The organism is Pantoea sp. S61 (assembly GCF_016625145.1).
Classification (GTDB): Bacteria; Pseudomonadota; Gammaproteobacteria; order Enterobacterales; family Enterobacteriaceae; genus Pantoea; species Pantoea rwandensis_B.
Genome location: NZ_JACVUO010000008.1, coordinates 57672 through 115342 on the forward strand (window position 1 = coordinate 57672; position 57671 = coordinate 115342).

The 57671-nt window shown below is 53.4% G+C and carries 57 protein-coding genes (2 of these 57 cut by a window edge); 15 read left to right on the plus strand and 42 right to left on the minus strand.

Going from position 1 to position 57671, the window contains the following annotated elements:
* From IAE30_RS16145 to IAE30_RS16175, 7 genes are all read right to left on the minus strand, one after another.
* A protein-coding gene (locus IAE30_RS16145; RefSeq protein WP_200680384.1) for a YchO/YchP family invasin crosses the window boundary here: on the minus strand, window positions 1-470 show its beginning. It extends 967 nt beyond the left edge of the window; only the first 470 of its 1437 coding nucleotides appear in the window; it begins with the start codon at window positions 468-470; its stop codon lies off the left edge, out of view.
* 628 nt (window positions 471-1098) lie between these two features.
* Window positions 1099-1896 carry a glucose 1-dehydrogenase gene (locus IAE30_RS16150; RefSeq protein ID WP_038647391.1) on the minus strand — a complete coding sequence of 266 codons (798 nt, stop codon included), beginning with the start codon at window positions 1894-1896 and terminating at the stop codon, window positions 1099-1101.
* Between the two features lie 11 nt (window positions 1897-1907).
* Window positions 1908-2975, minus strand: coding sequence for an ABC transporter permease (locus IAE30_RS16155; RefSeq protein WP_200680385.1), 1068 nt, complete (start codon window positions 2973-2975; stop codon window positions 1908-1910).
* A 19-nt stretch (window positions 2976-2994) separates the two neighbouring features.
* Window positions 2995-4515 carry a sugar ABC transporter ATP-binding protein gene (locus IAE30_RS16160; protein WP_200680386.1) on the minus strand — a complete coding sequence of 507 codons (1521 nt, stop codon included), beginning with the start codon at window positions 4513-4515 and terminating at the stop codon, window positions 2995-2997.
* Between the two features lie 9 nt (window positions 4516-4524).
* The gene (locus IAE30_RS16165) at window positions 4525-5136 is read right to left on the minus strand and encodes a DUF2291 family protein (RefSeq protein WP_200680387.1); all 612 of its coding nucleotides are present in this window, start codon (window positions 5134-5136) and stop codon (window positions 4525-4527) included.
* A 44-nt stretch (window positions 5137-5180) separates the two neighbouring features.
* On the minus strand, window positions 5181-6116 hold the full coding sequence (locus IAE30_RS16170; protein WP_038647397.1) for a D-ribose ABC transporter substrate-binding protein: 936 nt from the start codon (window positions 6114-6116) through the stop codon (window positions 5181-5183).
* A gap of 65 nt (window positions 6117-6181) precedes the next feature.
* Window positions 6182-6979 (minus strand): GolD/DthD family dehydrogenase, encoded by a 798-nt coding sequence (locus IAE30_RS16175; protein ID WP_038647399.1) that lies wholly within the window; start codon window positions 6977-6979, stop codon window positions 6182-6184.
* 376 nt (window positions 6980-7355) lie between these two features.
* Here IAE30_RS16175 and IAE30_RS16180 point away from each other — a divergent pair, with 376 nt between their 5' ends.
* Entirely contained in the window at window positions 7356-8177 is an 822-nt protein-coding gene (locus tag IAE30_RS16180; protein WP_038647401.1) for a DeoR/GlpR family DNA-binding transcription regulator, read from the plus strand.
* A 44-nt stretch (window positions 8178-8221) separates the two neighbouring features.
* On the opposite strand, the gene cheZ is transcribed toward IAE30_RS16180, so the two are convergent.
* The 15 genes from cheZ to otsB form a co-directional block, all read right to left on the minus strand.
* Window positions 8222-8863: a protein phosphatase CheZ gene (gene cheZ / locus IAE30_RS16185; RefSeq protein ID WP_045813945.1), complete on the minus strand. Its 642-nt coding sequence runs from the start codon at window positions 8861-8863 to the stop codon at window positions 8222-8224.
* A gap of 9 nt (window positions 8864-8872) precedes the next feature.
* Window positions 8873-9262: a chemotaxis response regulator CheY gene (gene cheY, locus IAE30_RS16190; protein WP_007892562.1), complete on the minus strand. Its 390-nt coding sequence runs from the start codon at window positions 9260-9262 to the stop codon at window positions 8873-8875.
* Window positions 9263-9301: 39 nt separating this feature from the next.
* Window positions 9302-10351, minus strand: a complete 1050-nt coding sequence (locus tag IAE30_RS16195) for a chemotaxis response regulator protein-glutamate methylesterase (RefSeq protein WP_038647406.1) — start codon at window positions 10349-10351, stop codon at window positions 9302-9304.
* A complete protein-coding gene (cheR, locus tag IAE30_RS16200) occupies window positions 10348-11223 on the minus strand; it encodes a protein-glutamate O-methyltransferase CheR (protein WP_034821825.1) in 876 nt (291 codons plus the stop codon). The genes IAE30_RS16195 and cheR overlap by 4 nt, the downstream gene beginning before the upstream one ends.
* Window positions 11224-11313: 90 nt before the next feature.
* Complete coding sequence (locus IAE30_RS16205) at window positions 11314-12993, minus strand: methyl-accepting chemotaxis protein (protein ID WP_200680388.1); 1680 nt, start codon at window positions 12991-12993, stop codon at window positions 11314-11316.
* A 165-nt stretch (window positions 12994-13158) separates the two neighbouring features.
* Window positions 13159-14829: a methyl-accepting chemotaxis protein gene (locus tag IAE30_RS16210; protein WP_200680389.1), complete on the minus strand. Its 1671-nt coding sequence runs from the start codon at window positions 14827-14829 to the stop codon at window positions 13159-13161.
* Between the two features lie 249 nt (window positions 14830-15078).
* Window positions 15079-16755, minus strand: a complete 1677-nt coding sequence (locus IAE30_RS16215; protein ID WP_200680390.1) for a methyl-accepting chemotaxis protein — start codon at window positions 16753-16755, stop codon at window positions 15079-15081.
* 170 nt (window positions 16756-16925) lie between these two features.
* The gene (gene cheW, locus IAE30_RS16220) at window positions 16926-17423 is read right to left on the minus strand and encodes a chemotaxis protein CheW (protein ID WP_034821837.1); all 498 of its coding nucleotides are present in this window, start codon (window positions 17421-17423) and stop codon (window positions 16926-16928) included.
* A gap of 22 nt (window positions 17424-17445) precedes the next feature.
* Window positions 17446-19428 carry a chemotaxis protein CheA gene (cheA, locus tag IAE30_RS16225; protein WP_197079558.1) on the minus strand — a complete coding sequence of 661 codons (1983 nt, stop codon included), beginning with the start codon at window positions 19426-19428 and terminating at the stop codon, window positions 17446-17448.
* 10 nt (window positions 19429-19438) lie between these two features.
* Window positions 19439-20470 carry a flagellar motor protein MotB gene (motB, locus tag IAE30_RS16230; RefSeq protein WP_038647414.1) on the minus strand — a complete coding sequence of 344 codons (1032 nt, stop codon included), beginning with the start codon at window positions 20468-20470 and terminating at the stop codon, window positions 19439-19441.
* Window positions 20467-21354, minus strand: a complete 888-nt coding sequence (motA, locus tag IAE30_RS16235; RefSeq protein WP_034821846.1) for a flagellar motor stator protein MotA — start codon at window positions 21352-21354, stop codon at window positions 20467-20469. Before motA ends, motB begins: the two co-directional genes overlap by 4 nt.
* A 132-nt stretch (window positions 21355-21486) precedes the next feature.
* Window positions 21487-22065, minus strand: coding sequence for a flagellar transcriptional regulator FlhC (gene flhC, locus IAE30_RS16240; RefSeq protein ID WP_034821849.1), 579 nt, complete (start codon window positions 22063-22065; stop codon window positions 21487-21489).
* Window positions 22065-22415: a flagellar transcriptional regulator FlhD gene (gene flhD / locus IAE30_RS16245; protein WP_038647417.1), complete on the minus strand. Its 351-nt coding sequence runs from the start codon at window positions 22413-22415 to the stop codon at window positions 22065-22067. The genes flhC and flhD overlap by 1 nt, the downstream gene beginning before the upstream one ends.
* A 962-nt stretch (window positions 22416-23377) precedes the next feature.
* Window positions 23378-24814, minus strand: coding sequence for an alpha,alpha-trehalose-phosphate synthase (gene otsA / locus IAE30_RS16250; protein ID WP_200537293.1), 1437 nt, complete (start codon window positions 24812-24814; stop codon window positions 23378-23380).
* Window positions 24811-25599, minus strand: coding sequence for a trehalose-phosphatase (otsB, locus tag IAE30_RS16255; protein ID WP_200680391.1), 789 nt, complete (start codon window positions 25597-25599; stop codon window positions 24811-24813). The genes otsA and otsB overlap by 4 nt, the downstream gene beginning before the upstream one ends.
* 224 nt (window positions 25600-25823) lie before the next feature.
* Here otsB and IAE30_RS16260 point away from each other — a divergent pair, with 224 nt between their 5' ends.
* The 4 genes from IAE30_RS16260 to IAE30_RS16275 all read left to right on the plus strand — a co-directional run bounded on the left by IAE30_RS16260 (window position 25824) and on the right by IAE30_RS16275 (window position 28259).
* Window positions 25824-26114: a hypothetical protein gene (locus tag IAE30_RS16260; RefSeq protein ID WP_200680392.1), complete on the plus strand. Its 291-nt coding sequence runs from the start codon at window positions 25824-25826 to the stop codon at window positions 26112-26114.
* A gap of 24 nt (window positions 26115-26138) precedes the next feature.
* Entirely contained in the window at window positions 26139-26432 is a 294-nt protein-coding gene (locus tag IAE30_RS16265) for a hypothetical protein (protein ID WP_234465340.1), read from the plus strand.
* A gap of 97 nt (window positions 26433-26529) precedes the next feature.
* The gene (locus IAE30_RS16270) at window positions 26530-27042 is read left to right on the plus strand and encodes a GNAT family N-acetyltransferase (RefSeq protein ID WP_038647425.1); all 513 of its coding nucleotides are present in this window, start codon (window positions 26530-26532) and stop codon (window positions 27040-27042) included.
* 158 nt (window positions 27043-27200) lie between these two features.
* Window positions 27201-28259 carry a YeiH family putative sulfate export transporter gene (locus tag IAE30_RS16275; protein ID WP_034821867.1) on the plus strand — a complete coding sequence of 353 codons (1059 nt, stop codon included), beginning with the start codon at window positions 27201-27203 and terminating at the stop codon, window positions 28257-28259.
* Window positions 28260-28291: 32 nt separating this feature from the next.
* On the opposite strand, the gene IAE30_RS16280 is transcribed toward IAE30_RS16275, so the two are convergent.
* The 3 genes from IAE30_RS16280 to rtcR all read right to left on the minus strand — a co-directional run bounded on the left by IAE30_RS16280 (window position 28292) and on the right by rtcR (window position 31007).
* Window positions 28292-28603, minus strand: a complete 312-nt coding sequence (locus IAE30_RS16280; protein WP_038647427.1) for a hypothetical protein — start codon at window positions 28601-28603, stop codon at window positions 28292-28294.
* A 312-nt stretch (window positions 28604-28915) separates the two neighbouring features.
* On the minus strand, window positions 28916-29176 hold the full coding sequence (locus IAE30_RS16285; protein WP_034821873.1) for a hypothetical protein: 261 nt from the start codon (window positions 29174-29176) through the stop codon (window positions 28916-28918).
* A 256-nt stretch (window positions 29177-29432) separates the two neighbouring features.
* Entirely contained in the window at window positions 29433-31007 is a 1575-nt protein-coding gene (rtcR, locus tag IAE30_RS16290) for an RNA repair transcriptional activator RtcR (protein ID WP_038647431.1), read from the minus strand.
* Window positions 31008-31198: 191 nt separating this feature from the next.
* Between rtcR and IAE30_RS16295 the strand changes: the two genes are divergently transcribed.
* Both IAE30_RS16295 and IAE30_RS16300 read left to right on the plus strand, forming a co-directional pair.
* Window positions 31199-32017 carry a nucleotidyltransferase domain-containing protein gene (locus IAE30_RS16295; protein ID WP_052059422.1) on the plus strand — a complete coding sequence of 273 codons (819 nt, stop codon included), beginning with the start codon at window positions 31199-31201 and terminating at the stop codon, window positions 32015-32017.
* Window positions 32014-33084 carry a hypothetical protein gene (locus tag IAE30_RS16300; protein WP_200537291.1) on the plus strand — a complete coding sequence of 357 codons (1071 nt, stop codon included), beginning with the start codon at window positions 32014-32016 and terminating at the stop codon, window positions 33082-33084. The genes IAE30_RS16295 and IAE30_RS16300 overlap by 4 nt, the downstream gene beginning before the upstream one ends.
* Window positions 33085-33128: 44 nt before the next feature.
* Here IAE30_RS16300 and IAE30_RS16305 read toward each other — a convergent pair whose 3' ends face one another.
* The 3 genes from IAE30_RS16305 to umuD all read right to left on the minus strand — a co-directional run bounded on the left by IAE30_RS16305 (window position 33129) and on the right by umuD (window position 35563).
* Window positions 33129-33725 carry a DsrE family protein gene (locus IAE30_RS16305; RefSeq protein WP_038647436.1) on the minus strand — a complete coding sequence of 199 codons (597 nt, stop codon included), beginning with the start codon at window positions 33723-33725 and terminating at the stop codon, window positions 33129-33131.
* A 153-nt stretch (window positions 33726-33878) separates the two neighbouring features.
* Entirely contained in the window at window positions 33879-35141 is a 1263-nt protein-coding gene (umuC, locus tag IAE30_RS16310) for a translesion error-prone DNA polymerase V subunit UmuC (protein WP_038647437.1), read from the minus strand.
* Window positions 35141-35563: a translesion error-prone DNA polymerase V autoproteolytic subunit gene (umuD, locus tag IAE30_RS16315; protein WP_038647438.1), complete on the minus strand. Its 423-nt coding sequence runs from the start codon at window positions 35561-35563 to the stop codon at window positions 35141-35143. The genes umuC and umuD overlap by 1 nt, the downstream gene beginning before the upstream one ends.
* 257 nt (window positions 35564-35820) lie before the next feature.
* Here umuD and alaE point away from each other — a divergent pair, with 257 nt between their 5' ends.
* The 3 genes from alaE to IAE30_RS16330 all read left to right on the plus strand — a co-directional run bounded on the left by alaE (window position 35821) and on the right by IAE30_RS16330 (window position 37607).
* Window positions 35821-36258: an L-alanine exporter AlaE gene (alaE, locus tag IAE30_RS16320; protein WP_234465339.1), complete on the plus strand. Its 438-nt coding sequence runs from the start codon at window positions 35821-35823 to the stop codon at window positions 36256-36258.
* A 323-nt stretch (window positions 36259-36581) separates the two neighbouring features.
* A complete protein-coding gene (locus IAE30_RS16325; RefSeq protein WP_200537289.1) occupies window positions 36582-36842 on the plus strand; it encodes a hypothetical protein in 261 nt (86 codons plus the stop codon).
* Between the two features lie 480 nt (window positions 36843-37322).
* Window positions 37323-37607 (plus strand): biofilm development regulator YmgB/AriR family protein, encoded by a 285-nt coding sequence (locus IAE30_RS16330; RefSeq protein ID WP_038647442.1) that lies wholly within the window; start codon window positions 37323-37325, stop codon window positions 37605-37607.
* An 803-nt stretch (window positions 37608-38410) separates the two neighbouring features.
* Here the strand turns inward: IAE30_RS16330 and IAE30_RS16335 are convergent.
* Entirely contained in the window at window positions 38411-39868 is a 1458-nt protein-coding gene (locus tag IAE30_RS16335) for an MFS transporter (protein WP_200680393.1), read from the minus strand.
* A gap of 103 nt (window positions 39869-39971) precedes the next feature.
* A complete protein-coding gene (locus IAE30_RS16340; protein ID WP_200680394.1) occupies window positions 39972-40718 on the minus strand; it encodes a glucose 1-dehydrogenase in 747 nt (248 codons plus the stop codon).
* A gap of 128 nt (window positions 40719-40846) precedes the next feature.
* Here IAE30_RS16340 and IAE30_RS16345 point away from each other — a divergent pair, with 128 nt between their 5' ends.
* Complete coding sequence (locus tag IAE30_RS16345; RefSeq protein WP_200680395.1) at window positions 40847-41695, plus strand: LysR family transcriptional regulator; 849 nt, start codon at window positions 40847-40849, stop codon at window positions 41693-41695.
* Between the two features lie 27 nt (window positions 41696-41722).
* Here IAE30_RS16345 and IAE30_RS16350 read toward each other — a convergent pair whose 3' ends face one another.
* From IAE30_RS16350 to IAE30_RS16395, 10 genes are all read right to left on the minus strand, one after another.
* Window positions 41723-42034 (minus strand): chorismate mutase, encoded by a 312-nt coding sequence (locus tag IAE30_RS16350; RefSeq protein WP_200680396.1) that lies wholly within the window; start codon window positions 42032-42034, stop codon window positions 41723-41725.
* A gap of 105 nt (window positions 42035-42139) precedes the next feature.
* Window positions 42140-42718: a DUF308 domain-containing protein gene (locus IAE30_RS16355; RefSeq protein WP_200680397.1), complete on the minus strand. Its 579-nt coding sequence runs from the start codon at window positions 42716-42718 to the stop codon at window positions 42140-42142.
* Between the two features lie 232 nt (window positions 42719-42950).
* On the minus strand, window positions 42951-43586 hold the full coding sequence (locus IAE30_RS16360) for a hypothetical protein (protein ID WP_200680398.1): 636 nt from the start codon (window positions 43584-43586) through the stop codon (window positions 42951-42953).
* Window positions 43587-43924: 338 nt separating this feature from the next.
* Window positions 43925-44515 (minus strand): TetR/AcrR family transcriptional regulator, encoded by a 591-nt coding sequence (locus IAE30_RS16365; RefSeq protein WP_200680399.1) that lies wholly within the window; start codon window positions 44513-44515, stop codon window positions 43925-43927.
* 54 nt (window positions 44516-44569) lie between these two features.
* On the minus strand, window positions 44570-45145 hold the full coding sequence (locus IAE30_RS16370; RefSeq protein WP_200680400.1) for a cytochrome b: 576 nt from the start codon (window positions 45143-45145) through the stop codon (window positions 44570-44572).
* Entirely contained in the window at window positions 45145-46188 is a 1044-nt protein-coding gene (locus IAE30_RS16375; protein WP_200680401.1) for a catalase family peroxidase, read from the minus strand. Before IAE30_RS16375 ends, IAE30_RS16370 begins: the two co-directional genes overlap by 1 nt.
* 291 nt (window positions 46189-46479) lie before the next feature.
* Window positions 46480-47370, minus strand: a complete 891-nt coding sequence (locus IAE30_RS16380; RefSeq protein ID WP_200680403.1) for an alpha/beta fold hydrolase — start codon at window positions 47368-47370, stop codon at window positions 46480-46482.
* A complete protein-coding gene (locus IAE30_RS16385) occupies window positions 47363-48064 on the minus strand; it encodes a TetR/AcrR family transcriptional regulator (protein ID WP_200680405.1) in 702 nt (233 codons plus the stop codon). The genes IAE30_RS16380 and IAE30_RS16385 overlap by 8 nt, the downstream gene beginning before the upstream one ends.
* A gap of 211 nt (window positions 48065-48275) precedes the next feature.
* Window positions 48276-50585: an FdhF/YdeP family oxidoreductase gene (locus IAE30_RS16390; protein ID WP_200680407.1), complete on the minus strand. Its 2310-nt coding sequence runs from the start codon at window positions 50583-50585 to the stop codon at window positions 48276-48278.
* Between the two features lie 910 nt (window positions 50586-51495).
* Window positions 51496-51999, minus strand: coding sequence for an ATP-binding protein (locus IAE30_RS16395; protein WP_038647467.1), 504 nt, complete (start codon window positions 51997-51999; stop codon window positions 51496-51498).
* 106 nt (window positions 52000-52105) lie between these two features.
* Here IAE30_RS16395 and IAE30_RS16400 point away from each other — a divergent pair, with 106 nt between their 5' ends.
* From IAE30_RS16400 to dcuR, 4 genes are all read left to right on the plus strand, one after another.
* Window positions 52106-52672: a flavin reductase family protein gene (locus IAE30_RS16400; protein WP_045834252.1), complete on the plus strand. Its 567-nt coding sequence runs from the start codon at window positions 52106-52108 to the stop codon at window positions 52670-52672.
* A 64-nt stretch (window positions 52673-52736) separates the two neighbouring features.
* Window positions 52737-53273: a peptide-methionine (S)-S-oxide reductase MsrA gene (gene msrA, locus IAE30_RS16405; RefSeq protein ID WP_038647471.1), complete on the plus strand. Its 537-nt coding sequence runs from the start codon at window positions 52737-52739 to the stop codon at window positions 53271-53273.
* Window positions 53274-53393: 120 nt separating this feature from the next.
* Complete coding sequence (locus IAE30_RS16410; RefSeq protein WP_200680452.1) at window positions 53394-55025, plus strand: sensor histidine kinase; 1632 nt, start codon at window positions 53394-53396, stop codon at window positions 55023-55025.
* Window positions 55022-55741, plus strand: a complete 720-nt coding sequence (gene dcuR / locus IAE30_RS16415; protein ID WP_045813914.1) for a two-component system response regulator DcuR — start codon at window positions 55022-55024, stop codon at window positions 55739-55741. Before IAE30_RS16410 ends, dcuR begins: the two co-directional genes overlap by 4 nt.
* Here the strand turns inward: dcuR and IAE30_RS16420 are convergent.
* On the minus strand, window positions 55735-56694 hold the full coding sequence (locus IAE30_RS16420; RefSeq protein WP_200680453.1) for an FAD:protein FMN transferase: 960 nt from the start codon (window positions 56692-56694) through the stop codon (window positions 55735-55737). The genes dcuR and IAE30_RS16420 overlap by 7 nt on opposite strands.
* Window positions 56695-56828: 134 nt before the next feature.
* A protein-coding gene (locus IAE30_RS16425; protein ID WP_200680409.1) for a flavocytochrome c crosses the window boundary here: on the minus strand, window positions 56829-57671 show its final stretch. Its footprint extends 1938 nt past the window's final position; only the last 843 of its 2781 coding nucleotides appear in the window; the start codon falls outside the window, past its right edge; it ends in the stop codon at window positions 56829-56831.

Genomic DNA, 57671 nt, shown 5'->3' on the forward strand with positions numbered 1-57671 from the left:
TCACTAAAGGTCAGGTATTGGTAGCGATCGGCCCACGGCGTGAGTAGCGAAGCGCCACTGCCGGTGAAGTTACCGTCCATATCGACGTTAAAATCGATTTGCGCTTTACCATAAGGCGACAACAGGGATTGGCCTTCATCCACAACGCGGTTCGCCACTTCATCGCGGAAATGGTTAAACGCCCAGATGCCCGCCTGATGACCAAAAGTGTTGTCGCTGGTGCTGTCCTGACTGGCTTCACCAATGCTCTTGGCGATGGTGGCCAGATTCTTGCTGAAGGCCGCATTCTCGTCTTCATAGCCAAGTACGGGTAGATCGCTGGCCATTTTCTGGAAGCGTTCGGGATCGCTAAAGGGCGCATCAGCAACGTGCGTGTCAGTGACCAGCGCCAAAGCCGGTGCAGTGAAAAGCAGCCCGGTTGCGGCAGGCAGCATGCGCAGTGATTTGAAAGCGGAAAAAACAGATGTCATAGCAAAAACAGGCTTTTATCCAGTTTAGAATTTGAGGTGGCTCACAAAACTGTACTGGAATACCCTAACACATTCTGCCGACTTTGCAGAAAAGGCCGGCTGAATTAGGACATTGCCTGATTAGCAAATGCACCATTTTCTTTTGATCACCAAATCGCTCCGCATCGCGTAATGTTCGTCAGTTCAGCGACAGGTGATAACGCAGTCTGCCGCCGTATAGGGGCTGGCCTGCTCTGAAGCTTCAGTGATTATTGTGAAAAAGGGCACGGTAGTGGTGGCCTGAGCATCTCTACTGCTGCAAGGGCTATCCGCAGCGCTGAGGCTTTTACGTTGGGTCAGGAGCCAGGCGCAGGGAGGCGACTGGCAGTTCGGGTTGGCCTGGATGGCCTTACCCGAACGATCCGCCGGCACGACGTGGAAGCCGAAGGCACCGCGTCAGCGGCGCGAGGACAGCCCGGCAGCAGCAGAGGTGCTCGGGCCCGCACTCCAATATGCTAACCCACACGAAAAAAGCTGCCACTTTTAACAGCGACAGCTTTTGCAAATAGGGCTTTAACTCACGAGCATTCCCCCCTCCCCCACAGAGCGCCCTGCGTCAAGCCCCGCCAGGCGCTTACAGCTGCTGCGATTAGGAGAAAATCAGCCCGCCATCCACGTTGATGGTTTGACCGGTAATGTAGCGCGCATCATCCGACGCGAGAAACGCCACCAGCCCGGCGACATCTTGCGGCTGTCCGGCGCGTTTCAACGGAATATTTTCCACCCATTCCGCCATCAACTCGCCTTTGCCATACTGCTTTTTATCGCTGCTGAGGATTTCTCCCCATACGCGATCGTTGTAATCCCACATCTCACTTTCGATGATGCCCGGACAAAAAGCATTGACGGTGATGTGCCATGGCGCCAGTTCCAGCGCCAGACTCTGAGTAATACCGATGACACCCATTTTGCTGGCCGCATAATGTGGCGTGTAGATAAAGCCCTGCCGCCCCTGTCCTGATGAGGTGTTGATCAGGCTGCCGCTGCCCTGCTTCACCATGTACTTTGCCGCCTCACGACAACACAGCCAGACGCCGGTGGTGTTCACTGCCAGAATTTTTTCGAAATCGCTTTTCGGCATCGCATCAAAGCGATCGATGGTGATCACGCCAGCGTTCTGAATCGAAACATCAATGGTGCCAAAGCGCTCAGCGGCCTGCTGATAAAGCTGCTGCACTTCGGCTTCATTGGTCACATCCACCTGCAGCGCCAGAATCTCACCGCCAAACTGCTCTTCCAGCGCCCGCGCCGTGGTGAATACCCGATCCGCGTTGGACACCATCACCAGTCTTGCACCATCGCGTGCAAATCGTGCGGCAATGCCCGCGCCAATCCCGCGGCATGCGCCGGTAATCACCACCGTTTTTCCACTAAAATCGCGTGTCATATTGCCTCCTGTTATCCATGCGTTGCTTCAGGCATGGCGGCCGATTGCTGCTTTTTTTCATGTCTGCGCAGCAGCACCACCTTACTTTGTAATTTTTGCTGGAACTGGTCGATTACTACGGCGGTGACAATCACCAGCCCTTTAATCACCATTTGCCAGAAATCGCTGACGCCCATCATCACCATGCCATCGGCGAGGAACACGATAACAAAGGCACCGATGATCGAACCTGATACGCGCCCGCGCCCTCCTGCTAACGCAGTTCCGCCCAACACCGTCGCGCCGATGGCGTCCATTTCGAACATGTTGCCGGTCATCGGGTGCGCAGTTTGCAGCTGAGACGCCACGATCAATCCCACCAGCGCAGCGCATAAACCGGAGAAGGCATAAACAAATACTTTGACCTTGATGATCGGTACACCGGCCAGGCGTGCCGCAGATTCATTGCCGCCGGTGGCATAGATGTAACGCCCCAGCGGGGTTTTACGTGTCAGATAGAGGCCGAGCAGCAGGAAGCCGATCATCAACCAGATAGGGATGTAGACACCAAGCACACTGCCCGATCCCAAAAACGCGAAACCGGTATTGCCCAATGCTGGCATCCCCACCAGATTGGCGTAAGTGCTGCCATCGTTGAACAGCAGCGCGGCCCCGCGAGCCACATACATCATGCCGAGGGTGCAGATAAAGGGTGCCACGCCCAGACGCGTCACAACGGTGCCGTTGATCAACCCCAGCACAATGCCAAACAGCGCCACCACCAGAATCACTTCCGGCACGTTAAAGAACAGCGTGTTGCCGCCCCACAGCGGCACACCATTGGTGAGCAAAGCCCCCGCCACCATGCCGCAGATGCCCGCCACCGCACCGACCGACAGATCGATGCCACCGGTCAGGATCACCAACGTCATGCCAATGGCCAGCAGCCCGGTGATGGCCACATGCTGCGTCATGATCAGTAAGTTTGAGGTGGTCAGGAAATTAGGCACCATAAAGCTGAAAAAGCCGACCACGATCAGTAACGCGATAAAGGTTCGCGCTTTCAGCAAGTACATATAAAGCAGGTATTTCTGGTTCATATATTGATCTCCTGCGGGCTTAATCATGCGGTGTTGAGGCGCTAATCAGCGCTTCTCGCGTTGCCGCGCTGCGCGGTAAGTCGGCGGTAATACGGCCATCGGCCATCACCAGAATGCGATCGGCCAGTGCCATCACCTCGTCCAGTTCAGAAGAGGAGAACATCACCGCCAGACCTTGCTGTGCGAGATTGCCAATCAGGTGGTACACGTCCGTTTTGGCCCCCACATCGATCCCGCGCGTGGGTTCATCCAGCAACACCACTTGAGGGCCCGTCATCAGCGCTTTTCCCAGCACCACTTTCTGCTGGTTACCGCCGCTGAGTGAGGTAATCGGCAGTTCCGGATCGCTCACTTTGATGGCGAGATGACCAATCATTTCATCGACGCGACGCTGCTCTTTGTGGGGATTGAGTAAGCGCAGCGCACGGCGAAAACCGCGCAAGCTGAGATCGCTTAACGTCATGTTGGCGGTGATGGACATCAACTGCACCACGCCTTCGGTTTGTCGATCTTCCGGTACCAGCGCAATGCCTTTCTTTAACCGCTGCTGGAAATTGCGTTTATCCAGCACTTCGCCATTCAGGCTGACGCTGCCAGACTGGCAGTGCATCATGCCAATCAGCCCTTTAAACAACTCCGTGCGTCCCGCGCCCAGCAAACCGTAAATGCCGATCACTTCGCCCTTGCGCAGTGAAAACGACACATCATTGAGCTTGTAGCCGCCATTCTGATGCAGTGCCGTCAGGCCGTTGACGTGCAAAACGGTTTCGCCCTGAGCCGCGGGCTGATAGTCGAAGTGTTTTTTCTTGTCGCCGACCATCTGTTCGATGATCCAGGGAACCGAAGCGTCACGCACTTCTCGCTCGCTGATAAAGCGACCGTCACGAAAAATGGTGATGTGATCGCCAATTTCCATCAGCTCTTCCAGCCGGTGTGAGATATAGATGATGGTCACGCCACGCCGCTTCAGCTGGTCAATGACGTTGAACAGCACTTTCACTTCAGACTGGCTCAGCGCACTGGTGGGTTCATCCATGATCAGCACACGCGTATCTTTGGACAACGCCCGGGCGATCTCGACCAACTGCTGATGGCCGATGCCCAATTCGCCCAGCTGTGCATAAGGGTCAACATCCAGTTCCAGCCGCTCCAGCAATGATTTCGCCAGCGCATACTGATATTTTTCGTTGATCACGCCGCGCTGGAAAAACTCGTTGGCGATAAAGATGTTGTCCATCACATTCATGTTGGGGAACAGGTTGAGTTCCTGAAAGATGATGCTGATACCGTGCTTTTCCGCCTGGTGGGTGGAACTGAGCGACACCACTTTGCCGTCCAGCAGAATCTCACCGGAGGAAGGGGTTTCCACGCCTGCCAGCATTTTCATCATGGTGGATTTACCGGCACCGTTTTCGCCAATCAGCACGTTCACTTTGTTGCGATAGACGCGGTAATTCACCTGATCGAGCGCGGTCACGCCGGGGTAAATGCGTGACACATTACGGGTTTCGATGATCACGTCACTTTGAGGATTTTGCATACCCGCTCCTTACTGCCGCACAATGGCAGCAGGTGTGACATTCGGCACCTGTTCAGGCGTATCGAAGCTGCTAAACACGCCGGAAATTTGCACCTTATCGCCGACTTTGGGCTTAAAGGCGCTCATCATGTTGGCTGCCTGCTGATTAATAGCGCGGCTGTAGTCGCCAAACAGCACCTGATCGTTGAAGTCCTGATAGCTGGCCCCTTTATAGGCATCACGCAGCACCGTGCCAGGGAAAATCGGACCGACCTGCACCGTCACGTTATCGCCTGATACATCTTTAACCGTCATGCGGCCATTACGTGAAGTGGTATTCACCGCCGTAACTTCACCACTGACCTTGACGCTGAAGACACAGGGGTTCTCTTCCTGTGCGCGGTAGCCGTAGGTTTGACAGGCGCTGTCAAAATCTTTGGCGGTCTTCAACGCATTCAGCAGTTCAGCCACTGGCTTCGCATCGTGCTGAATCTGCGGCACCAGTTTCTGCTGCCAGGTCTGAGCAATATTGGCCATTTTAGGATTGGGGGGATTTTTCAGGTCGGCCAGCTCCTGCTGCGACACAATGCGGCAACCGCTAAGGATCACGATAGGAAGCAGTAACCAGAGTCGTTTGTGCATCACATTCTCCTGGGCGCCTGCTGTGCAGGCGCACCGATTATTGATTACGACTTGTAGTTAAAGTCCTGCACACCTTTAGCATTGTCCGGGGTGATCAAAATGCCGCGGAACATCACGCGCTGCTTCTCTGGTTTCACCCCTTTCTGGATGAAGTTGTCGAGGTCGGTCACGCCCTGCGCAGCAATAGCCTGTGCCTGCAACATCACCGTGGCTTTCAGATCGCCTTTTTCTACCGCATCACGCTCGTCGTTGCTGCCGTCGATACCCACCACGGTGACATCGGTGCGGCCTGCGGCTTTAAGTGCCGCAATTGCACCCAGCGCCACTGGGCCGTTACCGCAGATCACGCCTTTCACATCAGGATGAGCCTGCAGGATGCTGTCCATGATGCGTTTGCCATCGATCAAGGTGCCTTTCGCATCCTGACGCGCGACAGATTTCATATCCGGATACTGATCCAGCACCTGGTGGAAGGATTTCGAGCGGGTGACGCAGTTGTTGTCAGCGAGGTTACAGGTCAATTCGGCATAGCTGCCCTTTTCACCCATTTTCTCCACAAACACGTTGGCCACATCAGAACCCGCCTGGAAATTGTTGTGGGTGATCTGCGCCAGCGCCACATCGTCTACCGGAATCTCACGGTTGATCAGCACCACGGGAATACCCGCATCTTTGGCTTTTTTGATTGCCGCGACGCTGGCGGTGGAGTCGGCGTTATCCAGCACAATGCCCTGCACTTTTTTACCGATGGCAGCATCGATCAGCTCGCTCTGCTTCTTAACGTCTTCTCCGTGCGACAGCACGCTGGTTTTATAGCCCAGCTCTTGCGCTTTCAGGTTGGCGCCTTTGGCTTCGGAAGCGTAATAGGGGTTATCCAGTGAGTTCACCAGAATCATGATGGTGCCTTTGTCGGCAGCGAAACTGGATTGGGCGATCAGGCAACTGGCAATGGCAGTGAATAACAGGGTGCGTTTTTTCATGTTCGTGCTCTCTCATTGTTTTGTTGTTATTGCAGGGTTGAGGCCGTACTGGTGCTGGCGCGGCATTACCAGATGGTGAAGCCGCCATCGATCATTAAATCTGCGCCGGTGATCATGTCGCTGCCGTTGCTGGCGAAGAACAGCACGGCAGCGGCAATTTCATCGGTGTAAGCAAAACGCCCTAGCGGGATCAGTTTTTTCATCTGTTCGCCTTTCTCACCGCGCCAGGCCTTTTCGCCCATCGGCGTCAGCACCACGGTGGGTGACAAGGTATTCACGTTGATACGGTGTGGTGCGAACTCTTTGGCCATGACTTTGGTCATACCGAGCAGACCCGCTTTGGCAGAGGTATAGGCCACGTGGTTATCAATGGCGATGGAAGCGGCCTGTGACGCGATATTGATGATCTTGCCGCCCTTACCGGCGCGCACCATGCGTTTGCCCGCCGCTTGTGAGCAGAGAAAAGGACCCGTGAGATTAACGGCGATCTGCTTTTGCCACTCGGCAAAGTCGGTTTCCAGTACCGGCTGTAACATCACATAACCCGCGCAGTTCACCAGGATATCGATGTGCCCGTAATGCTGTTCGACGTGATCGAACGCCGCCTCCACCGAATCAGCATCGGTCACGTCACAGCACACCAGCAGCACGCGGTCAGCGGAGAATTGTTCCTGCACAGCTGCGACGCGGTCGCTTTCGAATGGAGGGTAAAGCAGGGCCAGTCGCGCACCTTTTTCTAACAGCACTGCGTTACTGGCCATGGCAATACCACCGAGGCCACCGGTTACCACCGCCACCTTGCCGGTGAGGTCCAGATCGGTATTCACGCCGTAGCGCAGGTTGACATCGTATTCCCCACTCATCCTTTCTCTCCTGTGTGCATGTTCAACGGCTCTGGTTATCTCTGGCCGGATAGGTTCGCAGTAACTTTGATTTTCGAACAAAAATATAAGCTATCGTTTCGCAATGGTTTGTGGGTGAGATCAAATTTCATACAAATGATTTAAACTATTTTTATCCCTCTGTATTTTAAGTAAATAACCAAATAACGCGTTTTTTGATATAGAAATAACGGCTGTCAGGTGTATGTGAAATCAATTGCATGGCTTTATCTTATTTTCATTCGAAAATGCATCTTTGTGCGAGCCGCCTCGCAAATCCCTGGCACGCAGAGTAAAATCATCACGGGTTTTCTTATGGCCAAAACCAGACCGTGATTGGAAAGAGGGAGCATTTCGATTGAAAAGCAAAACTGAGCAGCTGGCTGACATGCAGCAGCGTCGTGAGAAGATCCTGGAGATGATCCGCGAGGACGGCACAGTCACGGTTAAAGCGCTTACCGATACCTTTGGCCTGACCGAGGCAACCATCCGCACCGATTTGCGTATGCTGCAAAAAGCCGGGCATGTGCAGCGTTATCACGGTGGCGCCACGCTGATGACCGGTAAGCAGAACACCGGCGCACTGCTGCTTGAGCGTCAAACTCACCTTGATGAGAAAGAAGCCATTGGCCGACTGGCCGCGCAGTATGTGGAAAATGGGGATACGGTGATTTTCGATTCCGGCACCACCACCACCGCCATTGCCGAGGCGATTGGGCATATCCGTCGTTTATCGGTGATCACCACGGCGGTGAATATTGCGCTGAAGCTGGGGGGCGAACCGGGGATTAATATCCTGCTGACGGGCGGTACCTTCAAATTTCCGACACTCTCGACGTCCGGTGAAAAAGCGGCTTCTTTCTTTGAAAACGTGCTGGCCGAAAAGCTGTTTCTCGCCACCGCCTGTATTTCGCCGCGCCTCGGGTTGAGCTTCCCCAGCGAGACGGATATCAAAGTGAAGATGGCGATGATCAACTCCGCCAGTACGGTGTTTGTGGTGGCAGACTCCAGCAAAATCGATAAGGTGTCGATGTTTGCCCTGCCCTGTGACTGGAGCAAAATCCATTATTTGATTACCGATCGCGGGATTACGTCGGCGCAGATTGCGGCGTTTGAAGCGTTAGGTGTACAGGTGTTGGTGGCAGGTATTGAAGAGGCAAAAAAACGCGCGGTATTTTGAGCATTCATTCAGGGGCGGCCAACTCGCCGCCCCCGCAATGCTGATTAGAAACCTAAGCTATCCAGCAAATCATCGACTTGATCCTGGTTCGCGACCACGCCTGGTGCATTGGCATGGATCTGCGGGCCATTCAACAGGCTGCTGGCGTCTTTGCGCGCGGCAGCGTTGGCTTCAGGCATATTCTCCAGCAGCACCATCAGCAACTGACGCTCGATCTCCTGGATCACATCCATCATGCGCTTGATCACCTGACCAGTCAGGTCCTGGAAATCCTGCGCCATCATGATCTCGAGCAGCTGCTTGTTGGTGTACGAGGTATGCGACGGCACATCACTGAGAAATTCGCGCGTATCCGAAACCAACTCGCGTGCATCCGCCAGCTCAATCGGGTTTTCAAACCACGCATCCCAACGGCCTTTCAGCTGGTTGGCGTTGGCTTCCATTTTGTCCTGGTGTGGCTGCGCGGCTTCAACGCAGTTTAGTGCGCGTTCTGCCGCTTGCGCCGTCATCTGCACCACGTAATCCAGACGGTCACGTGCGTCCGGAATCGCTTCCGCCGCTTCGGCAATCGCCTGGTCTAACCCCAATTCGCGCAGGCTGTCGCGCAACATGCGCGTCAGCGAGCCGATACGGGTAATAATGTCGTGTGCCGAGGCTTCTTCGGTTGGTTTCGGAAGGTCGCTCATCACATCTCCTTACATACCCAGTTTTTCGAAAATTTTACCCAGCTTTTCTTCCAGCGTGGCTGCGGTGAACGGCTTCACTACGTAACCGCTGGCACCGGCCTGGGCGGCTGCAATGATGTTCTCTTTTTTCGCTTCGGCGGTGACCATCAGCACGGGCAGTTTGCTCAATGCTGCATCCGCACGAATGGTCTGCAGCAGTTCCAGACCGTCCATGTTGGGCATGTTCCAGTCGGAAACCACGAAATCAAAACCACCCGCACGCAGTTTGGTCAGTGCATCAACACCGTCCTCTGCTTCTTCAACGTTGTTGAATCCCAGCTCTTTCAAGAGGTTGCGGACGATACGACGCATCGTATTGAAGTCATCCACCACCAAAAAGCGCATGTTTTTATCAGCCATATCTACTCCTGTGTTGTCTCGTCCGGCAGGACGGGCTCGTTAAATTCGCAATGCCTGTCCGGCGCTAATTTTTGCCAGCATGTGCTGACTGATGTGTCCTAAATCGACTACTTCACTGGCACCGCCCATCGCAATCGCTTCGCGCGGCATACCAAAGACGACGCAGCTGGCTTCATCCTGCGCGATGGTCCAGGCACCGGCACGATGCATTTCCAGCATCCCGGCGGCACCGTCGTTACCCATCCCGGTGAGGATGACACCCACGGCATTTCGTCCTGCGTGTGTCGCCACGGACCGGAACAGCACGTCAACCGACGGCTTATGGCGGTTCACTGGCGGTCCATCATTCAGTTTCACCACGTAGTTAGCGCCGCTACGGCCCAACTCCATGTGCATGGCACCCGGCGCGATATAGGCATGGCCGGGCAAAATACGTTCGCCATCTTCCGCTTCTTTCACGGTAATCTGGCACAGCTTGTTCAGGCGCTCGGCAAACGAGCGGGTAAAACCTGGCGGCATATGCTGAGTGATCAGCAGCGCCGGGCTGGTCGCCGGCAGCGGTTGCAGCACATGGCGAATCGCCTCCGTGCCGCCGGTAGAAGAACCAATCGCAATCAGCTTCTCACTACTGAGCAGCGGACCGGCTTTCAGCGTCACCGGGGCCAGCGTCGCAGGGCGCGCATGCAATTTCGCCCGGGCCGCTGCACGAATTTTATCGGCGATCATCTGGCTGTAAGCCAGCATCCCTTCGCGGATCCCCAACTGCGGCTTGGTAACGAAATCCACCGCGCCCAGCTCCAGCGCGCGCAGCGTCACTTCCGATCCTTTACCGGTCAGCGATGACACCATCACCACCGGCATCGGACGCAGGCGCATCAGCTTCTCCAGGAAGTCGAGGCCATCCATACGCGGCATTTCGACGTCCAGCGTCAGCACCTGTGGGTTGTACTGCTTGATTAAATCCCGCGCCACCAACGGATCGGGCGCGGTGGCGACCATCTCCATATCGGCGTGGCTGTTGATGATCTCCGTCATCAACTGTCGCATTAGCGCGGAGTCATCCACGCACATCACGGTGATTTTGCTCATCGTCTTTCCTTGGTCAATCCATAGACTGTCTGTCCACGCAGCCAGAACTCTTTACTGATCTGGCTGAAGTTCTCTGAGTGTCCAGCGAACAGCACACCGCCGGGCTTCAGCAGGGGAACGAAACGGCGCAGAATTTTTTCCTGCGTCTCTTTATCGAAATAGATCATCACGTTGCGACAGAAAATTGCGTCGAACGGACCCGGCAACGCCCAGTCGTTGGCCAGTAAATTCAGCTGTGAATAGTTCACCATGCTGGCGAGATCGGAGCGTACGCGTACCATGCCTTCATGCGGGCCAGTACCACGCAGGAAAAAGCGTTGCAGCTGCGATTGCGATAAGGTGCGCAGCTCTTCCTGGCGATACACCCCCGCCACGGCTTTTTCCAGTACCTGCGTATCAATATCGCTGGCGTGGACCTGGAATTTGCCCGGTCCGGTGCCCAGCGTTTCGGCCAACGTCATGGCGATGGAGTACGGCTCTTCGCCGGTTGAGGCGGCAGTACTCCACACGCTGTAACTGCCACTGCGCTTACGCGCATGATCCGCGAGGATCGGGAAATGGTGCGCCTCGCGGAAAAATGAGGTCAGATTGGTGGTCAGTGCGTTAATAAACGCCTGCCACTCTGCACTGTTCTGGTCTTGCTCCAGCAACGCCAGATAGCGACCAAAATCATCAATGTTCAGCGTGCGCAAACGGCGCACTAAGCGGTTGTAAACCATCTCCCGCTTATGATCGGCCAGCACGATGCCTGCGCGTTGATAGATCAGCTGGCTGATACGACGAAAATGCGTATCTGAGAGCGGCAGGCGCTGCACCATTTGCGAGAGCAGCGTTGTCGCTTCACTTTGATCCAATAACGTCGATTTCTTCATGTCAGGTCACCCGGCAACAAACTGATTAAATTGTGATACTGCGATTACTGCTGCGCTGCCAGTTGGGCCGCCTTGCGGCGGCCACACGGATTAAAAGGTTTCCCAGTTATCGTCCGCGCTACGTGCACCTGCGGGTTGAGCCAGCGCTTTGACTGCGGCTGGACGCAACATTTTTGGCGCTGTAGATACGTTAACGGCCTGAGCGACAAATTCTTTACCAATATTGAACACCGCAACTGACTGTTTCAGTCGACTGGCCTGATCTTCCAGTGCGGCAGCCGCCGTGGCTGACTCTTCAACCAGCGCGGCGTTCTGCTGTGTCACGCGGTCCATCTCGTTCACGGCCAGACCCACCTGGTCGATTCCGCGACTCTGTTCATCCGACGCCGAGGCGATTTCGCCCATGATGTCGGTGACGCGAGTGACGGCGTTGACGATGTTGGTCATGGTTTCGCCTGCGCTCTCCACCAGCACCGAACCGGTGTTGACGCGACTCACCGAGTCTTCGATCAGGCCTTTGATCTCTTTCGCTGCCTGGGCGCTACGCTGTGCCAGACTCCGCACCTCGCCCGCCACCACCGCAAAGCCACGTCCCTGCTCACCCGCACGTGCCGCTTCCACCGCCGCGTTGAGTGCCAGAATGTTGGTCTGGAAGGCAATGCCATCGATCACACTGATGATGTCGGCGATTTTCTTCGAGCTACCGGTGATCTCTTTCATGGTGGTGACCACGCCATCCACCACTTTGCCGCCGTGCTGCGCGGTTTCAGAGGCAGTCAGCGCCAGCTGCGATGCCTGACGGGCGTTTTCGGCGTTCTGCTTCACGGTCGCGGTCAGCTGCTCCATGCTGGCAGCCGTCTCTTCCAGAGAAGCGGCCTGCTGTTCAGTACGTGAAGAGAGATCGTTGTTACCCATGGCGATTTCGCTGGCACCGGTGTAAATAGCGTCTGAACCATCACGCACGGTACGCACGGTATTCGCCAGCTCCTGCTGCATGTGCTGCAGTGAGGTCAGCAGTTCGCCCATCTCGTTGCGCATACTGACATCGATCTGCTGCGTCAGATCGCCACGTGCGATATGACGGATATGGTCGATGCTCTGTTTCAGCGGACGAATCAGCACGTTGCGCATACCGCTCCACACCAGCGCAATCACCAGCAGGGTCACCAGCAAGGTGCCGATCACCAGCATGATGGAGTGCTGATAGGCGCTCTCATTGGCATCAATACCCTGTTTAGCCAGCACGATGTTGTAGTTCAGCCATGCGGTGTAATCCTTTTCGAATTTATCCTGCATACCTTGCGTAGGTTGATCGACAAAGCCTTTGAAATTCCCGTTACCCAAGAAGTCAATCAGCTCGCCGAGTCCGCCGCGGAAGGCGTTGTAGTTGGCCTGCAGCGTCTTGACGTTCTCTGCGCTTTTGCCCTTCTCAGACAAATTCGCGTTAAACTCCGCAAAGGCCTGGTCAGCGGTTTTCAACTCCTCACTTGCCAGCGCGACCAGATCTTTCACGGTTGCGCCTGAGCCAGCCTGCTGGCTGTCCAGCAAATAGCGGATCCCTGCACGGTTCAGCGTGTTACGCGCCTGAACCAGCGATACCCAAGAGGTGCCCATCGCCCGCTGCAGCGTACTGAGACGCTGGTTGTAAGCAAAATTCTCTTTATCGGCTTTCACCGTGGTAAAAAACATCCCTCCGGAAAACAGCTGCAGCAAGGCAAACAGTGCCAGCACACATAACAGCCCGGAAACGACACGAATACGACTAAACATAAACACCTCATTGGTTGGCGGATCGCTCCTGTTATCGGCGTTCACAGGGGGATCTTTATGTAGTCTGCAACGGGTTGGACCAGCGGGAATTAAGGAGGATCTGGGATAAATTAACGTGTGCCGACAGGTGAACGGACGCACCTGCGTGCGCCCGGTTAAAAACGTTTAAAATGTCTCCCAGTTGCTGTCACTCACTGGCGCGGTGACCGTTTTGCGCGGTGTACTCAGCACCGGCTGCACGCTCGGTGACGCGCGCACCGCCGCAGTGGCCGGCGAGGCACGCGGCACGCGGAATACCGCCACTGACTGGCTCAAACGACTGGCCTGCTCTTCCAGCGACGCCGCAGCAGCGGCGGATTCTTCCACCAGCGAGGCATTCTGCTGGGTCACGCGATCCATCTCCGTGACCGCCTGGCCGACCTGATCGATACCGCGGCTCTGCTCATCTGACGCAGAAGCAATTTCGCCCATGATATCGGTGACACGCGTCACCGCGCCGACGATATCATTCATGGTTTCACCGGCGGTGCCGACCAGCTGCGAACCGCTGTTAACCCGATTCACCGAATCCTCAATTAAACCTTTAATCTCTTTCGCCGCCTGTGCGCTGCGCTGTGCCAGATTGCGCACTTCACCGGCGACCACCGCAAAGCCGCGTCCCTGCTCACCCGCGCGAGCGGCTTCAACCGCCGCGTTCAGTGCCAGTATATTGGTCTGGAAGGCAATGCCATCGATCACGCTGATGATATCGGCGATTTTCTTCGAACTACCGGCAATATCACTCATGGTACGCACCACGCCATCCACCACTTCGCCGCCTTTGCGTGCGGTATCAGAAGCACTGAGCGCCAGCTGAGATGCCTGACGGGCGTTCTCCGCATTCTGCTTCACGGTCGCCGTCAGCTGCTCCATGCTGGCCGCCGTCTGTTCCAGCGAAGCCGCCTGCTCTTCAGTACGGGCGGAGAGATCGTTGTTGCCCGCCGAGATTTCGCTCGCGCCGGTAAAAATGGCATCCGAGCCATCACGCACATGACTGACGGTACGCACCAGCGACTGCTGCATCTCATGCAGGCTGGCTGCCAGTTGGGTCATCTCGTTACGCCCTTCGACGGCAATATTCTGCGTCAGATCGCCAGAAGCGATATGGCGGATATGGCCCAGCAGCTGATGCAACGGTTGGATCAGCACGGTACGCAGACCGAACCAGCAGCCGACAATCACGAACACCACCACCAGCGCCACCATCACCAGCAGCCACATCATCATGTGGAACGCTTGCTGGTTTTGCGCCACGCCTTCCGCCGCCAGCGCGCTCTGCGCCGTGCGCCACTCTGCATAGGTGGCTTTCATCTTCACCTGTTTAGCTTCAATGTTCTGCGCAAACATGCCCTGCAGATCGTTGGCTTTCAAACGTTCCAGCATCGCCTTCAGGCCATCATTAAAGGCGGCGTAGTCCGTTTCCAGGCGATCGCGCAGTACGTCCGGCAAGCCTGGCGTACCCGGCAGATCGTAGTAACGCTGATAGTGGCCCGCCGCGACATCCAGCTGCTTTTCAGTCTGAGCAATCAGCGCCTGAAGCTGGCCGCCATTCGCTTGTGCGGCCGCAGTACCCTGCATGCGCAGCATCGCGCGGTTTAATACGGTACGGGTCTGGTTGAGTTCAATCCAGGCATCGGACATCGCGCCGACGTTGTTGGTCGACGTCTGTGCCACGGCAAAAGCTTCTTTATCTTTTTGTAAGGCAGACCAGAACAATCCACCCGACAGTAACTGCAAAGCACCAAAGACCAGCAAGACTGCGATCAGGCTGGTGACAACATTGATTCGTTTTAACATGGGTTCTCCAAAGAGTGAGGCATTTCGGCTCCCGCTGTTATCGACCGCAGTTGTTAAATTTTGAGGGGCTTTAACGGATTTTACGAAATATAATTCTGCCAATAACTTTCTTTACAGTGTTTTATAACTAAAGAAATTGTCATTAAAAAAAATGCGCCTTTACCGAATAAACGATAAAAGCGCATTGATGTTGTGGGAATAAAGGGATATTGCGGCAGTGGGTGCGCCAGCGCACGCCACTGCAAGCGATTAAAACGTTTCCCAGTTACTGTCGCTGACCGGCGCCGTCACGGCTTTACGTGGTGCACTCAACACCGCCGGCGCGATCTGCGGATGGCGCACCACGGCACTAGCCATGCCAGGCTGTTCGGCACGCGGCACACGGAACACCGCCACAGACTGGCTCAGACGGCTGGCCTGCTCTTCCAGCGAAGCCGCTGCCGCAGCAGACTCTTCGACCAGCGAGGCGTTCTGCTGGGTCACGCGATCCATTTCCGTCACTGCCTGACCGACCTGATCGATACCGCGACTCTGTTCATCAGACGCTGAGGCGATTTCGCCCATAATATCGGTCACGCGGGTGACCGCATTGACGATTTCACTCATGGTTTCACCGGCGGTACCCACCAGCTGCGAACCGCTGTTAACGCGATTGACAGAATCTTCAATCAGACCCTTAATCTCTTTCGCCGCCTGGGCGCTGCGCTGTGCCAGGTTGCGTACTTCACCTGCCACCACCGCAAAGCCACGCCCCTGCTCGCCAGCGCGCGCCGCTTCCACCGCTGCGTTCAGCGCAAGGATGTTGGTCTGGAAAGCGATACCGTCAATCACGCTGGTGATATCAGCGATCTTCTTCGAACTCCCGGCGATATCGCTCATGGTGCGCACTACGCCTTCCACCACGTTGCCGCCCTTCTGTGCGGTTTCAGAGGCACTCAACGCCAGCTGTGACGCCTGACGGGCGTTTTCGGCGTTCTGTTTCACTGTGGCGGTCAACTGTTCCATGCTGGCTGCGGTCTGTTCCAGCGAGGCGGCCTGCTCTTCCGTACGGGCTGAGAGATCGTTGTTACCCGCCGAGATTTCACTCGCGCCGGTGAAGATCGCATCAGAGCCGTCACGCACGTTACTGACAGTACGCACCAGCGACTGCTGCATGTCATGCAGGCTGCTCGCCAGTTGGCTCATCTCATTGCGGCCTTCAACGGTAATACTCTGGGTCAGATCACCCTGCGCGATCGACTGAATGTGGGCAATGTTAGTGTTCAATGGATTAATCAGAATGCGGCGCAGGTTCACCCAGCACAATCCAATCACCACTAATACCACCACCATGATAGCGCCCAGAATCCAGCTCATGCGGCTGAAGGCATCGGCATTTTTTTCCTGGCCTTGTGCTGCCAGCTTCGCCACATCCGCACGCCAGTCGGTGTAAGTTTTCAGGAATTTGCTCTGGCTCGGTGCCACCGGCACGCTGCCCGCTTTTGATAAATCGTTAGCAATCAGCGCATCCTGCATCTGTCCCAATGCCGTGGCGTAAGCCGCATAGCCCTCATCCAGTTGCCCCGAGAGTTCAGTATTTTGTCCCGGTGTATCCGGAATCGCTTTATAGAGTTTGAAATTATCCGCTGCTTTTTGCTGGAACTGCTTGCTGTCGTTGAACAGTCCCTCAATATCCGGCTCTTTGTTGGCCAGTTTACTGGTGGCGATACGCAACTGGATGCGCGTCAATACAACACGGCTTTGGTTGAGGCTCATATAAGCATCATTCAGCGCCGAAAGGTTTTGGCTCGCTAGCTGCGACACATTGAAGCTGGATTTGTCGTCGTTTAATGCTTTGAGGAATATTGATCCGGATATGACCTGCAGCAGGCCAAACATCAGTAGCACCACCAGCAGACTGGTGACTACGCGAATTTTTTTTAACATAGATAGCCCTGGGAAAAGTAAGTAAATGGAACGCAGTATTTATCGGCGGGCGAGGCAGGGAGTTTAATGAAAGTTGTGTGAATAAATATTGTTATTATCTGATTTTTATAGAAATTATTTCAATGCGGGATTATCACGGGCCGATGCTGCCAGCCCGTGATTGTCGATGATTACGCGCTACGCAGCGTATCCACCAGCGCCATCTCTTCGCTGCTCAGCAGCTTCTCGATGTCGACCAGAATCAGCATACGCTCGCCCAGTGCGCCGAGGCCGGTCAGGTACTCGGTAGACATGGTTACAGCGAATTCCGGTGCCGGACGAATCTGTTCTTGCATCAGAGACAGCACGTCAGACACGCCATCCACCACGATACCCACGACGCGGTGCTCAAGATTCAGCACGATCACCACGGTGTTTTCATTGTATTCCACATCCTGCTGCGCGAACTTCACGCGCAGGTCGATGATTGGCACGATCACGCCACGCAGGTTAGTCACACCCTTGATGAATTCAGGGGTGTTAGCAATACGCGTTACCTGATCGTAACCCCGAATCTCCTGCACTTTGAGAATGTCGATGCCGTACTCTTCGTCACCCAGGGTGAAAACTAAGAATTCCTGGCCCACGGTTTCGCCAGCGATTTTGGTCACGGTTGCCATGTCAGTCATTTTTTTGCCCTTTATTTATCTATTACGCTGCGGCACCGGCCACACGCTTTTCACGGTTCAACGATTGCAGTGCAGAGACATCCACAATCAGCGCCACGCTACCATCGCCGAGGATGGTAGCGGCAGAAATGCCCGGCACTTTGCGGTAGTTGCTTTCCAGGTTCTTCACCACCACCTGATGCTGGCCAATCAGCTGATCCACCAACAGTGCATAACGACGGCCTGCGCTCTGCAGAATCACCACAATGCCCTGGGTCGCATCGGTTTTGGCATTCTGCACATCAAACACATTCCACAGCTCAACCAGCGGCAGGTATTCGCCACGCACTTCCAGCACGCGCTCGCCACCTGCCAGCGGTTTCAGCTCTTCAGCCGTTGGCTGCAGGGATTCCATCACCGCGTTCAGCGGCAGAATGAACACTTCATCCGCCACGCGCACTGACATGCCATCCAGGATAGCCAGCGTCAATGGCAGCAGGATGCGAATGGTGGTGCCTTTGCCCTGCTTCGAGGAGATTTCGACGTGACCGCCCATCTCCTGAATGTTTCGTTTCACCACGTCCATGCCCACACCACGGCCGGACACGTCAGTCACCTGCTCCGCCGTTGAGAAGCCCGGTGCGAAGATCAGCATGCCGACTTCTTCATCGCTCATGCTGTCGCTGACCGGCAGGCCAGAGGACAGGGCTTTCGCCAGAATACGTTCACGGTTCAGACCGGCGCCGTCATCGATCACTTCGATGCAGATATTGCCGCCCTGATGTTCTGCTGACAGCGTCAGATTGCCCACCGCCGTTTTGCTGGAGGCCAGACGCTTCTCTGGCGTTTCGATACCGTGGTCAAGACTGTTACGCACCAGGTGCGTTAACGGATCGATAATGCGCTCGATCAGGCTCTTATCCAGTTCAGTTGAGCTACCCAGCAGCGTCAGCTCCACTTCTTTGCCCAGCTTGCTGGCCAGATCGCGCACCAGACGTGGGAAGCGGCTAAACACATACTCCATCGGCATCATACGAATCGACATCACCGACTCTTGCAGGTCACGCGCGTTACGCTCCAGCTGGCCCATGCTGTTCAGCAGGTCGCCGTGCGCCACAGGATCCAGTTCGCCAGAACGTTGTGCCAGCATCGATTGGGTAATCACCAGCTCGCCAACCAGGTTGATCAGCTGGTCCACCTTCTCAACCGCTACACGAATACTGCTGGATTCGCTGGTTTTGGCCGGCGCTGCCGCACGTTTCGCTTCACGTTTGGCTGGCGGGGTGATGTCAGTTACGGTGGCGGTTTGCACCGGTGCAGGGGCTTCCACCGCAACGGCTTCGGCAGGTGCTGCTGCGACGGCGGCCGCGCCTTCCGGGAAATGAATCTGCGCTTCATCAATAACAAAACAGAGCACCGCAACGATGTCGTCTTTACCGACGCCATCAATGGTCACTTCTAACGAGTGGGTGCCTTTCACCACGTTGGAGACGGTGCCGAGGTTACCCAGCTCCTCCAGCATCAGTTCCGGCTCTTTCTCTTTCAAATCGATCAGTTGCAGGCGTAAACCCGCTGCTGCTGTCGGGGCCGCGGCGATCTCCACCACGTCGGCCACTTTCGCCGGTTCGGGTGCGATTCCTTTGGCTTCCAGCGCCAGCTGACGCAGTGCTTCGCAGATATATTTGAAGTTTTCTGCGTTGGGTTCCTGCGCCGTTTTATAGGCATCGAGCTGTTCTTGCATAATATCTTTGGTTTCCAAAAACAGGTTGATGATGTCGGTGCTGAGCTGCATTTCGCCGCGGCGCGCACCATCCAGAATGTTTTCCAGGATGTGGGTGGTTTCCTGTAAAACCGTAAAGCCAAACGTACCGGCTCCGCCCTTAATAGAGTGGGCGGCGCGGAAAATGGCATTCAACTGCTCGGAATCGGGCTCCTGGGGATCCAATCCCAACAGGTGTTGCTCCATATCCGCTAACAGCTCATCGGCTTCATCGAAAAACGTCTGGTAAAAATCGCTGATGTCCATGCTCACGGGATCACCTCGGCTGTGAGGGTTGGTCTGGTGTCACCGCGCCTGCCGCTGGCTGCGCTGCTGGTGCAGGTGCCACCGCACTGGCCGGCGAGGCCGGAGTCGCGGTAGAACTTGCGGGTGCAGCAGATGCAGCGGGACCGGTCGGTGCGGTAATGTCGGGAATAATTTGTGCCGGGTCAGTTATCTGCGCGGCATCGCTCTCAGAGTTCTCTTTCTCAATCGCAGCCTGGGTGTCATGGTTCAACACCAGCAGACTGATACGACGGTTTACAGCATCGTTCGAACCACGATTCTTTAACTTCATGGTGTCAGCCATGCCCACTACGCGCAGCATTTTGCCCCCATCCAGCCCGCCAATCACCAATTCACGACGTGAAGCATTGGCGCGGTCTGCTGAGAGTTCCCAGTTGCTGTAGCCACGGTCGCCAGACGCATACTGAAAATCATCCGTATGCCCAGCCAGACTGATTTTGTTCGGAATATCATTCAGCACCGGCGCAATAGCGCGCAGGATGTCACGCATGTACGGCTCCACTTCTGCGCTACCGGTTTTGAACATTGGGCGGTTCTGGCTATCAATGATCTGAATGCGCAGCCCCTCTTCCACCATGTTGATGATCAGATGCGGACGCAGTGCTTTCAGACGCGGATCGGCTTCAATCAACTGGTCCAGCTTTTCGCGCAGACGATTCAGACGAATCTCTTCCAGCTTTTTCTTCTGCGCATCCATATCGACCACTTTCTTCACTTCACCGTCTTTACGCGTTGGATCATCACCGCCGCCGGGGATCGGGCTTTCGCTATCGCTGCTGCGCTGGCCACCGGTCAGCGCGACTTTCAGCGGCGTACGAAAGTATTCTGCAATCTGAATCAACTCTTTTGGGCTGGAAATCGAGAGCAGCCACATCACCATAAAGAACGCCATCATCGCCGTCATAAAGTCGGCATAGGCAATCTTCCACGAGCCGTGGCTGCCATGATGACCTTTATGTTTGCGCTTTTTAACCAGCACAATGGGGCGATTGCCTGCCTTCATGAGTTCTGATCCGAGGTTTGTTTCGCAGGATTTTTCGCGTTACGCACATGCTCTTCCAGCTCGGAGAACGACGGACGCTCAGCGGAATACAGGGTTTTACGTCCAAACTCCACGGCGATCTGCGGTGCGTAACCATTCAGACTGGAGAGCAAGGTCACCTTGACGCACTGCATCATTTTGGTGGTTTCGGCACACTTCTGACGCAGTACTGACGCCAGCGGCGAGATAAAGCCATAAGCCAGCAAGATGCCGAGGAAAGTTCCTACCATGGCGTGTGCGACCAGTGCGCCCAGCTCTGCTGCCGGGCGATCGGCTGAGGCCAGTGCGTGTACCACGCCCATCACCGCCGCCACGATACCGAAGGCAGGTAAGCCATCGCCCATGGCCGATATACTTTGCGCCGGCACTTCACACTCGTGCTCGTAGGTTTCAATCTCTTCATCCATCAGGGCTTCGATTTCGAATGCGTTCATATTTCCGCTGACCATTAGACGTAAATAATCGGTAATAAAATCCACCAACTGTTTATCGGACAAAATACGCGGATAGTTAGCAAAAATTTCGCTCTGGCTGGGATCTTCAATGTCACGTTCTAATGACAGCATGCCTTGCTGACGTGATTTCGCCATCAGGCGATACAGCAGTGCCATTAAATCCATGTATACAGCTTTGTTATATTTCGAGCCGCGCATTAACATTGGCAAGGCTTTTAATGTTTTCTTGATCGACTTGCCATTGTTGCCCACTAAAAAGGCACCAATACCGGCACCGCCGATAATAATCAGCTCGGCAGGCTGATAAAGCGCCCCCAGATGGCCACCGACCATCATATAGCCGCCCAACACGGAGCCGACGACCACGATATAACCCAGAATAATCAGCACAAAAAATCCTTACGTCCGTAACGTGTTGGTAGAAGTTAAGCCAGAGAGCCGCAGGTGTTATTCGTAAATCGTGGGCAAAAAAAAAGCAGCGGACTAAGCCGCTGCTGGATGTTTTCCACGATGCGAACAAACTTAAACGGCGCGTTTAACCTGTTCATCCAGCAGTTGTGGAAAGGTATCGGCAGAATCTGCAGAAAGTTTACGTCTTTTTACGGCACGTGATGGCGGCTGGCACAGGCTGCAAACAAAGCTGCCAACAGGCTGATGAGCGTGATTAATAAAGCTCCCGCCACAGCATTTACAGTCAGACAATTCCAGCATGCCGCTTTCAACGAATCGCACCAGGGTCCATGCACGCGTTAGCGCCAACAGCGGGCCCTCGTCCGATTGCGGACACTGCTCAAGATACAAGCGATACGCTTTAATTACCGCTTCAACACCATTGCTCAGCCCGGTTTTCAACAGGAACTGCCAGGCATTACAGAACATGGATGAGTGAATATTTTGTTCCCAGGTCATGAACCAATCGGTTGAGAATGGCAGCATGCCTTTCGGTGGTGGTGCACCACGCAGCTCTTTATACAGTTTAATCAGGCGACCACGGCTCAGCTGAGTTTCACTCTCCAGCATTTGCAGTCGTGCGCCCAACGTAATCAGCTCCATGGCCAGCTGAATATCGCGCGCTTCCTGAACAATACTTTTTTCGGTCATTAAACCGCCCTCTTCTTCGCGGAAGCATCATCTTTTGACGCGTTCCGCAGTAAACGGCTGGATAATAAAATGCCGGTATGGATTTGCTGCAGGTCATCCACGCGTGATTCTTGAGTCAAACGATTAATATGGCTGTGATCGGTAAAGCGGAACTGGCAAACCAGTTGATTGGTTTCCGCTAATTTTACCATCTCAGGCAAGGTTAATTGCGACAATGCATCTGCCATCGATTCATCGATGCCTAAACGAAACATTGCTGAAGCTTTTTCCTGGTTAATTAAACGCTGAGCAAGAAGCAAATATGACAGATTGATGTCATATATATGTTTTAGTAATTCTGATGTACCCATTTTTTTCCATCCTGATAGACGCGACACATATACGGCCACAGAATTTAAATTTCTATGGTTCGGGTTGCTGGTTGGTAAATCTAAAGATGGCAAAAAAATTATCAGGCACAAGCCAACGTGTACTGAACTGTTTCATTCCCCACCGGGGCATTGGTCAGTAGTAGTCAAAACTCCAGGCCATTCTTTTATCGAGTTGTAACCATCTTCCGTGACGTCTGCTTACAGTTTTTTAAGACTAATCCGAAAACAAGGCAAATCTATATCGTCTGATATCGACATACAACGTGAGTGGAGCGAAATTTTAGATAAAGTGTGATCTACGTCACACTTTTAAGGCAAATTTTTTCCTGGAAGCTTCAGAATTGCTTTTCTGTTGTACGTTTTTTGAACGATTTTGAATTGTTTCGCTAATATTTCACTTTAAAAAGCCCCTGTTTAGCCTGTATGGTCGATTGTCATGACAACGTGATCTTTTATCTGTTGAGTTGGTTTTAAATGGCGATATGCAGCCACTTAAGATCATGATTGCAGCATAATATGCTGATTTCATGAAAAACTATTTGCTTCTAAATTAATCACTTATAGGGAATATTGCCGAAAGGCACTACCACCATGATGATAGATAAGCGTGAAGACTGGACGCAGCGCGCCTGGGAACTGTTAGGGCTTTGTAGGGAGTGTTTAGCGAACGGCAGTGGATGTAACAGTGCGTTACATTAGTGATATGAATGAATTGGGGATTTGACGCATTGATTTGAAATAACTATCGGCCTGACCAACCAAACCTTTAGGGCTGACATGAAAAAAAAGCTTTTTTCGCGTTCAGTTGCACGCTTTTTAACCAAAACGTGCGATTTTGGCTGCCGTGTCAGGCAGTTACCCCTTAAGCAAATGAAAACGATTTCGTAGGTTTAGGATGGACAGTGAAAACGGTGCGCAGAACTGCGCACCGGAAAGCAGATTTAGGCGAGTTTCGGGAAGGTCGCGACTTTATTGGCGATACCATGATCGGCGCTGCGCGCAGGTAACCCATTTAAATCACGCAGGAAGCTTTCACGCCATTGCGTAATATCCTGCTTACGCAACACCGCCATCATGTCGTTGTAGCGCGAAATACGCTCCGTGCGCGGCATGGTGAGCGCTCTGTCGAGTGCGGCGGCCACTTCATCACGATCGTAAGGATTAACGATCAATGCCGATGTCAGCTCATTTGCCGCCCCCGCAAAGCGAGACAGCACCAGCACGCCCGGATCGTCCGGGTCCTGCGCGGCCACATATTCTTTCGCCACAAGATTCATGCCGTCACGCAGCGGCGTGACCAGACCCACATCGGTTAAGCGGAAGATTTTCATCAACAGGCGACGATCAAAGTGCTGGTTCAGATAATAGAGCGGTGTCCAGCCGAGCGTACCGTACTTACCGTTAATGCGCCCCGCTTCCGTCTCTAATTGATGACGAATATCCTGATAAGCCTGCACATCGCCACGAGACGTCGGCGCGATTTGTGAATAACGGATATTGCCGCGATGCTGCGGGAAATTCTCCAGCAGTGCCTCATAAGCCAGAAAACGCTCCGGTAATCCTTTGGAATAATCGAGCCGCTCGCTGGCAATAATGTTTTGCACATCGCCCAGTTCACGTTTCATCGCCGCCATCTTCGGTGGCAAATGTCCCTCAGCCATCTCTTTTATGCTGTCCGGTTCGATACCAATCGGATACACCTCAGTCATAAAGGTATTGCCAAAGGCACGGTGTTTCTTCTCACCTTTATTCTGCAACTGCGTCAACTGGCTCAGGCTATCGAGGAAGGCCACGCGATCGGAGTCGGTCTGGAAACCTAACAAGTCATAATCGCACAGCATCTCCAGCAGCGTCTGATGCGGTGGCAGCGCATTAAAGATCTCCGGCGTCGGGAACGGGATATGTAAAAAGAAGCCGATGCGATTATTCACACCCAATTTGCGCAACTCGGCCGCAAACGGCAGCAGATGATAATCATGGATCCATAACACATCGTCGGGTTGCAGCAGCGGTTTGAGGCGCTGCGCCAGTAAGGTGTTCACGCGGCAATAGCCATCCCAGGCTTCACGCTGATACTGCACTAAATCCAGACGATAGTGAAAGGCAGGCCAGATAACGGTATTGGAGAACTGGCAGTAGTACTGATCGTAATCGTTCTGATTGAGCGGCAGAGAAGCATAGGTGATGCCATCCTGCTCGACTTGCGAAAGTGGCTCATCTTCCTCGCCAGAGAACTCACTGATCTCTCCGTTCCAGCCAAACCACAAGCCTCCGGTGGTGCGTAACGCGTCCAAAATGCCCACCGCAAGACCCCCTGCGCTGGCTTTGCCTCCATCCGGAATGGCGATACGGTTAGATACCACGACTAAACGACTCATAACCTTGACTCCTTACCGACGATGTCATGTTCTAGTTGTAATAATAGTTGCCCCAGCCAGTGCCATACCGCGTCAACGCTGTCGAGACGGTAGCGCGCATGGCTGGCGCCTTCTCCGACCTTGACTGAAATGCCCTGCATGGCGTTCACGGCGAGAAATCCTTTTTCATCGGTCAGATCGTCACCCACGAAGACCGGAATACGGCCAATAAAGGGGGCTTCTTGCATGAATTCACGTACCGCCGCACCTTTATCGATGCCCTGCGGCTTCAATTCCACCACGCACTTGCCCGGTTGTAGCGCCAGCGCAGGAAAGCGCATCACGGCGTCTTCTGCCAGTTGCATGATGGATTTCTCGTACTCGGGCGCGTTGCGATAGTGCAGTGCGAACGCCATGCCTTTCACTTCCAGCAGGGTGCCTGGCCATTGGTCGAGCGTTTGCTGCAGTTCGGTTTGTAGCGTTTGCGCAATATCGCCAGGCAACGAATACCGGTGCACGTGCCCACTGGCGTCACGACGTTCTGCACCATGCACGCCAGCAGCGGGCGCTTCCAGTGGCGCAACCAGTGCATCCAGTTGCGCAATCGGACGGCCCGATACCAGCGCCAGGGCGCCATGACTCAGATTGGAGATTTGTTGCAGATGCTGGCGCACCGATGCGGGGATGGAAACCGACTCGGGTTGCGATTCAATGGTCGCTAGCGTGCCGTCGACATCAAAAAAGAAGGCATAAAGACCGCCGCTGAGTGACGGCAAGGTGCTGTTCTGATTAACCGCAGGGGTCACGTCTCCTCCTGTTCGTTGGGCTATAACAGGATCTTCGAAGTCAGGCTGGGTGTTTTCAGTCCGATGTCTGGACTGAGGCGAGGAGATTGAGCCAAAAACGGGGTACTGCGATAGGTAACTCTCCACAAACGCACAACTTTATTGCCAACACAGCAACCTGACTGCGAACATCGTCAGCATTAAGTCTAGACGCAGATCACAGTTTTGCCAGGCGCAGCGGGTTAATGCATGAGAAAAGTGTCTGTTTCAGGTCTTTGCGACGGCAAAAAATCGCCCCCTTTCCTTTTATAACGCTTCGCTTTTTTAAGACCTTAATTTTTGCCCGCCCTCTTTCCCTGATGACGCCGCATTTACCAGATTTTCCTCACTTGCATCCGCGCCGCCGATTGGCTTATGGTGCGGTTAACGCGCGATTCAAGGCGGAAAAAAGGCCGATAAAGGCCCATATCTGCGCCAAATGGCGCTTTCAGGCAGGCATTCAGGACGATGAAAATCCGATCAAGTTCACACTTTAGCGATGTCATGGCGGGTAACAGCCTATGATCCCCCAGAGCTACAGTCAGCGCGTGCATTTCTATTACTGCATTTTGGTGGCGCTGAAGATCAATGCAAAAACGCGCAAACCCGCCGGCGTGCGCGGCAAGAATAACTTTCTGCTGAAATGGCTGCGCAACGCGCAGAACAACACCATTTTCCACCCCGATATCACCAGCGAAATTGAGTGGCTGCGTGGCAAAATTATCAGCTCCGGGCCGGATGCCGATCTGGAGCCGATGCTGCAATACGTTTATGACACCGCCAAGCGCGCCGAAACCCTGCGGTTAGGATCGTGAATACCGCGCCTCCCTGTTAAAGTACCCTGCTGAAAAGTCAGCGATGGAACGTTTGGCTGCACGACCATCAACAGGGACGGATAACAGGACATCTTACATGAATTTCACCATACGCAAGGCTCGGGCCGAGGACGCGGAACTGCTTCATCAGCTGGGACGCATGACCTACAGCGCGCATTTCAAACATATGTGGGTTTCAACCGACGAAATGGATGCGTTTATCGATAAAGAATACGGACTGACGGTGCTGCAGAGCAGCCTCGCGGCAGAAAACGAGAGCTGGCTGATCGCCGAGACCGATCACCCAGTAGGTTTTGCCAAGGTCACCTGGAATACACCGGTTCCTGATTCCGGCATGACGGGCGCCATGTTGAATAAGCTCTACCTGAATCCCGATCAGACCGGTAAGAACTTCGGCAAAATCATGTTCCAAAGCATCATCAATGAAGCCCGTGAGAAGCAGGAAGGTTACATGTGGCTGGAAGTGATGGCTGAAAACGTGCGTGCACGTAAATTTTGGGAAGCCTTTGGCATGCAGCACATCAAAGACATCCCGTTCGTTACCGCCTCGCAGCGCAGCACGCTGCAAATTTTGGGTATGGTGATTTAACCCGACAGGGCGCCGCGAACACCGATTTCGCCGCGCCCTCTCCGCCTTTATCTGCGTTCAGCCCCGTCTTTACCACTTATTCAGATTTGTTATAACGATATAATCAGTTTTTCTTTCAAGCCATCTCTCCGCATCATAACGGCAACACAGGAGGCGTTATGGCTGATATCTCTCTACACAAACACTCACAGGGTATGGCGCATTTCGCGCCCGGTTTGCTGCTTACGGCGGCCATTGCGCTGGCAACGGCATGGCTCGGTAATCTACCGTCTGTCGCACAACTGGGGCTAGGCGCCCTGACGCTGGCCATCATCGGCGGGATCATTCTCGGCAATACGCTCTACCCGACGGTGCACGGTCACTGCGACGCGGGCGTACAGTTTGCCAAACAGAAACTGCTGCGTCTCGGCATTATCCTTTATGGCTTTCGTCTCACCTTCCAGCAGGTGCTGGATGTCGGCGTCAGTGGTGTGGTGATCGATGTACTGATGCTGACCAGCACCTTTACCCTCGCCTGCTGGCTGGGACGTAAAATCCTTAAACTGGATCGTGAAACCGCGTGGTTGATTGGTGCAGGTAGCAGTATTTGCGGTGCCGCCGCCGTACTGGCGACTGAACCGGTGATTAAAGCCGAATCCTCCAAAGTGGCGGTGGCGGTCGCGACTGTGGTGATCTTCGGTACACTGGCGATTTTCCTTTACCCGCTGATTTGGCATAGCGTTTCGCCTTTACTGCCGGGCCTGAGCCTGAGTGAATTTGGTATTTACACCGGTTCGACCATGCATGAAGTGGCGCAGGTCGTGGCGGCCGGACATGCTATCAGCCCGGAAACAGAAAATGCGGCGGTCATTGCCAAAATGCTGCGCGTGATGATGCTGGCGCCGTTCCTGGTGGTAATCGGCGTGATGGTACGCCGCAGCGCACCGGCCACCAGCGGGGAAAAACAGCGTATTACTTTCCCATGGTTTGCACTGGCGTTCATTCTGGTGGCGCTGTTTAACTCAGCGCATCTGATTCCCGCCTCGGCGATTGCGGTCATTAATCAGCTGGATAACGTGCTGCTCGCCATGGCGATGGCCGCACTGGGTCTTACCACCCATATCAGTCAACTGAAGCGAGCCGGTCTGCGTCCGCTGTTATTAGGGTTGATGTTGTTTATCTGGCTGATTGTCGGTGGCGGCGCGATTAATCTCACCATCCATCATTGGCTTGGATAACTTATTTGCCGCCCGGCTGGGCGGCAAATACCTTATTGTTTGAAGTGTTTTCGTGAATAGATGGCGGTCTGTCTGCGGCTTTTAATGCGGAATTTGGCATGAGAGATCACCGTCATCCACTTCGGATCAACCTTATTGGTCAAATAAATATTCAACTGATCCAACAGCGCCTCCCAATTCTTCGCCTGCCAGGCTTTGTCACTGCCGAGTGACTCTTTCATTAACTGAATGAGGCTATCCACTCTGGCTTTTACGTCACTCAGTGTTTCTCCAGCCTGATGCGATGCTGCTAATTTCCGGATTTCGGTGGCGTAATAATGGATGTCAATCTCGTTCTCGCGCACGCGAACCTCTGCTTATTTTTGGTCCGTAATATTACAGTAACCTAAGTCTGTGAATTAACATAATCGGCAATACCTTTCGCCGCTTCGCTATTGTTACCTATCAGCATTTCTTTTGTCAGGATTGATGGGCAACCTTCACCCTATAAGACAATAAAAAACCGCCCGCAGGCGGCGTGTTACATCACTTTGGCGCAGATATTGAAATGTGATTTCATTATTTTAGCGAAACCTTAACGAATTTCTTTCGGACACTCATCTCAACAACAGAACTAATAATAATCAGTTAATTAGCTAATCAATATCCGATCGCGATCACTCTTTAATCGTAAATTCCAGCTCACTGAGTTTTTGATACTCTTTCGCCAGCTTTTTAAGTTGCACCGCACGCATTTTATCCGCACGCGCCAGCGCTTCTTCTTCGGTTAACTGAAACTCTTTTTTCTTAAAAAATTGCTCAAAGTTGTACTCGCGATCGCGGCGCTGTACAAATACCTCGCCATCATTTTTGAGTTCACCTTCTGCGATGTAGATGCCCCGGGTTAATGCATATTTTGTTATATAGGCTTTTGTCATGCTGTCCTCTCATCTTGCCACGTCGGTTAATTAAAGCAAAATTGCCGTGTAATTTACAGTATCTTGAAGAAAAAACAGTCTATTCCTGGATAGTATTGCCATTGATTTAATTAATATTTTAATTAAACCTAACGTCAATACCAGGAAAAAACACCTCAGGTTTGATGACAATTAAAAGCGCAGAGAGATTTAAACATTTCAGCGGTGTGAAGCTATCCCACAGGAAATTTCCTCTCAGCCGCGCAAACAACGGCATTCATTTTTTCTGGATATCTTCCCAATTCAGCCCGAAGCGCATGAGGTATTTACGTAAGCGATCGGCATCATTCGGCTGCTTTTTATGCTGCCGTGAGACCGAAAATAAATGTCGTCCCGCTTCTGATAATGTTGTGGCGTGTCGACAGACTTCCAGCACCGTTTCGAGTTGTCTTTGCTCGAAGAGATCAATATCGCCAACCATCGGCAGTAAGGGTGATGCCACTCGCTCACTCTGCCAGTTTAAGCGTAATCGCGCGATCTCCTCGTCTACCAGCATCAGTGAAATACGCCCGTCTTCAGCCAGTGTTGCCATTCGCATAACACTGGCACCCAGTTCACGAAAGTTACCGTGCCATGCAGCTGCTGGTGAGGTGGCAAAAGCCACATAATGCTGACGCGCTTCTTTATCAAACCGCACCTGATGCTGACGCGTGCGCGTAAATCGCTGCAATTCATAGTCGATATTCGGTTCAATATCCTCGCGACGCTCTGCCAGTCCCGGCAGCTGGAATGTCCACATATTGATGCGTGCGTAAAGGTCCTCCCTGAAGCGCCCCTCTTTTACCCATTGGCGCATGTCACGGTGCGTGCCCGCAATAAGCTGAAAATCACTGCTCACTTCACGATCGGCTCCAAACGGGAAAAAACGTTTCTCTTCAATGGCGCGTAATAACATCGCCTGTTCATCCAGACCCAGTTCAGCAACTTCATCAAGAAAGAGAATGCCACCATCCGCTTCACGCAATAAGCCGCTGCGTGCCGTTAATGCCCCCGTAAAGGCCCCTTTAACGTGGCCAAACAGCGTTGACATGGCGTTATCACCACGCAGCGTCGCGCAATTGACCGCGACAAACTTGCCCTTCACCTGATGACGTGCGAGACGCAATTGATAGATACGCTCAGCGAGGAAGGATTTCCCCGCCCCCGTCGGCCCGCTTAGCAACATTGGCGCATCAGAGCGCTGCGCCACCCGCTCAATTTGTTCAATCAGGGCGTTAAAAATGGCGCTGCGCGTTTCAATGCCTGATTTAAGGAACGACACGGAATTCTGTTGTTCGTGCTGAAAACGACTGGTCAGAGTGGTATAGCGACTCAAGTCCAAATCAATAATCGAGTAAACGCCCTGAGGGGATTTCTCCTCCTTCGGCCCCGGTCCAGTCTGTAACAGGCTAGCAGGCAGAAAGCGTGCTTCGGTTAACAGGAACCAGCATATTTGCGCAACGTGCGAGCCGGTGGTGATGTGGACCAGATACTCTTCATTTTCGGTATCGAAGGGATAGTTGCGAGCAAAATCAAGAAAAGCACCGTACACCTCTTCAAAATCCCAGGGGTCGTCGAGACTGATTTGATGAGGCACCACCTGAGTCTGGGGAGAAATGCGCGCGATATCTTCAGTCAGTTGTTCCACCATGCCGCGATTCAGCGGTTGATGCAGTACCTCAAACCGGTCCACGGGCAAATCGGCATGCTGACACAGCGCCACACTGGGCCGCCACTTACTCCAGCGGTTTTGCCTTTTGCCACGTTTGTCGAGTTGCGTGCCTAAAACACCTATCACTACCCGTCGCTTCACACTTTATCCCTTAAGATAAAAACTTATCTTAAAGAATAAAAAACTTCTCCTCCACTGGCTATCAGAAATGTCACACCAAAATAATTAACCGCTATAAATCATGCAGTTATTTGATAATCTGACGTTTTATTATTTTTGGCACGTTATTCGCTATCTCTTTATTACCTCAAGATTTTAATAGGAAAGAAGAAATGAAACTAACCACAGGAGTTCATGGCGTTGATGCCGTTATGCGTGAGCGTGTCTGTAGTGTGTTACAGCAGATAGAAGCTGAACATGAAGTCCGTGTTCTCTTCGCCTGCGAATCCGGGAGTCGCGGCTGGGGGTTTGCCTCCCCCGACAGTGATTACGATGTGCGTTTTCTCTATGTCCATAAACCCGCGTGGTATTTGCGGGTGGAGTCGCCACGCGATGTGATCGAAAAACCCATCGATGCCGAGTTAGATGTGTGCGGTTGGGAGTGGCGTAAAGCATTGGGCTTATTAAAACGCGCCAACCCAACGCTGATCGACTGGCTTGATTCGCCCATCGTGTATCGCCAGCACGACGGCATCATGGCGCAGCTGCATGCACTGAGCGGTCGCTTTTTCTCTGCAGAAAGCGCGCGCTGGCATTACCTGTCCATGGCACAAAAGAACTTTCGCCAGTATCTGCAGGACGATGAGGTGCGGCTGAAGAAGTACTTCTACGTGCTGCGTCCCTTGCTGGCCGTTCGCTGGATCGAGGCAGGGAAAGGTGCGCCACCCATGCGTTTTGATCAACTGCTGCACGGCACAGTGCAGGATGGCCCACTGCTGCGCGATATCGCTGAATTGCTGTCGGTGAAGCAGCGCGCCGGGGAGGCGGAGTACGGTCCGCGACGCCCGATACTGCACGCCTTTATCCGTGCCGAACTGGATCGCCCGACAGAGGCGCTGCCACTGGCGCACAGCAACCGGGACAGCGCGCTACTGGATGCCCTGTTATTCGACACCGTGATGGCCGATTTCAATGTAAAGGAGGAGATATGATGCGCGCACTGATTCATTCATTAGGACTGGTTTCTGCGTTCCCCGTGGTATGGAAAACCCGGCAGCGCGCCCTGTATACCCTTCTGGCACCGAGCTATGACACTGCGCAGCCGTTGCCCTGGGATAACACAGTGCTGCCAGCACAGCCGTTGGCAGAGGCCTCCGAGTTACGCTGGGCACCGGGAGCCGGCGAAGGCACGCTGATTTACCACATCGGCGTCAACCCGGCTGAGGAGGATGCCGCCGCCATCCTCGCTGCGTTACAACGGGTGCTGGCAGCGCCGGGCAAGAAAAATATGCGCGCGCTGTATCGGCTGATCAATCAGCAGTCGCCGTTGTACTACATCGATGCATTGATGGAAGCCATTCCGCAGGCGAACCTGAGCGCAGTTCAGCTCTATCCGCTGGTGATCTGGCTGGTGACCTCCAGCCCGGATCAGAACGTGGTGAAGTTTGCCATGGCAATGACCGCATGGTTCTCACAGCAGCGCACCGTGAAGATATTGCAGGTGCTGGCGCAGCATGACGAACTCACGCTTTATGCGGTGGTCGCGCTACGAACCATGCTGGATCCAGAGGAGTACACGGCCGTTTGGTTCGCCATGATGCAACGCGTCGATGGCTGGGGTCGCGTGCATCTGATGGAGCGAATGCCTGCCACATTGAACGCCGCACAACGCGGTTGGTTATTGCGTACGGGATACGCCAACAGCGTGATGATTGAATACACCGCAGTGAACTGTGCGGTGTACGGCGAGTTGCTGGATGCGCTGGCCAGCGAGCACGACGATGCACTCCTGCTAGGCTGTGCGCAGATGCTGCTCGCCATGTTGAGTGATGCGCCAACACCGGACATTTCAACCTATGAAGATGGGCCAATTACGTGCTTACGCTACTTACAACATGTGGTCACCCAGCAGCCAGCACATTCACAACATTACCTCGCCGCACAGGAGATCGGTGCCTGGGTGGCGGGCGAAACATTGATGGATGCGCCGCTGGCTCAGCGACTGACGGCATTATGTGAGCAGGTGCTGGCGCAACCGATGTGGCAGGAGCAGCAATAATGGCGCTGAGGTTGGTGCAGGAGCCAGTAAAGCCACAAGTGCGATCACATACTGAGCAAGGCGTACCCCTGATTCTGCAGCGTGGTCATCGTGGTGAGTGCGGAGGGCGTATGGATCACCGAGTCTGCGATCCATTGTGGTTCGTAATGATGCCAGGCCAGAGCCTGATCGCACACCGTGACTTTGACGCCCTGCTGCTCCAGCGCCGATATCAGCGCAAGGTTGGGATTATCCACACCAAACAGCTGTCGAAAGCGGGTGTTTTCCAGCATCGCGGGCGTCGCTTCGCCATTCACCGCCACGACAAATTTTAACTGCTTTGCCGGCACACCGGCCGCCACATAGGTATTCACCACTTGTGCCACATGCTCCAGCGCCGGATTAACCTGACTGCGTTCTTCCGCGCCACGGCTGACTTTAAAAACCACTTTGTTACTCAGCGCACTGCTGGGCTGGAATGCGCTGCTGGCGTCATAGTGCACTTTGCCGTAACCGGCGATGGCTGGCGTGGTCCAGTTGATGGCGGGATCGGAAGGTGGGGCACTCACTTTCGCGGCAAAGAGGGTTTCATTTTGGCTGAGTAAGGCACCGCATACCCCACCCGCTACTGCGACAACTGCGCTAATCACCACTGAACGCATCTCTTTTCCCCCGCGACATCGTGAAAAATCGGCCTTGCCAAGTATGGCATGGATTGCCATTTTGTCGGCTTATCGCAGAGGTATACGGGCATATTCAGCCATTTCCTAACGCTCGGTGAAAAGCGGTGGCTCATGTTATGCGCTAACCCCTATTCACTTCGCTACCGGGAGATCTGCGTATCGGGTGGTATACGCTGGAGACAACATCTCACGCTTCATCGCCCAGGATTTTTGGATTCCCTGCCCGGCGAACCATAGCTTCCCTTTCCCGCTTTGATTTATGCCATCGATCACCCGCATCAGCATTTCACTATTCGCCTGCGGCTGGATGTCATCAAACAAATTGAGTTGCGCCACGCCCTGACTGAAGAAGTCACCTAACATCACCCCTGCTTTCATATAGCGGCGCCCTTCCCGCCAGATGCGATCCAGCGCCTCGGTGGCCACACGGATAATATCGCGGCTGTCGTTGGTGGGCGTCAGCACTTTAATGATTGCCTGATTACCGTAAAAAATTTCCCCCTCCGCATGCGGGCTGGTGCGAATAAACACGCCGATCTGTCGACAGTACTGCCGCTCGCCCCGCAATTTTTCGGCGGCGCGCACAGCATAGTTGCACACCGCTTCACGCATGTCGGCGTACTCCGTGATGCGTCCCGCAAACGAGCGTGAGCAGACAATCTGCTGCTTCACGGGCGCAAACTCTTCCAGTTCGAGACAGGGCTCACCGCGCAGCTCGCGCACGGTGCGCTCCAGTACCACATTGAAGTGCTTGCGGATCACCCAGGTGCTCTGCTCCGACAAATCCAGCGCGGTATTGATGCCCATGGCATTCAGCTTTTTGCTGATGCGACGCCCTACGCCCCACACATCGGCCACATCGACTAACGCCATTAACTTCTTTTGCCGCTCAAGGTTGGAGAGATCCAGCACGCCGCCGGTTTTACTCCATTTCTTAGCGGCATGGTTGGCCAGCTTGGCCAGGGTTTTGGTGGGCGCGATCCCCACCCCCACCGCCAGATGCGTTTCGCGTTTCACCCGCTGCTGGATTTCCCGTCCGAACTCTTCCAGCACGCGGCAATTCCGCACGCCCGTGAGGTTCATAAACGCCTCATCAATGGAGTAGATCTCAACGGCGGGCGCCATCTCTTCCAGTATCGTCATCACGCGCAGACTCATGTCGGCGTAGAGCGCATAGTTAGAGCTGAATACATGCACGTTATGGCGACGCAACACATCTTTGATTTTGAAATAGGGGCCGCCCATGCCGATATTCAGCTTCTTGGCCTCGGCCGAACGTGCGATGACACAGCCATCGTTGTTGCTTAACACAATCACCGGCTTGCCTTTGAGATCCGGCCTGAACACCGTCTCGCACGAGGCATAGAATGAGTTCACATCCACCAGCGCAAACATCACCTTCTCAGCGTCTTGATGACATGTTTAACGACACCGAAGATCTCAAACTGATCCGGGTCGGGAATGGGAATGATGGCGTGCGCCGCATTCATCGGTTTGAGGTGCAGACAGGGCTTCAGCATCAGCTGCTTCACCGTGAACTCCCCCGAGATGGCCGCCACCACCACATCACCCTGCTCGGGTTTCTCCGCACTATCGACGATCAGCATATCGCCGTCGCTGATTCCGCCTTCGATCATCGAGTCACCGCTGACTTTGATGAAGTAAGTAGCGCTGGGATGTGTGACGCAGAGGTCATTGAGGTCAATACGCTGCTCAACGTAGTCCTGCGCCGGTGACGGAAAACCACACGGCACACGACTGATAAACAAGGGCAAACTGAGGATGGCGCGGAGTTCCGCCGGTTGATAAAACACCATAATGATGGCCTTCGAAAATATACTGTATATAAATACAGTATTACTGATCGGGCTGTTTGATCAAGCGGGATCCTTCGGGATGATGCAAAGCAGTTGGCAGGAAAGGAGATTTAATTTTGGGTGGTTTTAACGGTGAGATGGATGTGCTGCGATGGTTTTGGGCTAGGGTGAAATGAGGGTTCGCCACAAAGTTGAACAACTGTTTTCTCACGACTTCATATAGGAAATGCACTTTGCCTCAACCTCAAGACCAGAGCATGCGCCGAACGGCCTTTATTGCGGATACCACTGCACTGATTTTATTTTTCACCACGACGGGCGTGATTAATGAACGATGGATCGCCGGCATGGCGTGGGATCAAGTTCTGCATGCCCGTTTGATTGGTGCCGTTTTGATGGTGCCGGTTGCCCGCCCTTACGGCTTGTGGCGTGATTGGGTGATGCGGCGTGCGGGGTCGGGCCGGGTTTCAAAGCTGCTGTGGGACAGTATCGCGCTGGTGAGTTTCCAGGTGCCGATCTATGCGGCGATCATTGCTTTTAGCGGTGCGTCGGGAAGTGGTTTAGTGCGCGGTACGCTAGGTGCTGCGTTGATGATGCTATTTTTGGGCAGGCCTTATGGCGCGTTTCTTAATTGGGTGCGAGGCATGTTTGGTTTGCCGCCGGGTGGGGAAAAGCCGATGTCGTTAGATAGCTAGATGATTCTCTAGCGGGAGCGAATAAAACTATTCGATTAGCCTGTGAAAGGGTGTGTTAACCTTTTGATGAATAGGCACTTTCCCCACATAAATAATTCGTTTTTTATAAAATCATTAAAGCCAGTGCCTCACACTGTATTAAAAACGAACAACCTCCATTTCGCATGATGGAAATTCCAGATTGAATATCTAAAGGCTTCGCTTTTATTGATCATAAAAATCCACACCATAACGTTATTAAGACGAGTCGTAATGCAATATTGAAAATAGCTTCTAAGTTTAAATTGAGGTTGTCATTAATTCGATCTGATGGAGGATTTTCAGTGTTATTTCAAGATCATGAAGAAAGCCATATTATCATTGGTGAAGCCGCATTAAGCCTTGCTTTATGTCGAAAGGAAATCAGTGTTGCAAACCTTTTTTCACAGCTTGGTTTGATGTCTAAATCAGAGAATAATATTGACCGATTGACTCAAATCGCTAAGGCCAGAAACTGGTTAATGAGCTTTGAGTCACCTTCAGTCGCCGAGGAGCAAATACCTTATTTGCAGACCTTAGTTGGCCTGAACAATGAACTGAATTAACGATATATGAACTGAAGCCAAAGGACGTAATCCGGTTCCGGCCGGAAGACGACGAAGCGGATGACCTCATCGGTTACACGTGAGTGTACACCGGCCGGAGACACTGTCAGGGACGACACTCTCAAAATGATTTGCCAGAATATTTCTTCCTCTACTCCGCTGACGAAGCAACAGAGTTATCAAGCATGAGTTGGTAGCACACTCAACCCAAGGCATACCCGCATAAAAAGCCGTAAACACCGAAGATGCCTTTGAGCATAAATTGGTCTATTAAGATTTATAGACGATGGCAGAACTATGTTTGGTGATCTCCGCCCTCCCAATTTTGACAAAGTGCGCTAAATTTATTTCATATGTGATTTCGACATCAGTCGAAATGCCACCCTGTACAAAATCCGCACTCTACCAATAGATTGCGATTGTTATATGTTACAGCATGACCATAGTGACGCCTGAGTAGCGGACATAAGGGATAAAATCATGTATCAGAGCACACAACAGTCAACCAATAGCGCGAAGTCTTTCCTGCACTTAGATGCGCTTCGCGACAAAGCAACTGCTGAAACCGTTGTGATTGAAGCAGCCGCGAGTGAAATCACTCAACGTGGGGTGAGAGTCACCAACGGTGCCGTGATTTTGCAATTGATCACTGAAGTGCAGAAGGCCTCTGATCCCCTGCAAATCGATCTGTTACTCAACGCATTAAAAATCGTGGTCGGGATGACGCCCGGGGAAGAGGAACGTTGGGCATACTTCAATTGGTAAAGTGTTGATAAAGACTAAGCACATCGTTATGCCATTGATATTCAGAGATAAAATAACGCCCAGGTTAACAAACTTAACGAAAGAGTTTATCCATATATCTGTCATTTCAATGAGATATAGAAAGCACTGATGGCCAGTGCCTATGCCGCATGCTCAGGCTTTGGCTTTGGCTTTGGCTTTGGCTTTGGCTTTGGCTTTGGCAGTCACACCGTACCCCATTAAGTTACCCGCTACTCCGCTTTCACCCATTGCAAAAAATTCGTAACCGCTGCTTCGATAACCTGCTGGCTCAATGTCTCAGCATCAACGATCATCCGTAATCCATGCCCATAAGCGAATCCCGGCAGGAACTGATAACCACAGCAAACCTTCGGCGGTTGATCCTGCGCGATTTCCCGCTCACGCTTCTCAATAAACTGCCAAAATGTCAGCCCGCCAAAAATCGCATAAACCTGTTTTTCTCGGTGTACAAGGGTATGGCTGATGATTTTGCCTTTGCTATTCACGTTAGGCGTTGTTTCAGTTTGTTAAAAGGCGACATGGAAACGCCTTACCCGGCAACGCTAGTGAGGCGCTGATGCCCTGGAGTTAGTCCGTTAAAAACTGGCGGCCCTGAGTCAGGAGATTGTTCGGCTGGAAGATCTTACGCGTTCAACCGATGACTGCTGAAATAGACGGCCGCCCTTCTGGCGTTCCGGACTGAAGAAGCGATCAGATTCCGATTCAGAGGCGGTGCACCACTTTAGCGATAACAGAGAGTATATCTGCTGGCTGCTGCATCGCAGCCAGCTGAACCTGTTGTGTTACCGTTGGGATATACGGGCCGCGCTCGCGGAGCGATCCGAGCCGTGCAGGATAAGCCGGGTACTCAGTGCCGCCCCGATAGCCAGGCAGGCGGCCATGATGAGAAGCGCAACGATAAATGCATGGGTAATGGCTGCGCCGCTGTGACTGTTGCCCAGCATGCTGTAAAAAATACCGCCAATCACGGCGACGCTAAGCGCCGTGCTGATCTGTAAGGCGGCGCTGGTTATTCCCGCAATCATGCCTGAAAACGGTGGCGCAACCTGGCCGGTGACCATCCGCACCAGGGTTGGCATTGCCAGTCCCTGACCCATCCCGGTCACAAAAAGCAGCGCGGCGAGCGGCAGCATGGCGGGAGGTTTGCCCGTCAGCGTCATGGCAATCAATCCTGCCATGCCCGCCAGCCCTAGGGTTTCACATCCCATCCCGATTGCGCTCAGGTAATTACCGGTAAATCGCCTCAGCCAGGGCGTCAGTAACGGACCGATCAGAAAACCCACGCCAAACGGCAGGAAAACCGTGCCTGCGCTCAGCGCATTGACATGCAGTGCACCCTGCAGATAGACAGAAAACAGAAGGAAGAAGGTGCCGATGGAATAAAACAGTAAAACAATAATCAGACCCTGCCCCAACCCGGGAGCGCGTAATACGTCCGGCTCAAGCAGTGGCGATCCGCCCTTTTGGCTGAGCTGTTTCTCATAGCGCCATAACAGCGCGGCCAGCAGCGGGAAAGTAAGAAATAACATCCACGCCCACCAGGGCCATCCTGCTTCACGCCCTTCGATCAGCGGCACGATCAGCGTGCTCAGCGTTAATGTGGCCAGCAGTGTGCCAACAGGATCAAGCCGCTGAGCCGCCCGCGCCCGCGTCTCTTTCAGCAGCGGCAGACCAAAAAGAACGACCAGCAGCGCCACCGGCAGGTTAACCAAAAAAATCGCCCGCCATCCCAGGTGAAACAGATCTGCTGAAATCAGGAGCCCACCCAGCACCTGTCCGATCACAGAGGCCAGACCAAACACGGCGCCATAGATACTCAGTGCTAAGGGTCTCTCCGCTTCGGGAAAAATGGCCTGTACGGAAGCCAACGCCTGAGGGGCCATGATGGCGGCCGTCGCGCCCTGTAATATCCGTCCGGCTATCAGTCCCCAGGATGACCCGGCAAAACCGCACAGCAACGATGCCGCGGCAAAACCAATCAGCCCGATAAAGAACATTTTTCCGCGACCGTAAATATCACCCAGCCGGCCGCCTGTGATCAGGGTCACGGCATAAACAGCAGCATAGGATGAAATAATCAGCTGTTCCGCCGAGGAAGTGGTGCTCAGTTCATTCTGAATAGCTGGCAGCGCCACGTTAACAATAAAGAAATCGAGCGGCGGCAAAAATGCCCCTACCAGTAAAATAACAAACATCGCCCAGCGGCGCGGCTCAGCTTGCGGGATGCTATGTGCCGACATAGATCACTCCTTATGGAACGGTGCCCCAGTTAAAGGAGGCGTGGTAATCAGGAATGTTTCGTTCGCGGGGCTGCCGCCTCGCTGAAACGTCACGCCGAACCGGTCAGCGCATGCCGCCGGAGGCGAGGATCACCTCGCCGCTGATCCATGCCGCCTCGTCTGAGGCGAGAAAGGAGACGATCGTTGCAACATCCTTCACCTGCCCGATGCGGCCGAGCGGCGTCTGCTCCTCATTCCATCTCTGGAAATCTGAGTGCATCGCACCTGCGCTATGGCTTCCTTCGGTTTCGATTAGGCCGGGATTGACCGCATTGACGCGGATTTGCCGGGGACCCAGCTCTTTGGAAAGCACACCGGTAATGGCGTCGATCGCGCCTTTGGCCCCGCTATAGATGGCGCTGTCAGCAAGAAAAACACGGGTGACGAACGAACTGATGTTGATGATGCTGCTGCCTTTACCCAGGTGCGGCACGGCTGCGGCGCTGACCAGTAACGGGCCCAGAACATTAATATCGAATTGCCTGCGGTAGAGCGCCTCGGTGCTTTCCTCGATGCGGGCAAACTGATAAACCCCGGCGTTGTTCACCACAATGTCCAGCCGTCCGAAAAGTTCGAGGGTGTTATTAATGAGTGACTCAACCTCTGACTGGCGGGTGACATCCGCCGCGACGGCCATTGCCTTTCCGCCAGCGGCTTCAATCGCCGCAACCACCTTATCTGCCCCGTTTCTGTCTGAGACGTAATTGACGACAACGTCTGCACCGTCAGCCGCCAGCTGGCGGGCTATGCCTGCGCCTATACCTTTTGAACCACCGGTAACGAGGGCAACTTTGCCCTGGAGTCTGTTCATACTTTCGCTTCCTGTAAGGGCCGTCTGAGGCGGCGGAGTGAAAGAACCTATGGTGATACCTGCAAAGTTGTTTGAGAACTGACACTTTTGTATATTGGACGTTCATTTTTGAACAGTAGGTTCAGCGTATGGAGTGGGGAGATGTTCAGGTCTTTCTTGCCGTCATCCGTAACGGCTCGTTCGGCAAGGCGGCGTTGAGTCTGGGCGTAAGTCATCCGACGGTCGGACGCCGTATCAAAGCACTGGAGGATGAGGCGCAGCAGGCGCTGTTCCGCCGCACAAAAGAGGGGCTGGTATTGACCGATGCCGGTGACGGCGTCATGAAACTGGCAGAGGCAATGGAAAATTCCGCGCTGGCATTGGAGCGGCGTCTGGCGGGTAATCACGACCGTCTTGAAGGAATACTGCGCATATCCGCCGCAGAATGGTTGACTAACACTGTGCTGGCGCCCGTGCTGAGTGAACTGACGCGCCGTCATCCGGCAATTGTGCCAGAGGTGATTGCCAGTTTCCGCCTGCTCGATCTGTCGCGCCGTGATGCCGACGTCGCGTTTCGCATCGTTCCCTTCACCGATCCGGATATCGTCCAGCGCCGCCTGATGAGTGTGCCCTACGCGCTTTACGGGACGCCAGAAACGGCACAAGCGCTGCTGACAGCGCCCTCATCGGTAGGCTTGATCCTGATGAATACCGGACAGTCACACTTTCCTGACGTCGCCTGGTTGCTGGAGAGGTTTCCGCAGTCACGACCCGCCTTTAAAAGCACAAGCCGTGCCGTGCAGGCACAGATGTGCCTGCAGGGAATGGGCATCGCCGTACTGCCTCAACCGCTGGGCGATACCACACCCGGCCTGCAGCGCATAGCAACGCCGGATTTTCCACCTTCACGGGATATCTGGGTCGGTTACCATCAGGATCTGCGTCATATGGACCGCCTGCGCGCCCTGCTGGATATTGCAGACAGGATGCTGACCTGAGCGTCATGACGCTCAGGTCGCCGGTTCTCAGGCAGGTCTGATCCTGAGAGATGCTTTCACCTCCCCGTGCCTGCGGACCGCCTCATCAATAATTGTACGCATAAACCCTTCCACAAAATTTGCGTCAAGACCTGCACTCTGCCCGATTTCTCTGAATCGGTTGAACTGCTGGGCCTCTCTACCTTTGTCGATGTCAGGCAGATGATGTGCGGCTTTGAGCTCACCCACTTTATGCGTGCAGCGGAAACGTTCTGCAAGGATATGAATAAGCGCAGCATCGAGATTATCAATCGTCAGCCGATACGATAAGAGATCTGCCTGATGATCATGGGAATACATCGGTTCACCTCTGACATTAACCTGATTTAGAAGTGGGGCTGGCTGAGGGCGAAATGCGATTAGCCGCCCGATAATGAGTGACGGTTAAACCGCCGGTTTTATGGTTCAGCAGTGAGCCTTATTTCCACGACTCTTTCTAATCGTCAGGGTAATGGCCGAAATCAGGAAATAGAAGACGCCAAAAGCCGCGTAAGGTGCAACCGTGGTCACATCCAGAGCCATATCACTGCTCGCCTGTTTAAACATAAAGACACCCGCTAGTGCAGATTGCGCGCCGCTTAAAATCATCGCCCACTGTCCATTAGCCTGTTTCCAGCGACGAATGGACGCCGAGAGCTGCAGTACACCTGAAAATATGGCCCACAGCCCAAAGACTTTAATGGTGGCATTCATACTGATAGAAAGCGCCCAGATAATAGCGGCGGCGACAATAAGACTGACGATAAAGTTAAATTTCTGAGGGGGATTAACTGATAATCCGCCGGATTTACTGGCATCTAAATAATTCGCAATAGCATCCCATGCCGGATAGAGAACAAGCAGAACAGCACCAATAGCAGGATTGTTTTTGCCTATCAGTACCGCAAGGGCAATCCAGATAAGCGATCCCGCCGCACGAATATAGTAGTAAGAGTGAAGCCATTGATTCTGAGCATTGGCAGATAGTGATGTGTTGGTTTGCATGATGACTCTCCAGGTATATATTGATTATTAAAGACCATTCAGATGATAGTAATCAGCTGATTTAATAAGATATTCATCTCGTTGGATGGTAAAATAAACAGGCACTAAATTTGCCGGGAAATGTATTTCCGGAAATTTTATTCAAGGAAATAGCCCCTGAATTAACAGGATGACCCGCCCGTTAAAGCCATCGTTAAAAGTCTATTCTCTGATTTAATGACTGCCCTTAGTTTCAGCAACGGCCCGCCTGGCGATAACCCGTCTGGTTTAACTGACGAAGCCGGCGTATACGCAATGGATGGCCGCGGTAAAAAGGCACCGGCGCCCGGACAAATTCAGGTGCGATCCAGATATAAAGAGTTGATGGTGCCATAGCCACTGCCGGTAAAGGTTGCGGGTAGGCAACGGGAGGATCTGAAACCAGCGAATAACAGCAGGAATCACATCTTAATTCAGGATGTTTTCTGTTTATTTTTTCACATAATCCCGAATCGGCCTGCTGAACCGACTCACTATTATTGACGTCAGAGGCTTCACTGAAGGCGTTATCAGTCAGGTTGTATTCGGTCAAAGTTTCCCTGATGGCTTTTGCAGAAACTGAAACTGTTCGGGCTGGCTGTAATAACAGTTTTTTGCTGGCGATCAGTTGTGCGAGCATCGAGTCAATATCTGCCCGGCGTGGAGGTACAGTGACAGGCTGTTTATGCACGACGGGCTCCTTTAAGGCTTCAGAGCGCGAAAGCCGGACCTGCATCTGCAACTGAGACTGAAAACCAGAGGCAATGGGATCGGGGAACCGATCGTTCATCCTTGCAGTATTCAATGCTGCAAAATCTGCCATGGAAGGCAGGGCTCGAATAGTCGTCATCTGTAACCTCTCCGTCTGAGTAAGGGTGCAGTGAAATAGCCTTCAATAGGGTATTTCCTTAATCGTTAACTTTCGTGAAGCGAACTTAAATCCTTACCGTACAAACACCGATAAAACGACCTATTAGAAGGTAGGTATAAAAGTGACGATCACACCAGCTAACCGTTCCCTCTTTCATCAGAGGCGTTTAATCGCTCATTGTGATCGTCACGAAATCCGTTCGCCGTAACTGCCCTGCTGTTTCGCGTTTTAATAAGCCAGCGCGTCAGGCTGCTGACGGAATAAAACCGGTCAGACCGCCTTTAAAATCCGCGAGATAACACCTTATCTGCATTGACTCAGCGGGATTTCACCAATCTTCCGATGGCCGGTTTCACAATTTCTAAAAATACGTCAGCGTTATTAAAAGCACGCGCAGAGATAATGGCACCATGTACCGTCGCCATAAGCGATTTAGCCTCAGCGGCTGTGCTTTCCCGCAGGGTAAATATGCCGCTCTTCTCACCTCTACCCAGCACGCCAGTGAGCCAGTCCGTGAGATCGGCAAAATGACCACTGACTTCCTGAGCCACTTCTTTGGGCAAGACCGGTAATTCGACAGCCAGCGTCACACAAATACAGAAAGGGGAATTGTTCTCTTTTATGCAGGTCGCCCAGAAGTTCACATAGCTGTTAATTTCACCCAGCGCATCCCCGGCGAAGCGCTGACTGGTGGCCGCCATTCCTGCCTGTGCCTGCTGACGATAGTCACTGACGACCGCCTGAACCAAATCCGCTTTACCGGGGAAATGGTGATGAATACTGGACTTGCGAATCTGAACCCGTTCCGCTAAATCGGCATAGCTGAAGCTGTTATATCCACCGGCGGTGAGCAGTTCCCGGGTATGGTGCATAATTTCTTCGGCTTTCTGTGAACGTTCTGTACTCATCCAGGCTCCGGCAGCAAAAATAAAATCGCGGCAAATCTCAAAACGGCCCTGAACCTACTGACCGTCAGCCGGGTTATCAAGCGCGCCTGGCGTGGGGCGTTTACGAATACCCGTCATACTGGCGAATACTCCATCGCGTAAAATCAACGCGTGAAACAGCGCGGCGGCAAGATGTAAAAGGACAGTCACGAACAGCGCCAGTGCTACCCAGCTGTGAAGCGGCCGCAGCAGCGCCCAGGTGTCGTTGCTGACCGGAATAATGGGCGGCAGCACCAGATGACCCAGCGTGACTGGATAGCCCGCCGCCGACAGCATCGCCCAGCCGAGCAGAGGCTGAGCCAGCATCATGGCATACAGCGCCCAATGGGAGAGGTGCGCTAATGCTTTCTGCCAGCCCGGCAGCGTGGCCGGAAGTGCAGGCGTCGCGGTGGTGAACCGCAGCCAGATCCGCACGATGACCAGAACTAAAATCATCAGGCCCAGCGGCTTATGGATCGCAACCAGCAGGCCGTGCAAGGACGAAACCGTAGAAACCATCGCGACGCCAATAAACAACATGGCCATCATCGCCGCCGCCATCAGCCAGTGGATGACCCGCAGTGCCGGGTGAAAACTATTATGCTGTTTCATCAGTGAGTTTCCGCCTGTTCATGAGTGCGTGCGTTGTAAGATTTGGCGTAAGCAGATGATCGGGCATTCAGAAGCGGGTCATCCGATGCAGTAATGCCATCCGGTAAAATCAGCGGGTCAAAATTAATGTCATTACAGGCGCCCTGCTGCTGTGGTGTCATTTTGTTAATGGTCAGCGTGCCGGCATTGATCTTCTGACGATCGGCTGGCCAGTCAATTGATGCGTCATTGCTTTTATCATGCGGACCCGCGACGGTGATAATCAGATCCCATTTCTGTGGCCCCTGCGCCAGCCGCTGCTGAAGGTCGCGCTGCAGGAAATCAGTGTTTTCTTTCTCTTTTTCATCCAGCGGCTGATAGTCAGCGTGCGGCACCATACTCCAGCGCACCAGATGTGCGTGTCCTTCTGGATCAATAAAATTAAATGCGTTCAGGCTGTTAAAGCGATCGCGGGTCCAGCCCGAAGAAGGCACATATTGCTTTGCCCAGGCGAAGAAAGGTTTTATCTCCGGATGCTGCCGTACAAAAGCCTGCATTCTGGCAGGGTCGCGTTTACCGGTTTGTGCGTCCGGCAGCGAGGCTATCTGAAGATCGTAAAATCCCTGTATGCTTTGCACCGGGAAAAACGGCATCGCATTCATACCGGTACGCCACTGCTCTCCGTTTTTCTGATAAAACGCCAGCGCCATACTGCGTACCGGTACCGCATAATCAGGCGCATTTGGATTGCCGCCCGCGATAGCGAAACGGCCTGTCACAGCCGTGTCGCCCGGTGCGAACAGCGCCGCACGTGAAAGGAAACTGGCGTTACCGTTAGCAGCAAAATCACCCAGGATACAGACGCCTTTAGCATGATTGCGGCGATAGCCCGGATGGTGACCGCCAGATTTTTCTAAAGTCGCCACCAGTTTGTCCGATGTCAGCCGGCTGGTCTCCAGCCATCCGCCAGCCCACAGGAACAGGGCAATCAGCAGCAGAGGGATCACAGCAATAAGCGCCAGGCGCACTATTGTCTGACTGACTGTAAGAGAACATTTGTGCATGAATATACTCAACATGGCAGTAGTTGGAGTTAATGCTCATCCCATCACCTTTCGCGTGCGATAACGGGATAACCTTCAAAATTACGCGAACGCTTACAGTCAATCTACTAGTAGGTAGCCTGGCATGTCAAACCAGGATTGCGCTCGTTTTAAACCTGCCGTGCTATTGCCGCAGGAAAGTGCGATAGCTACGGCAGAGAAAATACCCTCGCTGTTGCAGGGATACTTTTCAGCCCCTGCCGGAAGGTAGCAGTCAGATCTCCGGCATTGTTTCGGAGATCATTTACGGGTTTAGCAAAGAAATGCCTGTAAAGCACGCAGCGTTTCCTGCGGATTTTCTTCCGCATTGAAGTGGCCGCCGGCGACTTCCACTCCCTGCGCATGAGGAATAAAAGTACTCTGCCAGCTTGCCAGCGGGGATTCGGCGAGTCTGCCAAGGAAAACTTCCCCCCATAGCACCAGGGTAGGTGCAATGATGGTTTTCCCGGCGGCTAAATCACGGCGATCATCTTCTACATCCTGCCAGGCCCCGGCGCGGTAATCTTCGCAAAAGGCATGTACACGTTCCGGCTCGCGCCAGCTACGGCGGAAATCTTCCAGTACTTCATTCGTAAAACAGTTCAGGGAACCATCGGCCGTATGCACGCGCAATATTTCCTCAAGGTGCGTCTGCGTCATGCATTGCTCCGGAGCGCCAACCGGCAGAGCGAAAGTGCGCCAGTGGGGTGTGGCAAGTGGATTATCATCCATTATCTCCCATACCTTTGATACCGGCAGATTATCGAGCAGTACCAGTTTTGCGACTTTCTCCGGCCAGTTCAGGGCGATGCGATAGGCGATTAACGCGCCGCGATCGTGCCCTGCGACGCTAAAGCGTTGATGCCCCAGTGTCGCCATTACCTCTACCACTTCCTGAGCCATCGTGCGTTTTGCATACTCCTCATGCGCCGCATCGCCAGGTAATACGCAGGAGCGACCATAGCCTTTCAAATCGAGGCAGATCACACGGTGTGATTGCGCCAGGGCTGGCGCAATGTGGTGCCATGAAGCATGCGTTTCTGGAAAACCATGCAACAGAACCAAGGCAGGAGAGGTATTGGCGCCGCCGATACGTGCATAAAAACGACCTTTCGGATGCTCAATGAAACACTCTTCAAAGCCTGGAAATAATGTGTCAATCATGATGTTTACTCGTGTTATCTGTCCAGCTTTCGAACAGGCGCGAAGCCTGCTCGACAATATGATGCATTTGCTCCGGTGTGCTGCCGTCACGAGCCTGTATTGACAACCCGTTAAAAATCGCCATAAAAAACTCAGCCAGGGCTTCTGGATGGGCTTCGGCTTTCAACTCGCCGCGTGCCGCTGCTCTTTGTAGAAATGCTGTAGCCTGCGCGTGCGTACTACGGCGCAGCGCACTCAGTTTGTCGGACAGATGTTGATGTTCCGGGCGGCAGTTAATGGCTCCCAGAACAACCATGCATCCTCGCCCGGAATCCGGCTGGCTGAAAAGCTCGATGTAACCGTTCAGCAGTTTGCTGAACGTTTCTGCAACAGGCCCATCGCTTGCCAGCCAATGTTGCGTCAGGCTGCCTTCATGGGTGAGATACCATTCAACCGCAGACCAGAAAAGACACTCTTTATCACCAAAGGCGTTATACAAACTGGGACGATTCATCCCTGTCGCTTTGCTGAGATCATCCAGTGAAGTGCCTTCGTAGCTGTTGCGCCAGAACACGTGCATGGCCTTGTTGAGCGCATCATCTCTTGAGTATTTCGGCGGTCGCCCGCGTGTTACAGAAACCATAGTTTTTACTCGCTGTTTATTTTTGTACTTAATAATACAAAATAAAAAGCGAGTTGCAAGCGACAGTGACATGGGGAGCACAGTAGGTAAAAAGAGGAATCGCCACCGAGACAACAAGGTATGGTGTTCGCTTCTAAAGTGATGTTCTAAATGATGAGAATATTTGGTCGTTATCAGTAAATGTTGGTTGCTCGCTCATACCAGACCTCGAACGTTTCAGAGTAGCGCCCTTTAGCCACGGTTATAGCAATAAAAAGGCAGGCAAGCCTGCCTCATTTTTACTTTATTGGGATGCTACGGCCTGCGGAGTGACAACGTCGCGTGACCGCAGCGTGATACGAACTGGAGCAGATTTATACGACGGCGTACCGCTCTCCCTGTCGATGTAATCCAGAGGGATCAGAACGTTAGCCTCCGGATAGTAGGCACCAATCGATCCCGGTGAGATGGCATAGCGAATTACCGTCATGGATTCCAGACGCATACGGTATCCTGGCACTGCTGATTCCAGATCCACAACATCCCCGTGCTCAAGCCCCAGACGTTCAAGATCAAAGTCACACATAAACAGTACGTCACGGCGGCCAAATACTCCGCGGTAGCGATCATCCATTGCGTATATCGTCGTATTGTATTGATCGTGACTGCGAAGCGTTATCAGACGTAGCACGTCGTCGCCCGGCACTGACAAGTCCTCATGCGTGCCTTGAAAAAGCGAAAACATCGCTTTACCGCTTGAGGTCGGCCAGATGCGATCACGCGGTGGTAGTGGCATTTGAAACCCACCGGGTTCGCGAATGCGGGCGTTGTAATCATCGAATCCGGGAATGGTTTTTTCGATCAAGTCGCGGATGTGATCGTAATCGGCAATCAACTCGTTCCAGTTAACCCGCGTTCGCGGGAGAGCCGCAATGGCCATCCCGGCAACAATGGCCGGCTCAGAACGCAGCAGTGGCGACGCTGGCTTCAACTTTCCGGAGGAGGCGTGTACCATCGACATGGAATCTTCAACAGTGACCGACTGGCGATGCCCAGACTGCTCATCCCGTTCGGTGCGGCCGAGGCACGGCAGCAATAGTGTCTCTTTCCCAGTCAGAAGATGAGTGCGGTTCAACTTAGTTGCGATATGAACACTTAGCTCAAGTTCACGCATCGCCGGGAAGGTAACGTCTGAATCGGGCAGCGCTACGGCAAAATTTCCTCCCAGGCAAATGAGCGCCTTCGCTTGATTATCGACTATCGCTTTCATCGCCTGCACCGCATCATGACCATGATGCGACGGTGGTGTAAATCCAAAAACCTTTTCCAGCTTATTGAGAAAATCGGACGACGGTTTCTCAGTAATTCCCACGGTGCGGTTACCCTGCACGTTGGAGTGGCCTCGTAACGGACACACGCCTGCACCGGGCTTGCCTATGTTGCCTCGCATTAGCAGCAGATTGACTAACAGGCGCACATTATCTGTACCACGGTTGTGCTGTGTAATGCCCATACCATATGTCAGGATAGTGGCATTCGATTTGACGTAAGCTTCAGCAACGCGCCTCAGATCCGCCTGCTTCAGGCCAGAGTCTTGCTCGATGGATACCCAGCATGTGGCTTCAATGTCCTCCGCGAAGCGCTCAAACCCTTCCGTGTGATCGCGGATAAACTTATGATCAAGTGCTGTACCGGTTTCAGCCTCAATCGCCAGCACCGCTTTGGCAATGCCCTTAAGCGCAGCCGAATCGCCACCGGCGCGGACTAAATAATATGTTGACGCAATGTCGGTTGAGCTGTTGGTCGCCATCTCCAGGACATTCTGCGGATCGGCAAAGCGTTCAAGCGCGCGTTCGCGCAGCGGATTAAACACGATAATCGGTACGTTACGGCGCGCCAGCTCGTGCAGCGTCCCCATCATTCGCGGATGATTTGTTCCTGGGTTATGGCCCATAGAAAGAATAAGCTCTGCACTATCGAAGTCGTCCAGTGACACCGTGCCCTTACCGATCCCAATCGACTGAGGTAAACCTACGCTAGTTGCCTCGTGGCACATATTTGAACAATCGGGAAAATTGTTGGTGCCATACTCCCTGGCAAACAGCTGGAACAAATAGGCCGCCTCGTTTGATGCGCGACCGGAGGTGTAGAACTCAACTTCATCAGGCTGCAGAACTGCCAACTTATTGGCAATGTGCGTAAAAGCCTCTTCCCAGCTGACTTCGATGAAGGTATCGCTTGCCGCATCATAGCGCAGCGGCGTGGTTAACCTGCCGTATCCCTCCAGCTCATAATCGGAACGCTGCAGTAGCGACGTTACGGTATTTTCGGCAAGAAACGCTGGCGTAACGCGCTTGGTAGTCGCTTCCCACGTGACCGCCTTAGCACCATTTTCACAGAACTGGAAGGTTGAGCCATGGTCCTTATCCGGCCAGGCACAGCCGGGGCAATCAAACCCTTCGGGCTGATTAGTGCGCATTAGAGTGGGCGGCGCTTTTAAGGTATCCATTTGGTTTTTAACGGCAATTGCGGTTGCCTTAAGTGCTCCCCAACCACCTGCCGGTCCATCATAGGGGTGTACACCTGGTACTGTGCGATGATTTTTTTTACTCATGCGAATTTGGCTCACGTGAATGGAATATATGATGCTTCAGCCTCTGCGGAGGTGACTTAACTTAACAGCGATGTGTAAGGGTGTGACCTAAGCCTGAGTATCCTTTCATCCAGCGGTGTTATGAATAGTTTAAATGTAGCAAAAAAAATCAGCCCCACCTTCAGGTTATCAATTGGTTACTCATTAAATACATCCCAATATCTGGCCAGCAGAGAGTAGTGTCTGGAATGTCGATCTATCAACCAACCTGAAGACGTTTATTCCTGATTATGCATGGATCATATTCGGCGTCAGAGTCATTCGCAGTTCACATTTAATTGTGTATGAATAAATAGTGCGAGGCATCGTGAAAGAACTTTAGTGACTTCCGCTGTTCTCTTATAGCGGAACTTCCCCACCAATCCGCATCGTTGCTGGCTTACCAACATTATACCGCTTCACCGCCTTAGCCTGATTAAAGCAATGGCAAAAAGATAGCTTCAGGATCGTTTTTTCATTCTCACCGGGCTATGCTTTTCAGCCGTGATGAAATGGCTATTACCCCAATTAACTCATGGCAATATCACCGGTGCCTTTACCGGTATGCTACGCGGGCTTGCAGCAAGCTTTTGGTTTACCCATATTACGTGGCCGAGGATTAAGTCAGCTCTTCGCTTAAGCGACTTAATTCAGTTCTGGAGACGTACCATTACCAGCAAACTGAACAAGATGATGATGAGCTTCAGATAGCGAAATACCGAAGATTCAAATTTCAGCGCATTTATATACGCAACGATGGCAATGTCATCATGCCTGAAGGCCCCTATAACACCCTCAAAAGAATTATTAATCAACTCAACAAATAGCCGGAAATTTTTGAAGGGGTTGTTACAAGATGACTGGCACAAATATCAATCCAGCCATCCTCATCTTAACCGTGCACCACCACATTAAATCCTTCATCCGCATGCGGTGCGACGAAGTAGCTGCTGATCACCTCGAACTGCGCATCGGTCGCCGCGAAGTCATGCTCACCTTCTGCATTACGCGCATGCAAACGGCTCTTGCACAGCGCATCGGGCACATCGATAAAGTGCAGTTGATGCTCCGCCTGTGCACTCTGGATCACCGCCTTCATCCACTGACGTTGGCCGACGGTATTCGCCGGGAAATCCAGCACCACTGACACACCGCGCTGTAACAGTGCGATCAGGTGTGGCGTCATCGCATTACGCAACTTGCCCGCACAGCGCACGTAGTCCGCAACATCCTGCATCTCTTCGGCGAACAGATGCGCCAGCCAGGCGTCTTCGCTGATAATCACCGCACCGGTCTGTTGGGCCAGTTGATGTGCCAGCGTTGATTTTCCGGCAGCGATTTTGCCGCACAGCAGATGCAAAACAGGACGAGATGTGGACACAGACGCAGATTCCATCGACCAGCTCCAGATAAAATGACGCTCTACCATGCCGTTAAATGCCGGTCCAGTAAAGCCTGGCATCTACACTTACGTTATCTCTGCAAAAATAAGGAGACGCATGATGAGTCAACGCCTGCATAAAATCGACTTTCCGGTCAGCAAGGCGCGGAAGTATCTGGAACCTGGTCCGGTGGTGTTGCTGAGCTCTCAATTTGAAGATCACCACGACATCATGGCGCTCGGCTGGCACACCATTCTGGAGTTCTCGCCGTCACTGGTGGGATGCATGATCGCCAACGGCAACTACAGCCATGAGCTGATTCGGCAAAGCGGACAGTGCGTGATGAACATCCCCTCGGCGGATTGGGTGGATAGCGTGGTGGCGATTGGGAACTGCCATGGCGATCGTCTCGATAAGTTCGATGCCTTTCACCTCACGCCAGAACCGGCAAAAGTGGTGAATGCGCCGCTGATCGATGAGTGCTTCGCCAGCTTTGAGTGTCAGCTGTATGACGACTCGATGGTGAATAACTACAGCTTCTTTATTTTCGAAATCGTCAAAGCGCACGTGGCCGATAAACCGGAATTTCCGCCGACGCTGCACTACACTGGCGAAGGACGTTTTACCGTTATGAGTCATAGCGTGCTCGACAAGCACCATGATTTTAAGCCAGAAATGTTAATTTAAGCGGCTTGAATTCGCCTTCGAGCGCCCTCACAGTAACGCTTTCGACCTGACAGGAGTAATAACAATGGCAACCGAATATGCGGTGATCGCCGGTGGCTGTTTCTGGTGTACCGAAGCAGTGTTCAAAGATGTGATTGGCGTGGAGTCAGTCGAAAGTGGGTATACCGGTGGGGAGCGCCCGAACCCAACCTATGAGCAGGTGTGCAGCGGTGCCACCGGCCATGCTGAAGCGATCCGCGTCGGCTTCGATCCCGAGCAGGTGAAATACGGCGATCTGCTGGACATCAGCTTTGCGACGCACGATCCAACACAGTTGAACCGTCAGGGCAACGATGTCGGTACTCAGTATCGTTCAGCGATCTTCCCGGCGACCCCAGAGCAGGAAGCCGAAGCGATTGCCGCGATTGCGCGTGCGCAAGCCGATCTCAACGTGCCGGTGGTCACCACCATCGAACCGCTGAAAGAGTGGTACCCGGCGGAAGATTATCATCAGGATTACTGGGATGGCGCCGGTCAGCGTAACGGTTACTGCATGGCGGTGATCCCACCGAAATTGCAGAAGCTGCGTAAGAGCTTTGCCAATCGCGTGAAACAGGGCTGATTCTGCCCTTGAGATGCGGCGGCTGAACGCCGCATCCATCGCCATCAAAGGTCGTCATTTATGACGACCTTTTTGCATTTAACCGTCATAATAGCGCCCTCTTCTCTTCAGGGAGCGATGATGACCACGCCTCAACCCGCAATCCCCGCGCGCAAGCGGCCGATGAAACTCAACACACTGGTGACGCTGATGCTCAGCGCGGTGATCGTACTGGTGCTGCTGAGTGTGCACATGTTCTATTTCTTCCAGATTGGTGCCTCAACCCGCGCCCAGCTGGAAGATAAGGCCATGGCGGTGGCCCGCACGCTGGCGAGATCGCCGGAGATTCAGCAGGCGCTGACGCAGCCGGTGGCCAATGCCAATATTCAGCCCATCGCGAAAGCCGTGGAAGAGAGCAACAATCTGCTGTTTATTACCGTCACCAATATGGACGGTATCCGCTATTCTCATCGCAATCCGGAACTGGTCGGTAAGCACTTTATCGGCGAGGACATCGGGCCTGCCCTGCGCGGCCATGAAAACGTCTCGGTGAACAAAGGTTCGCTGGCAAAAGCGCTGCGCGTCTTCACGCCGGTGTATAACGCGGAGGATCGGCAGATCGGTGTAGTGGCGATTGGTATCTCCCTCGATGCCGTCACCGATCAGATCAACGAAAGCCGCTGGAGCATTATCTGGACCATCCTGATTGGTACGCTGGCGGGCGCGATTGGCACCTTTGTGCTGGTGCGCGTGCTGAAACGCATCTTATTCGGCCTCGAACCCTACGAGATTTCCACTCTGTTTGAGCAGCGTCAGGCGATTCTCAACTCGGTTAAAGAAGGCGTGGTGGCAATGGACGATCAGGCGCAGGTGACGCTGGTGAATCAGGCCGCGCGCACCCTGCTCAATGAGCCGTCGTCCAGCGGCATGATCGATAACGAGGGAATTGATGATGCCTCGGTGATCAATCAACACCTGCGAGATGTGCTGCACAGCGGCCGTGCGCGTCGTGATGAAGAGCTGAATGTGAATGGACGTTTGCTGTTGTGCAATACAGTGCCGGTGCGCAGCCAGGGACGTATTATTGGTGCGGTCTGTACTTTCAGGGACAAGACCGAAATCAGCCGACTGATGCAGCGTCTGACGGGCATGGTAAACTACGTCGATGCGCTGCGGGAGCGCTCGCACGAGTTCATGAACAAACTGCACGTGATCCTCGGCCTGCTGCACATGAAAAACTATGCGCAGGTGGAAGCGTATATTTTGAAAACCGCCAATAATTACCAGACTGAGATTGGCTATTTGCTGGATCGCATCAAGTCACCGGTGATTGCCGGTTTCCTGCTAAGCAAGATCAATCGCGCCTCGGATTGCGGTCATCGCCTGACCATCAGCGATGCCAGCTTTGTGCCGGATAGCAGCAACGAAGACCAGATGGCAGCCCTGATCACTGTGGTCGGTAATCTGGTGGAGAACGCCATTGATGCGCTCAGCGAGCAGACCGAAGGCGAGATCCACGTGATGCTGCACTATCAAAAAGGCTGGCTGGCGTGTGAAGTGAGTGATGATGGCCCCGGCATTGAGCCGGCCAATCTCGCGACAATTTTTGATAAAGGGTTCTCCACTAAAGGAGAGAACCGTGGCGTGGGCCTGTTCCTGCTGAAACAGCAAACGGAAAACCTCGGTGGCGGCGTGACCGTTGAGTCAGAACCCGGCGTCTTTACCCAATTTTTAGTACAACTTCCCTGGGATGGAGGAAACCAATCCGCATGATCAATGTGTTAGTGGTCGATGATGACGCCATGGTCGCTGAACTGAACCGCTCGTTTATCGGTCAGGTTCAGGGCTTCCACTGCTGTGGAACCGCTTCAACCCTGAAGCAAGCCAAAGAGATTCTGTTCAACAGCGACACCCCGATTGATTTGGTGCTGCTGGATATCTATATGCAGCAGGAGAATGGCCTCGATCTTTTGCCGGAACTGCGCAAAGCCCAGAGTTCGGTCGAGGTGATCATCATTTCATCCGCTGCCGATGCCGAGAACATCAAAACCTCGCTGCACTACGGCGTGGTGGATTATCTGATCAAGCCGTTCCAGTTCCCGCGTTTTGAAGAGGCGCTGACCAGCTGGCAGCAGAAGAAGTCGTTAATGGATAATCAGCACTATTATCAGCAGTCTGATGTTGATCTGTTGATCCATGGCAACCCGGCAACGCAGCATGACAACAAGCGCTTGCCGAAAGGCTTAACGCCGCAGACGCTGCGTACCTTGTGTCAGTGGATTGATGCCCATCCCGGCCATGAGTTCTCCACCGATGAGCTGGCGGCAGAAGTGAATATTTCGCGCGTGTCATGCCGTAAATATCTGATCTGGCTGGCACAGATTAATATTCTGTTCACCAGCATTCACTACGGCGCAACGGGCCGTCCGGTGTATCGCTATCGTTTACAGCCGGAATACCATTCGCTGTTGCAGCAATACTGTCAGTAACGCAGCTGCCAGGCGAAATCGCGCTGCTGGAACTGGAAGTGGCGCGGTGAAGAGCAGATGATCTGTCGATCGCGCGTCACAAACACCGCATCCAGATCGGGCTGGTTGGCCAGATAGGCCAGCCCCTGCTCCACGCCCATGCCGTACAGCAACGTCGTGTAGATGTCACCATCCAGAGAGCGATCGGAAATCACCGTCACGCTCAGCAACTCGTTATCCAGCGGATAGCCGGTATGTGGATCGAAGATATGGTGCCAGCACTTGCCGTCCAGTTCGAAATAGCGCTCGTAAATCCCCGATGTCACCACCGATTTACCCTGCACCTGTAATACGCCCAGCAGTTCATCCTCGCGTCCAAACGGCTTTTTCAGGCCAATGCTCCAGCCTTGTGGCTCATGCGGCGGTGCGCCGAGTGTCTGCACATTGCCCCCGAGATTGATCAGCGCCTGCGGCACGCCCTGCTGGCGCAAAAACGCCTGCACCACATCAGCGATATAACCTTTGGCGATGGCCCCGAGATCGATCTCCATGCCCGGCTGTTGCAGAAACACCGAACGATCTTCCTCATTGAGGATTACCTGGTGCGCATCGGTCAATGGCAGCAGTGCGGCTATTTCATCAGCGGGAGGGACGGCATGGCCCTGAAAACCAATCTTCCAGCGTTTCACCACCGGGCCGATAGTGAAGTTAAACGCGCTGCCGGGCGACACACTGACGGCATGCGCCACGCTGATTAGCCGAAACACGGCCTCACTGACGCGCACCGCATGGCGACCCGCCGCCTGGTTAATCGACATCACTTCGGATTCAGCACGATTAACGGTGAACAGATTTTCTTGCTGCTTGATAAGTTGAAAGACCTGACGGGCTAAGGTGGGATTATCGTCGAACAGTTTGAGCAGAATGGGAGAACCCATCAGAACAGCGGAGTAAGAGTAGACGCCTTCGGTCATAGAGCCTCGTTTACCCGCCATATTGCGCGCCAGTGCCTTGTGCATGTCACCCGGTGACCAACGCTTGTCAGTCACCGGAATTCACACTCTAACGCCTTACTCTGGTACGCAATATTTTGGGTAATTAACGTTAATTAGTTTCCTAACGCCAGTTTAGCCGCATTGTGACCGGCCTTGATACCGAAGATGATGATATCCGCCACCGCGTTACCACCGATACGGTTAGCACCGTGGATACCGCCGACCACTTCACCGGCTGCCCAGGCACCTGGAATCACCTGTTTCTGTGCATCCAGCACCGCGGTATCGGTGTTGATGGTGACACCGCCCATGGTGTGGTGCACGCCCGGGGCGATGCGGATGGCGAAGTACGGGCCTTTGTTCAGCGGGTGACGCAGCGCCGTCTTACGACCGAAGTCTTCATCATCCTGTTTCGCCACAAACTCGTTGTAACGACCGAGTGTGGTTTGCAGCGCTTCCTGATCCATGTTGAGTTTCACCGCCAGGTCGTGCGGCGTCGGTGCACTAATCACAAAGCCTTTGGCGATGTATTCGTCGGCGGCTTTGTTGTTGGCGCGGACCTGCTCATCAAACACGATCCATGCACTTTTCTCTGGCAGTGCGATGATCTCAGCAGAGACTTTGTCACGGGTTTCCATCTCATTGTAGAAACGCTTACCGGCCTGGCTGACCAAAATCGCCCCGCCGCCGCGCATCGCTTCAGAGATCAGATAAGAAGTGGTCTGTTCAACCGTTGGGTGAATCTGGATCTCGCCCATGTCCACGGTGTCCGCGCCAATTTTCTGCAGCATGGCGATACCGCTACCGGTGGCACCTTTGTGGTTGGTGGTGACGAAGCCATCCAGTTCAGGGCGATATTTCACCACCATCTCGCGGTTGGCACTGAAACCGCCGGTGGCAACGATCACGCTCTTCGCATTGAGAATGCGGCTGTCGTTGTACTCATCCACCACTTT

Coding starts and splice junctions, on each gene's coding strand:
- IAE30_RS16150 (WP_038647391.1), bottom strand. CDS start 1,896: ATGACACGCGATTTTAGTGGAAAAACGGTGGTGATTACCGGCGCATGC.
- IAE30_RS16155 (WP_200680385.1), bottom strand. CDS start 2,975: ATGAACCAGAAATACCTGCTTTATATGTACTTGCTGAAAGCGCGAACC.
- IAE30_RS16160 (WP_200680386.1), bottom strand. CDS start 4,515: ATGCAAAATCCTCAAAGTGACGTGATCATCGAAACCCGTAATGTGTCA.
- IAE30_RS16165 (WP_200680387.1), bottom strand. CDS start 5,136: ATGCACAAACGACTCTGGTTACTGCTTCCTATCGTGATCCTTAGCGGT.
- IAE30_RS16170 (WP_038647397.1), bottom strand. CDS start 6,116: ATGAAAAAACGCACCCTGTTATTCACTGCCATTGCCAGTTGCCTGATC.
- IAE30_RS16175 (WP_038647399.1), bottom strand. CDS start 6,979: ATGAGTGGGGAATACGATGTCAACCTGCGCTACGGCGTGAATACCGAT.
- cheZ (WP_045813945.1), bottom strand. CDS start 8,863: ATGAGCGACCTTCCGAAACCAACCGAAGAAGCCTCGGCACACGACATT.
- cheY (WP_007892562.1), bottom strand. CDS start 9,262: ATGGCTGATAAAAACATGCGCTTTTTGGTGGTGGATGACTTCAATACG.
- IAE30_RS16195 (WP_038647406.1), bottom strand. CDS start 10,351: ATGAGCAAAATCACCGTGATGTGCGTGGATGACTCCGCGCTAATGCGA.
- cheR (WP_034821825.1), bottom strand. CDS start 11,223: ATGAAGAAATCGACGTTATTGGATCAAAGTGAAGCGACAACGCTGCTC.
- IAE30_RS16205 (WP_200680388.1), bottom strand. CDS start 12,993: ATGTTTAGTCGTATTCGTGTCGTTTCCGGGCTGTTATGTGTGCTGGCA.
- IAE30_RS16210 (WP_200680389.1), bottom strand. CDS start 14,829: ATGTTAAAACGAATCAATGTTGTCACCAGCCTGATCGCAGTCTTGCTG.
- IAE30_RS16215 (WP_200680390.1), bottom strand. CDS start 16,755: ATGTTAAAAAAAATTCGCGTAGTCACCAGTCTGCTGGTGGTGCTACTG.
- cheW (WP_034821837.1), bottom strand. CDS start 17,423: ATGACTGACATGGCAACCGTGACCAAAATCGCTGGCGAAACCGTGGGC.
- cheA (WP_197079558.1), bottom strand. CDS start 19,428: ATGGACATCAGCGATTTTTACCAGACGTTTTTCGATGAAGCCGATGAG.
- motB (WP_038647414.1), bottom strand. CDS start 20,470: ATGAAGGCAGGCAATCGCCCCATTGTGCTGGTTAAAAAGCGCAAACAT.
- flhC (WP_034821849.1), bottom strand. CDS start 22,065: ATGACCGAAAAAAGTATTGTTCAGGAAGCGCGCGATATTCAGCTGGCC.
- flhD (WP_038647417.1), bottom strand. CDS start 22,415: ATGGGTACATCAGAATTACTAAAACATATATATGACATCAATCTGTCA.
- otsA (WP_200537293.1), bottom strand. CDS start 24,814: ATGAGTCGTTTAGTCGTGGTATCTAACCGTATCGCCATTCCGGATGGA.
- IAE30_RS16260 (WP_200680392.1), top strand. CDS start 25,824: ATGCATGAGAAAAGTGTCTGTTTCAGGTCTTTGCGACGGCAAAAAATC.
- IAE30_RS16265 (WP_234465340.1), top strand. CDS start 26,139: ATGATCCCCCAGAGCTACAGTCAGCGCGTGCATTTCTATTACTGCATT.
- IAE30_RS16270 (WP_038647425.1), top strand. CDS start 26,530: ATGAATTTCACCATACGCAAGGCTCGGGCCGAGGACGCGGAACTGCTT.
- IAE30_RS16275 (WP_034821867.1), top strand. CDS start 27,201: ATGGCTGATATCTCTCTACACAAACACTCACAGGGTATGGCGCATTTC.
- IAE30_RS16285 (WP_034821873.1), bottom strand. CDS start 29,176: ATGACAAAAGCCTATATAACAAAATATGCATTAACCCGGGGCATCTAC.
- IAE30_RS16295 (WP_052059422.1), top strand. CDS start 31,199: ATGAAACTAACCACAGGAGTTCATGGCGTTGATGCCGTTATGCGTGAG.
- IAE30_RS16300 (WP_200537291.1), top strand. CDS start 32,014: ATGATGCGCGCACTGATTCATTCATTAGGACTGGTTTCTGCGTTCCCC.
- IAE30_RS16305 (WP_038647436.1), bottom strand. CDS start 33,725: ATGCGTTCAGTGGTGATTAGCGCAGTTGTCGCAGTAGCGGGTGGGGTA.
- umuC (WP_038647437.1), bottom strand. CDS start 35,141: ATGTTTGCGCTGGTGGATGTGAACTCATTCTATGCCTCGTGCGAGACG.
- umuD (WP_038647438.1), bottom strand. CDS start 35,563: ATGGTGTTTTATCAACCGGCGGAACTCCGCGCCATCCTCAGTTTGCCC.
- alaE (WP_234465339.1), top strand. CDS start 35,821: ATGCGCCGAACGGCCTTTATTGCGGATACCACTGCACTGATTTTATTT.
- IAE30_RS16330 (WP_038647442.1), top strand. CDS start 37,323: ATGTATCAGAGCACACAACAGTCAACCAATAGCGCGAAGTCTTTCCTG.
- IAE30_RS16335 (WP_200680393.1), bottom strand. CDS start 39,868: ATGTCGGCACATAGCATCCCGCAAGCTGAGCCGCGCCGCTGGGCGATG.
- IAE30_RS16340 (WP_200680394.1), bottom strand. CDS start 40,718: ATGAACAGACTCCAGGGCAAAGTTGCCCTCGTTACCGGTGGTTCAAAA.
- IAE30_RS16345 (WP_200680395.1), top strand. CDS start 40,847: ATGGAGTGGGGAGATGTTCAGGTCTTTCTTGCCGTCATCCGTAACGGC.
- IAE30_RS16350 (WP_200680396.1), bottom strand. CDS start 42,034: ATGTATTCCCATGATCATCAGGCAGATCTCTTATCGTATCGGCTGACG.
- IAE30_RS16355 (WP_200680397.1), bottom strand. CDS start 42,718: ATGCAAACCAACACATCACTATCTGCCAATGCTCAGAATCAATGGCTT.
- IAE30_RS16360 (WP_200680398.1), bottom strand. CDS start 43,586: ATGACGACTATTCGAGCCCTGCCTTCCATGGCAGATTTTGCAGCATTG.
- IAE30_RS16365 (WP_200680399.1), bottom strand. CDS start 44,515: ATGAGTACAGAACGTTCACAGAAAGCCGAAGAAATTATGCACCATACC.
- IAE30_RS16370 (WP_200680400.1), bottom strand. CDS start 45,145: ATGAAACAGCATAATAGTTTTCACCCGGCACTGCGGGTCATCCACTGG.
- IAE30_RS16375 (WP_200680401.1), bottom strand. CDS start 46,188: ATGCACAAATGTTCTCTTACAGTCAGTCAGACAATAGTGCGCCTGGCG.
- IAE30_RS16380 (WP_200680403.1), bottom strand. CDS start 47,370: ATGATTGACACATTATTTCCAGGCTTTGAAGAGTGTTTCATTGAGCAT.
- IAE30_RS16385 (WP_200680405.1), bottom strand. CDS start 48,064: ATGTCACTGTCGCTTGCAACTCGCTTTTTATTTTGTATTATTAAGTAC.
- IAE30_RS16390 (WP_200680407.1), bottom strand. CDS start 50,585: ATGAGTAAAAAAAATCATCGCACAGTACCAGGTGTACACCCCTATGAT.
- IAE30_RS16395 (WP_038647467.1), bottom strand. CDS start 51,999: ATGGAATCTGCGTCTGTGTCCACATCTCGTCCTGTTTTGCATCTGCTG.
- IAE30_RS16400 (WP_045834252.1), top strand. CDS start 52,106: ATGAGTCAACGCCTGCATAAAATCGACTTTCCGGTCAGCAAGGCGCGG.
- msrA (WP_038647471.1), top strand. CDS start 52,737: ATGGCAACCGAATATGCGGTGATCGCCGGTGGCTGTTTCTGGTGTACC.
- IAE30_RS16410 (WP_200680452.1), top strand. CDS start 53,394: ATGACCACGCCTCAACCCGCAATCCCCGCGCGCAAGCGGCCGATGAAA.
- dcuR (WP_045813914.1), top strand. CDS start 55,022: ATGATCAATGTGTTAGTGGTCGATGATGACGCCATGGTCGCTGAACTG.
- IAE30_RS16420 (WP_200680453.1), bottom strand. CDS start 56,694: ATGACCGAAGGCGTCTACTCTTACTCCGCTGTTCTGATGGGTTCTCCC.